Annotated in this window: 52 protein-coding genes, 2 pseudogenes and 1 riboswitch (2 of these 55 only partly in view); of the genes and pseudogenes, 20 read left to right on the top strand and 34 right to left on the bottom strand. The window is 72.7% G+C overall.

Features of this window, described 5'->3' with window-relative positions; all coding sequences use genetic code 11:
• Positions 1 to 590 carry the 5' portion of a 4-hydroxy-tetrahydrodipicolinate synthase gene (gene dapA / locus ACZOOI_RS34275; protein ID WP_465283453.1) on the bottom strand. It extends 352 nt beyond the left edge of the window, so 590 of the gene's 942 nt are visible here — the first part of the coding sequence; the start codon lies at positions 588 to 590; its stop codon lies off the left edge, out of view.
• Positions 587 to 2095 (bottom strand): fumarylacetoacetate hydrolase family protein, encoded by a 1509-nt coding sequence (locus tag ACZOOI_RS34270; RefSeq protein WP_465283452.1) that lies wholly within the window; start codon positions 2093 to 2095, stop codon positions 587 to 589. Before ACZOOI_RS34270 ends, dapA begins: the two co-directional genes overlap by 4 nt.
• Positions 2096 to 2562: 467 nt before the next feature.
• On the opposite strand from ACZOOI_RS34270, the gene ACZOOI_RS34265 reads away from it, so the two are divergent.
• Positions 2563 to 2784 (top strand): hypothetical protein, encoded by a 222-nt coding sequence (locus tag ACZOOI_RS34265; RefSeq protein WP_465284099.1) that lies wholly within the window; start codon positions 2563 to 2565, stop codon positions 2782 to 2784.
• Positions 2785 to 2799: 15 nt separating this feature from the next.
• Here ACZOOI_RS34265 and ACZOOI_RS34260 read toward each other — a convergent pair whose 3' ends face one another.
• The gene (locus tag ACZOOI_RS34260; protein ID WP_465283451.1) at positions 2800 to 4038 is read right to left on the bottom strand and encodes an MFS transporter; all 1239 of its coding nucleotides are present in this window, start codon (positions 4036 to 4038) and stop codon (positions 2800 to 2802) included.
• Positions 4039 to 4267: 229 nt separating this feature from the next.
• Complete coding sequence (locus ACZOOI_RS34255; protein ID WP_465283450.1) at positions 4268 to 4576, bottom strand: chaplin; 309 nt, start codon at positions 4574 to 4576, stop codon at positions 4268 to 4270.
• Positions 4577 to 4763: 187 nt separating this feature from the next.
• Here ACZOOI_RS34255 and ACZOOI_RS34250 point away from each other — a divergent pair, with 187 nt between their 5' ends.
• On the top strand, positions 4764 to 5978 hold the full coding sequence (locus ACZOOI_RS34250; RefSeq protein WP_465283449.1) for a GNAT family N-acetyltransferase: 1215 nt from the start codon (positions 4764 to 4766) through the stop codon (positions 5976 to 5978).
• A gap of 112 nt (positions 5979 to 6090) precedes the next feature.
• Here the strand turns inward: ACZOOI_RS34250 and ACZOOI_RS34245 are convergent, their stop codons facing one another.
• The 7 genes from ACZOOI_RS34245 to ACZOOI_RS34215 form a co-directional block, all read right to left on the bottom strand.
• A complete protein-coding gene (locus tag ACZOOI_RS34245; RefSeq protein WP_465283448.1) occupies positions 6091 to 7344 on the bottom strand; it encodes a Gfo/Idh/MocA family protein in 1254 nt (417 codons plus the stop codon).
• Between the two features lie 4 nt (positions 7345 to 7348).
• The gene (gene melA / locus ACZOOI_RS34240; RefSeq protein ID WP_465283447.1) at positions 7349 to 8659 is read right to left on the bottom strand and encodes an alpha-galactosidase; all 1311 of its coding nucleotides are present in this window, start codon (positions 8657 to 8659) and stop codon (positions 7349 to 7351) included.
• On the bottom strand, positions 8659 to 9615 hold the full coding sequence (locus ACZOOI_RS34235) for a carbohydrate kinase family protein (RefSeq protein ID WP_465283446.1): 957 nt from the start codon (positions 9613 to 9615) through the stop codon (positions 8659 to 8661). Before ACZOOI_RS34235 ends, melA begins: the two co-directional genes overlap by 1 nt.
• Before the next feature lie 189 nt (positions 9616 to 9804).
• Entirely contained in the window at positions 9805 to 10701 is an 897-nt protein-coding gene (locus ACZOOI_RS34230) for a carbohydrate ABC transporter permease (protein ID WP_465283445.1), read from the bottom strand.
• A complete protein-coding gene (locus tag ACZOOI_RS34225; protein ID WP_465283444.1) occupies positions 10698 to 11648 on the bottom strand; it encodes a carbohydrate ABC transporter permease in 951 nt (316 codons plus the stop codon). The genes ACZOOI_RS34230 and ACZOOI_RS34225 overlap by 4 nt, the downstream gene beginning before the upstream one ends.
• Before the next feature lie 16 nt (positions 11649 to 11664).
• Entirely contained in the window at positions 11665 to 12981 is a 1317-nt protein-coding gene (locus tag ACZOOI_RS34220) for an extracellular solute-binding protein (protein WP_465283443.1), read from the bottom strand.
• Between the two features lie 298 nt (positions 12982 to 13279).
• On the bottom strand, positions 13280 to 14152 hold the full coding sequence (locus ACZOOI_RS34215; RefSeq protein WP_465283442.1) for an endo alpha-1,4 polygalactosaminidase: 873 nt from the start codon (positions 14150 to 14152) through the stop codon (positions 13280 to 13282).
• Between the two features lie 299 nt (positions 14153 to 14451).
• On the opposite strand from ACZOOI_RS34215, the gene ACZOOI_RS34210 reads away from it, so the two are divergent.
• The gene (locus ACZOOI_RS34210; protein WP_465283441.1) at positions 14452 to 15210 is read left to right on the top strand and encodes a DeoR/GlpR family DNA-binding transcription regulator; all 759 of its coding nucleotides are present in this window, start codon (positions 14452 to 14454) and stop codon (positions 15208 to 15210) included.
• 37 nt (positions 15211 to 15247) lie between these two features.
• Here ACZOOI_RS34210 and ACZOOI_RS34205 read toward each other — a convergent pair.
• Together ACZOOI_RS34205 and ACZOOI_RS34200 are read right to left on the bottom strand one after the other, a co-directional pair.
• A pseudogene (locus ACZOOI_RS34205) lies at positions 15248 to 16233 on the bottom strand (NAD-dependent epimerase/dehydratase family protein).
• Positions 16234 to 16338: 105 nt separating this feature from the next.
• Entirely contained in the window at positions 16339 to 17289 is a 951-nt protein-coding gene (locus ACZOOI_RS34200; RefSeq protein ID WP_465283440.1) for a polysaccharide deacetylase family protein, read from the bottom strand.
• Between the two features lie 275 nt (positions 17290 to 17564).
• Between ACZOOI_RS34200 and ACZOOI_RS34195 the strand changes: the two genes are divergently transcribed.
• Positions 17565 to 19016: an aminopeptidase P family protein gene (locus tag ACZOOI_RS34195; protein ID WP_465284098.1), complete on the top strand. Its 1452-nt coding sequence runs from the start codon at positions 17565 to 17567 to the stop codon at positions 19014 to 19016.
• Between the two features lie 176 nt (positions 19017 to 19192).
• Here the strand turns inward: ACZOOI_RS34195 and ACZOOI_RS34190 are convergent, their stop codons facing one another.
• From ACZOOI_RS34190 to ACZOOI_RS34180, 3 genes are read right to left on the bottom strand one after another with little or no spacing between them, the layout of a single operon-like run.
• Positions 19193 to 19630 carry a hypothetical protein gene (locus ACZOOI_RS34190; RefSeq protein WP_465283439.1) on the bottom strand — a complete coding sequence of 146 codons (438 nt, stop codon included), beginning with the start codon at positions 19628 to 19630 and terminating at the stop codon, positions 19193 to 19195.
• A 7-nt stretch (positions 19631 to 19637) separates the two neighbouring features.
• A complete protein-coding gene (locus tag ACZOOI_RS34185; protein ID WP_465283438.1) occupies positions 19638 to 20150 on the bottom strand; it encodes a Clp protease N-terminal domain-containing protein in 513 nt (170 codons plus the stop codon).
• A 27-nt stretch (positions 20151 to 20177) separates the two neighbouring features.
• On the bottom strand, positions 20178 to 20402 hold the full coding sequence (locus tag ACZOOI_RS34180) for a helix-turn-helix domain-containing protein (RefSeq protein WP_391583629.1): 225 nt from the start codon (positions 20400 to 20402) through the stop codon (positions 20178 to 20180).
• A 97-nt stretch (positions 20403 to 20499) separates the two neighbouring features.
• Here ACZOOI_RS34180 and ACZOOI_RS34175 point away from each other — a divergent pair, with 97 nt between their 5' ends.
• Positions 20500 to 22497, top strand: a complete 1998-nt coding sequence (locus tag ACZOOI_RS34175; protein WP_465283437.1) for a hypothetical protein — start codon at positions 20500 to 20502, stop codon at positions 22495 to 22497.
• 198 nt (positions 22498 to 22695) lie between these two features.
• Here the strand turns inward: ACZOOI_RS34175 and ACZOOI_RS34170 are convergent, their stop codons facing one another.
• From ACZOOI_RS34170 to ACZOOI_RS34160, 3 genes are all read right to left on the bottom strand, one after another.
• On the bottom strand, positions 22696 to 24750 hold the full coding sequence (locus tag ACZOOI_RS34170) for a hypothetical protein (protein ID WP_465283436.1): 2055 nt from the start codon (positions 24748 to 24750) through the stop codon (positions 22696 to 22698).
• Between the two features lie 229 nt (positions 24751 to 24979).
• Positions 24980 to 25648, bottom strand: a complete 669-nt coding sequence (locus ACZOOI_RS34165; protein ID WP_465283435.1) for a class F sortase — start codon at positions 25646 to 25648, stop codon at positions 24980 to 24982.
• The gene (locus ACZOOI_RS34160; RefSeq protein ID WP_465283434.1) at positions 25641 to 26432 is read right to left on the bottom strand and encodes a hypothetical protein; all 792 of its coding nucleotides are present in this window, start codon (positions 26430 to 26432) and stop codon (positions 25641 to 25643) included. The genes ACZOOI_RS34165 and ACZOOI_RS34160 overlap by 8 nt, the downstream gene beginning before the upstream one ends.
• Before the next feature lie 453 nt (positions 26433 to 26885).
• On the opposite strand from ACZOOI_RS34160, the gene ACZOOI_RS34155 reads away from it, so the two are divergent.
• The 7 genes from ACZOOI_RS34155 (at position 26886) to ACZOOI_RS34125 (ending at position 33388) form a co-directional block, all read left to right on the top strand.
• Positions 26886 to 27317 carry a hypothetical protein gene (locus ACZOOI_RS34155; protein ID WP_465283433.1) on the top strand — a complete coding sequence of 144 codons (432 nt, stop codon included), beginning with the start codon at positions 26886 to 26888 and terminating at the stop codon, positions 27315 to 27317.
• Between the two features lie 166 nt (positions 27318 to 27483).
• Positions 27484 to 29157, top strand: coding sequence for an alpha/beta hydrolase (locus ACZOOI_RS34150; RefSeq protein ID WP_465283432.1), 1674 nt, complete (start codon positions 27484 to 27486; stop codon positions 29155 to 29157).
• 220 nt (positions 29158 to 29377) lie between these two features.
• Positions 29378 to 29890: a peptide-methionine (S)-S-oxide reductase MsrA gene (gene msrA, locus ACZOOI_RS34145; RefSeq protein ID WP_465283431.1), complete on the top strand. Its 513-nt coding sequence runs from the start codon at positions 29378 to 29380 to the stop codon at positions 29888 to 29890.
• A 268-nt stretch (positions 29891 to 30158) separates the two neighbouring features.
• Positions 30159 to 30923 carry a response regulator transcription factor gene (locus ACZOOI_RS34140; RefSeq protein ID WP_465283430.1) on the top strand — a complete coding sequence of 255 codons (765 nt, stop codon included), beginning with the start codon at positions 30159 to 30161 and terminating at the stop codon, positions 30921 to 30923.
• A complete protein-coding gene (locus ACZOOI_RS34135) occupies positions 30920 to 32437 on the top strand; it encodes a sensor histidine kinase (RefSeq protein WP_465283429.1) in 1518 nt (505 codons plus the stop codon). Before ACZOOI_RS34140 ends, ACZOOI_RS34135 begins: the two co-directional genes overlap by 4 nt.
• A 307-nt stretch (positions 32438 to 32744) precedes the next feature.
• Positions 32745 to 33152 (top strand): hypothetical protein, encoded by a 408-nt coding sequence (locus tag ACZOOI_RS34130; RefSeq protein ID WP_465283428.1) that lies wholly within the window; start codon positions 32745 to 32747, stop codon positions 33150 to 33152.
• Complete coding sequence (locus ACZOOI_RS34125) at positions 33149 to 33388, top strand: hypothetical protein (protein ID WP_465283427.1); 240 nt, start codon at positions 33149 to 33151, stop codon at positions 33386 to 33388. Before ACZOOI_RS34130 ends, ACZOOI_RS34125 begins: the two co-directional genes overlap by 4 nt.
• Before the next feature lie 84 nt (positions 33389 to 33472).
• Here the strand turns inward: ACZOOI_RS34125 and ACZOOI_RS34120 are convergent, their stop codons facing one another.
• On the bottom strand, positions 33473 to 34189 hold the full coding sequence (locus tag ACZOOI_RS34120; RefSeq protein ID WP_465283426.1) for a GNAT family N-acetyltransferase: 717 nt from the start codon (positions 34187 to 34189) through the stop codon (positions 33473 to 33475).
• Between the two features lie 246 nt (positions 34190 to 34435).
• Entirely contained in the window at positions 34436 to 34531 is a 96-nt protein-coding gene (locus tag ACZOOI_RS34115; protein WP_391583616.1) for a putative leader peptide, read from the bottom strand.
• A gap of 231 nt (positions 34532 to 34762) precedes the next feature.
• A riboswitch (SAM riboswitch) is annotated at positions 34763 to 34873 on the top strand.
• 37 nt (positions 34874 to 34910) lie between these two features.
• Between ACZOOI_RS34115 and ACZOOI_RS34110 the strand changes: the two genes are divergently transcribed.
• From ACZOOI_RS34110 to ACZOOI_RS34100, 3 genes are all read left to right on the top strand, one after another.
• A complete protein-coding gene (locus tag ACZOOI_RS34110) occupies positions 34911 to 35090 on the top strand; it encodes a hypothetical protein (RefSeq protein ID WP_465283425.1) in 180 nt (59 codons plus the stop codon).
• A gap of 505 nt (positions 35091 to 35595) precedes the next feature.
• A complete protein-coding gene (locus ACZOOI_RS34105) occupies positions 35596 to 36822 on the top strand; it encodes an LLM class flavin-dependent oxidoreductase (RefSeq protein ID WP_465283424.1) in 1227 nt (408 codons plus the stop codon).
• 64 nt (positions 36823 to 36886) lie between these two features.
• Complete coding sequence (locus tag ACZOOI_RS34100; protein ID WP_465283423.1) at positions 36887 to 38254, top strand: NtaA/DmoA family FMN-dependent monooxygenase; 1368 nt, start codon at positions 36887 to 36889, stop codon at positions 38252 to 38254.
• A 52-nt stretch (positions 38255 to 38306) separates the two neighbouring features.
• On the opposite strand, the gene glpK is transcribed toward ACZOOI_RS34100, so the two are convergent.
• The 3 genes from glpK to ACZOOI_RS34085 all read right to left on the bottom strand — a co-directional run bounded on the left by glpK (position 38307) and on the right by ACZOOI_RS34085 (position 42405).
• Complete coding sequence (gene glpK, locus ACZOOI_RS34095; RefSeq protein ID WP_465283422.1) at positions 38307 to 39821, bottom strand: glycerol kinase GlpK; 1515 nt, start codon at positions 39819 to 39821, stop codon at positions 38307 to 38309.
• Between the two features lie 65 nt (positions 39822 to 39886).
• Positions 39887 to 40744, bottom strand: a complete 858-nt coding sequence (locus tag ACZOOI_RS34090; protein WP_465283421.1) for an MIP/aquaporin family protein — start codon at positions 40742 to 40744, stop codon at positions 39887 to 39889.
• On the bottom strand, positions 40741 to 42405 hold the full coding sequence (locus ACZOOI_RS34085) for a glycerol-3-phosphate dehydrogenase/oxidase (protein WP_465284097.1): 1665 nt from the start codon (positions 42403 to 42405) through the stop codon (positions 40741 to 40743). The genes ACZOOI_RS34090 and ACZOOI_RS34085 overlap by 4 nt, the downstream gene beginning before the upstream one ends.
• Positions 42406 to 42621: 216 nt before the next feature.
• Between ACZOOI_RS34085 and ACZOOI_RS34080 the strand changes: the two genes are divergently transcribed.
• Positions 42622 to 43083: a hypothetical protein gene (locus tag ACZOOI_RS34080; protein ID WP_465283420.1), complete on the top strand. Its 462-nt coding sequence runs from the start codon at positions 42622 to 42624 to the stop codon at positions 43081 to 43083.
• 231 nt (positions 43084 to 43314) lie between these two features.
• Here the strand turns inward: ACZOOI_RS34080 and ACZOOI_RS34075 are convergent, their stop codons facing one another.
• From ACZOOI_RS34075 to ACZOOI_RS34065, 3 genes are all read right to left on the bottom strand, one after another.
• Entirely contained in the window at positions 43315 to 43941 is a 627-nt protein-coding gene (locus ACZOOI_RS34075) for a hypothetical protein (protein WP_465283419.1), read from the bottom strand.
• A 137-nt stretch (positions 43942 to 44078) separates the two neighbouring features.
• Positions 44079 to 44522 carry an NUDIX hydrolase gene (locus ACZOOI_RS34070; protein WP_465283418.1) on the bottom strand — a complete coding sequence of 148 codons (444 nt, stop codon included), beginning with the start codon at positions 44520 to 44522 and terminating at the stop codon, positions 44079 to 44081.
• 13 nt (positions 44523 to 44535) lie between these two features.
• Positions 44536 to 45177: an FMN-dependent NADH-azoreductase gene (locus ACZOOI_RS34065; protein WP_465283417.1), complete on the bottom strand. Its 642-nt coding sequence runs from the start codon at positions 45175 to 45177 to the stop codon at positions 44536 to 44538.
• Positions 45178 to 45592: 415 nt separating this feature from the next.
• On the opposite strand from ACZOOI_RS34065, the gene ACZOOI_RS34060 reads away from it, so the two are divergent.
• Positions 45593 to 46750: an alpha/beta hydrolase gene (locus ACZOOI_RS34060; protein WP_465283416.1), complete on the top strand. Its 1158-nt coding sequence runs from the start codon at positions 45593 to 45595 to the stop codon at positions 46748 to 46750.
• Positions 46751 to 46964: 214 nt separating this feature from the next.
• Entirely contained in the window at positions 46965 to 47462 is a 498-nt protein-coding gene (locus ACZOOI_RS34055) for an Asp23/Gls24 family envelope stress response protein (RefSeq protein ID WP_465283415.1), read from the top strand.
• Positions 47463 to 47670: 208 nt separating this feature from the next.
• On the opposite strand, the gene ACZOOI_RS34050 is transcribed toward ACZOOI_RS34055, so the two are convergent.
• Together ACZOOI_RS34050 and ACZOOI_RS34045 are read right to left on the bottom strand one after the other, a co-directional pair.
• Positions 47671 to 48816 (bottom strand): glycosyltransferase family 4 protein, encoded by a 1146-nt coding sequence (locus ACZOOI_RS34050; protein WP_465283414.1) that lies wholly within the window; start codon positions 48814 to 48816, stop codon positions 47671 to 47673.
• Positions 48817 to 49259: 443 nt separating this feature from the next.
• Positions 49260 to 49475 carry a hypothetical protein gene (locus ACZOOI_RS34045; RefSeq protein WP_465283413.1) on the bottom strand — a complete coding sequence of 72 codons (216 nt, stop codon included), beginning with the start codon at positions 49473 to 49475 and terminating at the stop codon, positions 49260 to 49262.
• A 91-nt stretch (positions 49476 to 49566) separates the two neighbouring features.
• Here ACZOOI_RS34045 and ACZOOI_RS34040 point away from each other — a divergent pair.
• Positions 49567 to 49995, top strand: a pseudogene (locus ACZOOI_RS34040) (FAD-dependent oxidoreductase); the annotation flags it as partial.
• A 124-nt stretch (positions 49996 to 50119) separates the two neighbouring features.
• Here the strand turns inward: ACZOOI_RS34040 and ACZOOI_RS34035 are convergent.
• The 3 genes from ACZOOI_RS34035 to ACZOOI_RS34025 form a co-directional block, all read right to left on the bottom strand.
• The gene (locus ACZOOI_RS34035; RefSeq protein ID WP_465283412.1) at positions 50120 to 50896 is read right to left on the bottom strand and encodes a tRNA-dependent cyclodipeptide synthase; all 777 of its coding nucleotides are present in this window, start codon (positions 50894 to 50896) and stop codon (positions 50120 to 50122) included.
• A gap of 261 nt (positions 50897 to 51157) precedes the next feature.
• Positions 51158 to 51940, bottom strand: a complete 783-nt coding sequence (locus ACZOOI_RS34030; RefSeq protein WP_465283411.1) for an SAM-dependent methyltransferase — start codon at positions 51938 to 51940, stop codon at positions 51158 to 51160.
• A gap of 192 nt (positions 51941 to 52132) precedes the next feature.
• Complete coding sequence (locus ACZOOI_RS34025) at positions 52133 to 53575, bottom strand: alpha/beta fold hydrolase (protein WP_465283410.1); 1443 nt, start codon at positions 53573 to 53575, stop codon at positions 52133 to 52135.
• Between the two features lie 415 nt (positions 53576 to 53990).
• Between ACZOOI_RS34025 and ACZOOI_RS34020 the strand changes: the two genes are divergently transcribed.
• A complete protein-coding gene (locus ACZOOI_RS34020; RefSeq protein ID WP_465283409.1) occupies positions 53991 to 54257 on the top strand; it encodes a hypothetical protein in 267 nt (88 codons plus the stop codon).
• Between the two features lie 170 nt (positions 54258 to 54427).
• On the opposite strand, the gene ACZOOI_RS34015 is transcribed toward ACZOOI_RS34020, so the two are convergent.
• Positions 54428 to 55408 carry a universal stress protein gene (locus ACZOOI_RS34015; RefSeq protein ID WP_465283408.1) on the bottom strand — a complete coding sequence of 327 codons (981 nt, stop codon included), beginning with the start codon at positions 55406 to 55408 and terminating at the stop codon, positions 54428 to 54430.
• 340 nt (positions 55409 to 55748) lie between these two features.
• Positions 55749 to 55810, bottom strand: the 3' end of a protein-coding gene (locus ACZOOI_RS34010) for an Lrp/AsnC family transcriptional regulator (RefSeq protein WP_465283407.1). Its footprint extends 451 nt past the window's final position; the window shows 62 of its 513 coding nt (coding positions 452-513); its start codon lies off the right edge, out of view; its stop codon occupies positions 55749 to 55751.

The following is a 55810-nucleotide window of genomic DNA, read 5'->3' as shown; positions in this document are numbered from 1 at the left end:
ATGCCGGACCACACCAGCAGTTCCGGACCGGCGGCCTCGATCACCCGGGAGAAGTGCTCGAAGTCCTTGGTGGTCTCCTTGATGCCGACGATGTTCTCGTGCGCCCGGAACAGGCGGGCCACGGTCTGCGGATCGATCTCCACGGCGGTGCGGCTCGGCACGTTGTAGATCACCACGGGCAGGTCCGGATACTCGCTGGCGATCGTCGAGTACCAGGTGAACAGCGCCTCCTGGGTGGGGCGGGCGTAGTACGGCGTGATGATCAGCACCGCGTCGGCGCCCGCGTCCCGGGCGATCCCGGTCAGTTCCAGGGTCTCGTCCAGCTTGGTCGACCCGGTGCCCGGCAGGAACGGCACCCGGTCGTCGATCTCGGCGGCGACCACCCGGATCGCCTCGGCCCGCTCGGCGAGGGTCTGCGCGGACGGCTCACCGGTGGAGCCGCCGAGCGAGATGCCGTGCGAGCCGGCCGCGACCTGCCAGCGGACCAGGCGGCGCAGCGCGGCGGCGTCGACCGCGCCCGCCGCGGTGAAGGGGGTGACCAGCGGCGCGATCGAGCCGCAGATCAGGGACGGGTCGGCGCGGTACTTCATCGGTGCTCCTCGCGAGTGGTGGTCGGGGCGGTGCTTGCGGCGACGGGGTCGGGCGCGGTCGCGGCCCACGCGCGGTAGGCGAGCTCCCAGGCCGGGCCCAGCGGGTACAGCCCGGCCAACCCGGCGCCGGCGGCGACCTGTTCGGCGATGAACCGCTCGCGGGACTCCTGCTCCTCGGCGGCCCGGACGACCTCGGCGACCAGGCCGGGCGGGATCACCACGGCGCCGTCGTCGTCGGCGACCACGATGTCGCCGACCTGTACGGTGGCGCCGCCGCACGCGATCGTGACGTCGGTGTCCCAGGGCACGTGCCGGCGGCCGAGCACGGCGGGATGCGCGCCGGCGGCCAGCACGGGCAGGCCCAGTGCGGCCACGGCGGCGCTGTCGCGCACGGCGCCGTCGGTGATGATGCCCGCGGCGCCCAGGGTCTTGGCGCGCAGCGCGAGGATGTCGCCCAGGGTGCCGGCGACGGCCGTGCCGCGGGCCTCCATCACCAGGACCTGGCCCGGTTCGAGCGAGTCGACGGCACGTTTTTGCGCGTTGAAGCCGCCGCCGTGGGCGGCGAACAGGTCTTGGCGGAACGGGACGAAGCGCAGCGTGCGGGCGGTACCGACCAGGCGGGTGCCCGGGGTGAGGGCGCGCACGCCGTCGATGCTGACGGTGTCGAAGCCGCGGGCACGCAGTTGCACGCTCAGCGTGGCCACGGCGACGCGGGCGAGCCGGGTGCGCAGGTCGTCGGTGAGCACGACGGGGGCGCCGGCCCCGCCGGCGTCGGCTTCCTCGGGTCGGGTGCCGGTGGCGTCCGCGCGGGTGGCCGGGTCGATCCTGGGCGGGGAACCCCAGGCGGGGAGTTCGGGGCCGGTGAGCACGTCGGTGCGCAGCCGGCCGGTGCTGTGGCGGGGGTGGTCGAGGCTGTCCACCTCGACCTCGATCCGCTGTCCGATCTCGGCCACCGAGGCGCCGGCGGGGGTGCCGGTCAGGATGACGTCGCCGACTTCGAGGGTGAGCAGCCGGGACAGGTCCGCGATCAGTTCGGCGAAGCCGAACAGGAGCGTCGCGGTGGTGTCCTCCTGGACCAACTCGCCGTCCAGCCACGTGCGTACGCGCAGCGCCTCGGGGCGCAGGTCGGCTGCGGGCAGCAGGGTCGGCCCCAGCGGGGTGAAGCCGTCGCCGCCCTTGGCCCGGACGTTGGAGCCGCGGTCCGCGTAGCGCAGGTCGTACAGGCCCAGGTCGTTGGCCGCGGTCACCCAGCCGACGTGCGCCCAGGCCCGGGCGGGGGACACGCGGCGGGCGGTGCGGCCGATCACGAGCGCGATCTCGCCCTCGAAGCCCAGCAGTTCGACGCCGGCCGGCCGCTCGACCGGGCCGGATCCGGTGAGCGAGCTGCTCGGTTTGAGAAAATACGAGGCGTGGTCGGGGACGCGCCCGCGTTGTTGCGCGCGGGAGCGGTAGTTCAGGTGCACGGCCAGCACCTTGCCGGGTCGCCGCCCCGTCGCTACGGTCACCGCGTCGTGCGTCACTCGCCACCCCTTTGCGCCTCGGATCAGCGATGCCATCTCGGAACGTATATGATTCCGGATAGAATAATAGAGGTGATCTCGGTTCCACTGTCAACCACCGCGGCGGCCACGCTCGTTCGCGGGGCGTGCGGGTGGGGATGTGCGGGCGAGGGCATGCAGGTGCGGCGGGCGAGGCGCACGGGCTTCAGGCACGTGGGGCGGCGCGCGGAGGCAGGACACGGGGGCGAGGGGGTGCGGGCGGGGCAGGTGGGCGAGGTGGCGCGGGCGGGCGGAGGCACGCGGTCCCCGGTGCCCGGCTGCCTGCCCGACGGCGTCGGCGCCCGGTGCGGGTCGGCTGCGCAGTGGCCGGGTAACGATCACGCGTGACCGGCACCCGCGTGCCGACGCTGGTTCGGGTGGCCGCACCGATACGGTCGTCTCGCGTCACCGCCGAGCAGAACGAGGAGATCCACGTGGCTGTCGACCCCAGCGATCCGGAAACGTTCCAGGAAGAGGACGACGACGCGACGGAACTCGCCGCGGAAACGCCCGAAGCGGACGCCGCCGAGCAGCACATCGACGTCCGTCGGGATCGCGACGCACCACTGACACGCGTCGACCCGGACGCCGCCGACGAGGGCGACGCGGTCGAACAGGCCCGGGTCGTCGAACTGGACGAGGACGACTACCGGTAGTTTCCGCCCGGCGCCTCAGGGGAGATTCGCGGCCGGCTCCGCCGGTTTCGGGGGCGGTGCGTGCTCGCGGCGCGGGAGCAGCAAGGGGGTGGCCAGAAGGAGCACTCCGGCGGCTGCGATCGCGCCGCGAGGGCCGACGACCGCGGCCAGCAGGCCCCAAGCCGCGGTGAGCGCCGCGATGGCGGCGCTCGCGCTGACCGACCAGGCGGTCAGGGTGCGGGCGATCCGGTCCGGGTCGGTGTGTTCGAGCCGGTGGGTGGCCAGCACCGGGTTGAACAGGCCGCAGCAGGTCACCAAGCCGAGTTGGATGGTGACGACCAGGACGATGCCGGGGACGCCGGGTTGCACGAACGCCAGTCCGAGGGGCCAGCACGCGCGCAGCGTCCCGGCGGTGCGAAGCACCCTGTGCCGCCCGAACCGCGCCACCAGCGGGGGCGCGAGGCGGGCACCGAGCAGGCCGCCGATGCAGGGGGACGCGAACACGAGACCGTACTGCCAGGGTGCGTATCCGAGATCGCGCAACAAGAGCACGGCCATCAGCGGTTCGGAGGCCATGATCAGGCCGTTGACCACGATCGTGTTGAGGAACAGCGGGCGCAACACGGGGTGGGCGAGGATGTGGCGCCACCCCTCGGGCAGATCGCGTGCCCGCAACCGCGGTGCGGCCGTCCGTGGTTCCGACCCGCCGATGGAGCGGATGCCCAGCGCCGAGAGCAGATAGCTGACCGCATCGGCGAGCACGGTCGTCACCGGGCCGAACAACGTGATCGCCGCCCCGCCGAGCGGTGGTCCGACCGTGATCGCGGTCCACGTCGTGGACTCGAATCGGCTGTTCGCGACGAGCAGGTCCGCCGGCGGCACGAGCGTCTTCAGATACGCACCGGCCGCCGCCTTGAAGGCGATGTCGGCCGCGGCGACGACGACGGATACGACGAGGAGTTGGGCGAAGCTCAGCAGCCCGAGCGCGAACGCGGCGGGGATGCTCAGCAACGCCGCGAACCGGATCAGGTCCATCGCCACCATGACCGGCCGTTTGCGACGGAACTCCACCCACGGGCCGAGCGGTACCGCCACCAGGGCCCCCACCGCGCGCCCCGCCGCGGCCAGCACCGCCACCTGGGCCGGCCCGGAGTCCAGCACGAGCACCGCGATCAGCGGAAACGCGCCGAAGCCGAGCGAGGTGCCGTACGCGCTGACGGCATACGCGGCCCACAACCGCCCGAACCGCCGCCCCAGCGCCCGCCGACCCGCCATCCCCAACGCACCCCTCGCCGAGCCCGAACCCGCTGACCACCGGCATCAAAGCGAGTGACGGACGGCGAGAGCAAACAACCGATCGGCCACGAAGACACAACCATGGGTTGTACCCCATGCGTCCGTGGTCGTCGGCGGGGTCCGGGACAACGATCGGGGCTCCGCGGACACACACGCGGAGCCCCGAATACCCGGTCGGGGAGGAGGGCCGAACCGGGGGCCTGGCGGATCAGCCGTGGTGGCCGCCGTCCATGTCCGTGCCGTGGTGGCCGGCCTTGAGGTCGTCGTCGTGGTCGCCGTCGAGGTTGGCGCAGAAGTTCCCGAACGTCGGGTTGATGAAGCCGGCCACGTCGATGGTGTTGCCGCAGAAGTTGATCGGGATGTGGATCGGGACCTGGACGTCCAGGCCGGAGACCACGCCGGGGGAGCCCACCGCGGCGCCCTCGGCCTCGGCGGCGGCACTCGCGGCACCCGCGCCGGCCATGACCAGGGCGGCGGTGCCCGCGGCCAGCACGGTTGCCTTGTCGAACGAGCTCACTGGGGTTCTCCGTATCGACCCTCGCGCCGCCCGGATGGGGGGCGTTCCCGCTGTGCAACGAGGCCGAACGCCCCGGGCAACCGGTCGGTGTCGATGTTCACCCGAACGCGGGGGCAGCCTTGCCGCGTCGGGTCACGGGTGTCCCGAAACCCGATGGCGATGCCGACCGGGCCCGGCTAGCGTCACGATGGTGAGCCTCGACATCCGGGAGATCCCCGAAGAACACCTGGACCAGATCTTGGATCTCGCCGACCTGGCCTTCCACGAGAAGGATTCGGACGAGAAACGCGAGCGCTACCGCGACGTGTTGAGCAGATGCGACCGCATCGGGGCGTACGACGACGACACCCTGGTCGGCCAGGTCGCCGCACACCGCTTCGCATTGTCCGTGCCCGGCACCGAACTGCCCTGCGCCGGGCTGGACTTCGTGGCCGTCGCGCCCACCCACCGGCGCCGCGGGCTGCTGGCCCGGATGATGGCCGAGCAGTGGCGCCGGTGCGCCGCGGCCGGCCAGGCGCTGTCCTGTCTGTGGGCCTCCGAGAACGCGATCTACGGCCGCTTCGGCTACGCCCCCGGAACCGAGGGCTACACCGTCGAGATCGACAGCCGACGCCCGCTCGCCCTGCGCATCACCCCGGACCCGCGCCCGCTGCGGCTGATCGACGCGGCCAAGGCGCCGCCCGTGCTCGATCCCGTGTACGAGGCGGCGCGCGCGCTGCGCCCGGGCCGCTTCGCCCGGGACGAGGCGTGGTGGGCCAAGCACGTGCTGGACTCCGACGACGATGACGACGACGAGGGGCCGGCCCGGATCGTCGTGCTCGGCGAGCCCGGTGCCCCCGTGGCCGGCTACGCCGTCTACCACGTCGCGGCCGGCACGCCGCGGGTGGTCGAGGTGCGCGAACTGGAGGCCGACAGCGCCCAGGTGGCCGCCGCGCTGTGGGACTACCTCGCCTCGATCGACCTGACCGGCAAGGTGGTGGCCTGGATCCGGCCGTTGGACGATCCGCTGCTGCTGTTCGCGGCCGATCGGGACCAGGTGCGGGTCACCAAGCAGTTCCCGGCGTTGTGGATCCGCCTGGTGGACGTGCCCACCGCGCTTACCGCGCGCTCGTGGGCGGCACCCGTCGACGTGGTCCTTCGGGTCCGCGACCGGGGAGTGCCCGCCAACGACGGCAGGTTCCGCCTGACCGCCGACCCCGACGGCGCGACCTGCACGCCGACCGAGGCACCGGCCGAACTCACCCTGGACGTACGCGAACTGGCGGCCGGCTACCTCGGCGGCACCCCGGTCGTCCGCCTGGTGGCGGCCGGACTCGTCGTGGAGCACACGCCGGGCGCGGCGGCCCGCCTGGACGCCGCGCTGCGCACGGACCTGTTGCCGTTCGCCCACGAGGACTACTGAGCACCGGCGCCCACCCGCCACCGGGATCGCGAGTGCGCGCGAGCGGTGCGCCCCGGGTCGCCCGGCCGGCCCGAAGCGGCCGGGCGGACCCGGGGCCTCGGCGATCCCCTCGTCAGAGGCTCGCCGCGGGGCCCGGGGGTGGACCGGGCGGCTCGTTCTGGTGCGCCGCGAAGTAGCGCACCAGGTCCGGGTCGAGCGGCGGGACCACGGTGCGCACGCCGCCCGCGCGCAGCGAGGTGGTGGCGGCGACTCCCGCGGCCACCGCCTCGCGGGCGGCGACCGGCGAGGTGCGGGTGGGCCCGCCGTCGACCGCGAAGCGCAGGAACTCCGCGACCAGGGTCCGGTCCGCGCCGCCGTGCAGGCCGCCGCCGGGCACGGACTCGCTGCGGTCGGCATCCGCCCGGTATCCGGAACGGCGCAGGTTCCACAGCTTGATCGAGGGGTGGTCGTCCTCCAGGCCGTCGCCGAAGTTCTCCAGCCGGCCCTCGTCCCCGATGACGGTGTAGTTGCGCCAGTAGTCGGGCGTGAAGTGGCACTGCTGGTAGCTGGCCAGGACGCCGTTGTCGAGGCGGGTGAGCATCATGCTGATGTCCTCCACGTCGACGATCGGGTTGAGCCCGGTCACCGCCGTCGGAGGCCAGACCTCGGGCGCGAAACCGTCCTGGGCCCATGCCTGCTCCTCGACCCGGCCCGCCGCGTCCCGGCCGACGCCGGCGAGCACCGGCTCGCGCCGCGGATTACCGCCGTAGACCGCCAGGTCGCCCAGCGCGACCACGTCCCGCGAGTAGCCGCCGGCCAACCAGTGGATCACGTCCAGGTCGTGTGCGCCCTTTTGGAGCAACAGGCCGGTGGTCCGCGCGCGTTCGGCGTGCCAGTCCTTGAAGTAGAAGTCGCCGCCGTGCCCGACGAAGTGCCGGCACCACACCGATCGCACCCGGCCGATCGCGCCTTCGTCGATCAACTCGCGCATCCGCCGCAACATCGGCAGGTGCCGCAGGTTGTGCCCGACGTACAGCCGGGTCCGCGACTGTCGGGCGGTGCGCAGCAGCCGGTCGCAGTCGGACACCGTGATGGCCAGTGGTTTCTCCACGAAGACCGGCACGCCGGCGGCCAGGAAGAACACGCCGGGCTCGACGTGTCGATCGTCGGGGGTGAGCACGAAGACCGCGTCGAGCCGGTCGTCGAGCATGCGTCGATAGTCGCTGTGCACGGCGACGTCCGGGCCGAACAGATCGACGGCGTCGGCCCGTCCGCGCGCGGCGGGGTCGGCGCAGGAGACCACCCGCGACCGACCCGGCCGATGCGCCTCCACGGCCAGGGCGGCGCGCTGCCCGACCCCGACGACGCCCACGCGTAGCTCGTCCATCGGGTCAGTTCCCGAGCGTGGCCCGCAGCGCGGGCTGGAGCAGGTCGCCGTGGGCGCGGGCCATGTCGTCGCACAGGTCCCAGATGCGCTCGACCGGCAGCGCGGCGGCGGTGGCCGGGTCGGCCATCGCGGCGTGCCGGACGTGCCGCGGGTCGTCCTCCAGGGCGGCGCGCACGACCAGGTCGTTCGTGCTCAGGTAGGCACGGTTGAGCGCGGCGCACTGCGCGGGCAGCGCGCCGACCCGGGTGGGCTGTACGCCCAACGCATCCACCAGGCACGGGACTTCGACGACGCCGTCGGCGGGCAGGTTGTCGATCAGCCCGTGGTTGGGCACGTTGCCGTAGACCGTGCGCGGGGTGCCGGTGACGATGCTGTGGATGATCTGCGGCGCGTACTCCATGGTGGACTCGACCGGGACCGGCTCGCCCGCGGCCAGCGCCCGGCGGGTCTGCTCGTAGGCGGCCATGTTCTCGTCCACGATGCCGAGGTAGGCGCCCACCGGCAGGCGCAGCCGGGCGATCTCGCTGTCGTGGCCCAGGTACCAGGGCACGTACTCGCTGGAGTGCTCGCTGGTCTCGGTCGGGTAGTAGCCGAGCCGGCGGTACATGTCCACCCGGACCCGACGCCGCAGTTCGGCGTCCTCGGCGATCAGCGCGTCCAGCTTCGGGTACAGGTCGGCGCCGTTGTGTTCGAAGCGCAGCACCCAGGCCTGGTGGTTGACGCCGGCGGCGCGGTAGTCGACCTCCTCGTACGGGACCCCGACCAGATCCGCGAGGCCCTGCATGGTCCAGTAGACCGAATGGCACAGGCCCACCACCCGGGTCAGGCCGGTGGCGCGGGTGAGGTAGCCGACGTTCATCGCCATCGGGTTGGTGTAGTTCAGCAGCCAGGCGTTCGGGCAGATCTCGGCGATGTCCTCGCCGAGCGCCCGCAGGACCGGGAAGGTGCGCAGGGCCCGGAAGATGCCGCCGATGCCGAGGGTGTCGCCGATGGTCTGGCGCAGGCCGTGGCGGGCGGGCACCTCGAAGTCGACGCGGGTGGCCTCGCGCATGCCGACCTGGATGATGTTGATCACGAAGTCGGCGCCGACGAGTGCCTCGCGGCGGTCGAGGTGGGTGCTGATGTGCGGGTCCGCGCCGCGTTCGGCGGCGATCAGGCGCGCCGCGCCCTGCGCGGTGGCCAGCCGCTCCGGGTCGATGTCGTGCAGTGCGATGTGCGCCTGCCGCAACTCCGGGAAGGCGAACAGGTCGGCGAGCAGCCCCTGGGTGAACACGACGCTGCCGGCGCCGACGAAGACGATCTTGGTGCGGGTCATCACTGGTTCTTTCCGTTGCGGGCGAGGGCTGCGACAGCCTCGTCCCAGGTGGGTTGGGCCGGCGTGCCGCCGTGCGCCCGGGTGGACAGGGCTCCGCACGCGGCTGCGAATTCGAGGGCCCGGGCGGGTGATTCGCCGCCGAGCAGTGCGGCCAGGTAACCGGCGTCGAAGCTGTCGCCGGCGCCGACCGTGTCCAGCGGCCGGGCCGGGATGCCGCGGGTGCGCAGCACCGTGCGGCCGTCGTGGGCGAACGCGCCCTCGCCGCCGTTCTTGACCACCACCGTCGGGCCGTGGGCGGCCAGTTGCGCGGCGGCGTCCTCGGGGGTGCCGGTGGTCGGCAGGGCCAGCGCCATCGCCTCCTGGGCGTTGGGCAGCAGGATGTCGACGACGGGCAGGACGGCGGCGATCCCGGCGGGATCCCAGCGGCCGGTCGGATCGTCGTTGGTGTCCAGCGAGGTGCCGGCGCCGTGCGCTCGGGCGACGCCGAGCAACTCGGGCAGGGCTGCGGCGAGTTCGGGCATCAGGAAGTAGGAGGCGGCGTGTACGTGTCTGCTGTGCGTGAGCAACTCCTCGGGTACGTCGTCGGGTCCGGTGTCGGCCAGCGTGCCGGCGGCGGTGAGGATCGCGCGGTCGCCGTCGCTGCGGGTGAGCACCGTGGTCAGCGGCGTCGCCGACCGCGCGTCCGTGCGCAGCGCGGCAGTGTGCACGCCCCGGGCGGTCAGCGCGGCACGCACGAAGCGGCCTGCGTCGTCGTCGCCGACCCGGCCGGCGATGGCCACGCGCAGTCCCAGTCGGGCCGCGCCGCACGCGGTGATCGCGGCGGATCCGCCGAGGGTGAGCAGGCCGGTGGACACGAGGTGTTCGCGTTGCCCGAAGGCCGGCGGCTCGTCGAGGGGACCGAGGACGACGTCGGGATTGGCGTCGCCGATGACGAGAAGGTCGAAGGTGTGCGGCATCGGGCTTCCTGGGTGCGGGTGGTGCCGGCGAACTGCCGGGCCGGTCTGCGGCGCGGTCGAGCGCACCGATCGGTCAGCGGTGGTCGTTCGGGTCGGGTCGGACGGCGGCGCGGGTCGGATGGCGACGCGGATTGGATGGCGGCGCCGTCGGGCGGGTGTCCCCGGGAGGATCGAACTCCGCTGACACCGCTATCCCTTGAGCCCGCTGGAGGTGATGGACTGGATGAACGCCTTCTGTGCGCCCAGGAAGGCCAGCAGGACCGGGAGCACGGTGATCACGTTGCCCGCCATCACGGCCGACCACTGGGTGTGGTGCTGCCCCTGGAAGGTGGTCAGGCCCAGTTGCAGGGTGTACCGGGTGTCGTGGTTGATCGCGATCAGCGGCCAGGTCAGGTCGTTCCAGGTGGTCAGGAAGGTGAGCACGGCGACGGTGCTCAGTGCGGGCCGGGACAGTGGCAGCACGATCAGGATCAGCACCCGCAGCCGGGAACAGCCGTCGATCCAGGCGGCCTCCTCCAGTTCCCGGGGCAGCGACAGGAAGAACTGCCGGAGCATGAACACCGCGAACGGCGTCACCAGGGAGGGGATGATCAGCGCACCCAGCGTGTCGATCAGCCCGAGCCGCTTCATGATCAGGAACGTCGGGATCATGGTGAGCTGGAACGGGATCGCCATCGTGGCCAGCATCGCCACCATCAGCGCCCGCGAACCCGCGAACCGCATCCTGGCGAACGCGTAGCCGCCCAACGCCCCGAAGACCAGATTGGAGGCCACCGCGACCGCCGAGACGATCAGCGAGTTCATGAACCAGCGCGGGAACATCGCGTTGCCCAACACGTAGCGGTAGCCGCCCAGGTGGATCCCCGAGGGCCACAACGCGGGTGGGAACCGGTTGATCTCCGCGTTGGTCATCACCGAGCTGAGCGCGAGCCACACCAGCGGCAGCGCGAACAGCAGGGACAGCGGCGCGAGCAGCAGATGCCAGGGGCTGAACGGCAGCAGGCGGTGCCGGCGCGAGCCCGGCGTCGGGCGCGCATCGCTGCGCGGACGGGCAGCCTGCACGGGTGCGGCGGTGGTCGTGGTCATCGTGCGGCCCCCTCGACGGCGGCGGGCTTGCGACCGCGTACGAACCGCATGCCCACTCCGATCACCGACAGGGCGACGGCGAGCACGTAGGCGGCTGCCGCGCCGTAGCCGGCGGTGAAGTTCTTGAACGCCTGCTCCCAGATGAAGTAGACGATGACGGTGGTCGAGCCCAACGGCCCGCCTTTGGTGGTCACATAGACCAGGTCGAAGACCTGCAGCGCGTTGATCGTCTGCCAGAGCAGCAGGAAGACGGTGACCGGCGTGAGCGTGGGCAGCACCACGTGGCGCAGCAGTTGCCATCGCCCGGCGCCGTCGAGGCGGGCCGCCTCCAGCAGCGAGGGCGGCACGTCCTGGAGTGCCGCGAGGTAGATCACCACGCAGAACCCGGTCCCGCTCCACACCGAGATGGCCACCAGCACCAGCAGGGCCTGCCCGGGGTCGGTGAGAAAGCCCTGCCGGCCGATCCCCAGTGCGTGCAGGACCGAGTTGGCCGCGCCGAACTCCGGGTCCAGGATGAAGGAGAACAGCACCCCCTGGGCCGTCGCCGAGATGATGAACGGCACGAAGATCAGCGTGCGGTACACGCCCACCAGTCGGATCCGCCGGTTCAACACCAGGGCCAGGAACAGCCCGAAGGCCATGCTCAGCGGCACGTACAACACCGTGTACAGCAGCGTGTTGCGCACGGCCTGGCCGAAGTGCGGGTCCTGGGTCAGCGCGTCGTAGTTGGCCAGGCCGACCCAGCGGCTGGGGGTGACCAGGTCGTCGGCCCGGAAGGAGAGCAGCAGCGACCAGACGAACGGCACCACGCTCAGACCCAGGATGACCACGACGGCCGGAAGGATGTACGCCCACGCGGTTGCCGACTCGCGCCGGCGTCCGCGGCGCAGGGTGCGCCGTTGTCGATCCTGGTCGGAGAGCGTGAGTGGAGCGGGCAGTGACGACATGAGAGGGCTCCTCAACTCAACGCGGGATCACGAGGGCGGCCTTGGCCGCGGCGGCGCAGCGGTTCAATGCCCGGGTCGGACTGCTCTTGCCGAGCAGCACGGAGACGATGGCCTCACCGAGCGCCATCGAGATCTGCGGGTAGGCGGGATGCACGGGACGCACGCGCGCGGTCTCCAGGGCCTTGGTGAACACCTCCAGGCCGGCGGTCTGCGCGGTGTGCTCGCGCCACTCGGACCTGGCCTCGCTGGCCCGGCTCAGCGGAAGGCTGCCGGCCTCGACGTCCCAGCCGACGTCCTGCTCGGGCTGGATCAGCCAGGACACGAAGGTGCGCGCCGCCCGCACCCGGGCACTGCCGTTGTCGAAGACCGTCCAGGTGTCCGGCGCGCAGATGGTCATCGGCCGGCCGCTGTAGGTGGGCAGCGGCACCACGTGGTAGTCGATCTCGGCCTGGGCGATGTCCGGGAGCTGCCACGGGCCGGTCAGCACCATGCCCATTCGGCCCGAGGCGAAGACCTGGTACATCTGCTCGCTGCCGGGCTTGGGGTCGATGTAGACGCTCTTGCTCCGGGCGAGCGCATCCACCGTCTCCAGCGCGCGTGCCCCCACGTCCTTGAAGCCGATGTTGCGACCGTCCTCGGCGACCACGTCGCCGCCCAGGTCCCACACCATCGGCCAGAGCCGCCACACGGTGTCCTCGTCGCCCACGCCCGGCCAGCCGGTGCCGAAGACGCCGCGTTGTGCGTCGGTCAGCCGTTGCGCGGTGGCCAGGAAGTCGTTCCAGGTCCAGCCCGGTCGCGGCAGCGGGATGCCGGCGTCCCGGAACAGCCGCTTGTTGCAGATCACCGCGAGCGCGTCCAGCACGGCGGGTGCCGCCCGCACCCTGCCGTTGATCGTCACCGCCGCCCTGGTGGGTTCCCAGTAGTTCTCCCACGGGGTCGGGCCCGAGCGCAGGCTCTCGCCCAGGTCGACCACCTTGGGGCTGCGGGCGACGCCGGCCAGGTCGGAACCGAAGATGTAGGCGATGTCCGGGTAGGAACCGGAGGCGAGGGCGGCGGTGATCTTCTGCAACATCGCGTCGGCCAGGACGCCGCCGCCGAGGTCGACCCGGATGCCCGACTGGGCGCGGTGGAATTTCTCCACCAGGGCCTCCAGGGCCGCCCGGCCGGTGTCCGTCTGACCGTGCCACATCTCGATCGTGACGCGCCCGTCGGCACCCACGCCGTCGTCGGTGCCGGCGCACGCGGACAGCGCCGCGGCGACCGCGGCACCGGCGCCGACGCGCAGCACGCCTCGGCGGGAGAGACCTGCGGGATGGTGCCGGCCGAGAACCACTGGACCTCCAGGAGACTTCGAAACGCGTGAGGCGGGCTCCGCGGTGCGCGCGGACGCGCACCGGGCGAGGGAAGGGGCCACTCACGCCGGGCGGATACGGGTGGAGGAGAGGCCGCGCAGGCGATCGGATCGGCGGGCGCGGGCGGACCCGGGGACGGCGGGCGGGGCGAACGCGCGCCCGGGACGCATGCCGGCATCGGTCGGGCGGGGCGTGTCCGCGGCGGGCGCGCGGCGGCCGGGCCCGCAGCCCGGCGGCCGCGCACGAACGGTGCGCGCCGGGCCGCGGGTGGTGGGCGGATCAGCAGGTCTTGCGCACGTACTTGCTGTTTCCGACGGGAGTCACGTCGACGTCACGGCGTACGACGCTGAGCTTGTTGCCCCACTTGGAGCAGGCGTTGGACAGGCCCTTCGCCGTGTACTCGATCACGATCACGTTGTTGCCGAAGTACTTGGTGTAGTCGTTGCACTCGTTCCACTGGCCGCATTCCTCGGCGACGGCGAAGTCGAGTCCCAGCGCCGTGCGGTTCTCCGCCAGCTCGGCCGTGTTCTTCTGCGCGATCGCCAATCCGCGTCGGTGCGCGTGGGCGGACAGCAGCGCGATGTAGTCCTGGGCGTTCGCGTCGGTGAGCAGGTCCTCGGAGCGGGTGAAACTGTCGTAGTTGTCAGGCTCGACGGCCTGGAAGCCCTTGTTCGCGCATTCGTCGATCAGGGCGGCGACCCTCTCGGCGACGGCGGCGCGCTTCTCGGGGGTGCGCAGGTCGAGCAGGGCTTCCTTCCATTTGCCGTCGTAGACGATCGAGTCGTCGGTGCGGCGCAACAACAGGTCGGCGGGCCAGTCGCCTTCCGCCTTGGGCTGGGCCTGGAAGGCGTTGACGTAACAGATGTTGTAGAGCCCGGGCGCCGGGGAGGCGCCGTGGTCGCGGGTGACCACCTTGACTCCGGTCGGCGGGGTGTAGGCGCCGCCGATCTGGTAGTCGAAGCCGGCGTGCGCCGGCGGGAGGGTGATCGCCGCGGCCTTCGCGGGGGCGGCCGCGCTCGCCTCGGCGCCCGAGTCCGCGCCGATGCTCGCGTCGGCGGACGTCGAGAGGAACAGGGTGCCCGCGATCGCCGCGGTGGTCGCCGTGACCGCGGCGAAGCGTCGGGCCGATCTGCGCGGGAGGAAGGTGTTCATCATCGAACTCCAGATGCGGAGGATACGTCCCCGCCTCGGAGGTCCACAGACATCGCGGACATCCTGGCGACTTTGTCCGGGCTTGCGGCTTCGCGCCGCCTACCGGCTGGGCGTACCTTTGACGCCGATTGCACTGCCCTCGGCGTCGCAGCAGTAAATCGAGCAACATTCGTCATGTCAAGGGATCGTCTTTGCGCAGGACGCGCACGGCAGTTGTCGCCGCGGCACCGAAATATCGCGCATCGAAGCCGTTCCGGGAATCCGCTGGCTGCGCGAATGCGCACGGATATGCTGCGCATATGCTGAGAACTGAGCGCCACGCGCGCATCCTCGAACACGTCTCCGCGAAGGGGAGCGTGAGCGTCGAGGAGCTGTCCGAGGTATTGGCGGTCTCGGGAGCCACGGTGCGGCGCGACCTCCAGCACCTGGACGCGATGAACCTGCTGCGCCGCACCCACGGCGGCGCGTCCGTGGGCAACATCGGCCTGGAGACGCCGATGCAGTACCGCAGCGAGCGCCGCCGACCGGAGAAGCTGGCCATCGCCCGGGCCGCCGCCGCGCTGGTGCCGGCCAAGGCCGTGGTCGGGCTGACGGGCGGATCCACCGCCACCGAGATCGCCCGCATCCTCGCCGACCGCGGACCCGTCACCATCGTCACCAACGCGGTGAACATCGCGGCCGAGATGGTCCTGCACAAGGACGTCACGCTCGTCGTCATCGGTGGCACCGCGCGCAACGAAAGCTACGAGCTGGTCGGCCCGATCGCCGAGAAGACCCTCGCGGACTACTTCACCGACGTGACCTTCCTGGGCGTGGACGGCATCAGCGCCGCGCACGGCTGCACCACCCACGACCAACTGGAGGCCGCCACCGACCGGGCCTTCACCGACCGCAGCAGTCACACCGTCGTGGTGGCGGACAACTCGAAGATCGGAAAGGTGACCCTGGCGCGGATCTGCCCGCTGAGCCGGATCGGGCACCTCGTCACCGACCGGGACGCCCCGCCGGAGGAACTGGCCGCGATCGAGGAGGCGGGCGTCGCGGTGACCGTGGTGTGAACCGGGCGTGGTGCGGGAGCACCCGTTCGGCCGCCCGCTACCCCAGGGCGTCCAGCAGTTCGCGTTCGCGGGCCGGGGTGAGGCCGGTGCGGCGGGGGCGGTCCAGACCCTGTTCGCGCTCCCAGCGCAGGGTGTCGGCGAGCAGTTCCGTGCGCGGGCGGTGCCGAAGCCCCGCGGTGCGCGCGGCCGTTCCGGTGCGGGCGGACCAGCCCGCATGGTCCGCGGCGACCATCCACATCGCCAGCGAATCCGGACCCATGTACTCGGCCACGCCCTGCGCCAGCAGCCACTGCGGGTCGGCGGTGACGACCGGGCCGTGGTGTCCGCCGACGGTGCGGGACAGCGCGATCCAATCCGCGAAGGCGAGCGTGGGGCCCACCGCGTCGTAGGTGCCGACGGTGCCGGCCTCCGCGGCGTCCAGCAGCCAACCGGCGAGGTCGCGGACGTCGACGACCTGGGTCGGCGCCGCCGGCGAGTCCGGCACCAGCATCGGTCCGTGCGGATCGCGCGCGGCCCGCCCCACCCAGTAGCCGGACCGGCCGCTGTGATCGCCCGGACCGCCGATCAGGCCGGCGCGCGCATCAGCAGTCGCTCGCCCACCGCGGCGTGCGAGTCCTGCTCGCAGGCCACCTTCGCCTCGCCGTACAGCTCGCGATCGACCTCGCCGAGCGTGGTCGCCGCCAGGAGTTCGGCGGATTCGTCCGCCTCCGGCACGGCGTGCGCGGCGTAGACGTTGATTGAGGAGACGTAGCTCCAGTGCCGAACCCGATCCGCCAGCGCGGCGAGCGCGCCGCGCACGAAGTCGGGCTGCCAGGACACCTCGACGACCGCGTCCCAGTCGCGATCGAGCAGTGGTGCGTACGCCCGGGGATCGTGTCGGTCGGCGGCCACGAGCACGGCTCCCTCGGCGGGTGCGCCGCTTTCGCCGCGTGCCAGGCAGGTCACCCGGTGGCCGCGCTCGATCGCCTGTCGGGAAACCTCACGACCCACCCACGCCGTACCGCCGAGTACCAGGATCTCCATCCCGCCACTCAAGCATCGTGCGTATCGAGGAGCCAAGAGGGTTTCGCCGAGGGCGGATCCGCCCCGGGCCCCCGTCGGTCCCGGTGCGCAGTGCCGCCCCGGCGGCTACAGATAGTCGTCCAGGCGGGCGAGGGCGAAGCCCTGGCGGGTGACGGTGTCGATGACCCGGCGGAGCATCTGGGTCATGTCGCCCTGCCACTGCCCGGGGCCGCGGAAGTGGGTGAGGATGATGTCGCCCGGCTTGAAGACGTGGTCGTAGCGATACTCCATGCGGTCCGGGAACGCCTCCTGGTTCCAGATCGGGAACGCGACGATCCCGCAGGAGTGCGCGGCGTGCAGGGTGTCCTCGTTGAACTCGCCGTACGGTGGCCGGAACAGCCGGGGAGTGCTGCCGATCTCGCGGGTCAATTCGTCCTGCTGGCGGCAGATCTCCCGCTGCTGGCCCGCGTAGCCCAGCTTGCGCAGATCCGGATGGTTGAGCGTGTGGTTGTTCACCGACACGCCCTGCTCGTGCAGCCGGCGGAAGTAGCCGTAGTCCTCGCGCGCCAGGTAGCCGCTGACGAACGCGCTGAACGGCACGTTGAGTTCGCGGGCCATCCGGGCGAACTCCGGGTCCTTCTCCGCGCCGTCGTCGACGGTGAGGAAGACGACCCGCTCCTCGGTGGGCACCCGGTGGACCACGGCCGGCAGGTCGCCGTGCAGCTTCACCCCCGGGCCGGGCCGCAGCACCGGGCGGGTGGCCGGCGGCGCGGGGGCCGCGATCGGTACGGCCGCCAGGCCCCACCTGCGCGCGGCGGCGGCCACGGCGGCGCGTTCGCGACGCGTGGCGGCCTCGCGTTCCGCCAGGTCCGGCTGCGCGCCCCGGGCCTGCCCGCCGCCCTGCCCGGGCGGCTCGGCCGCCGCGTGCCCCGGCGCCGCCCGATCCTGTGCCGCCACCCGCTGCGGCGCCTTGACCGGCACGGTCGCCGAGTCCGCGCACCCGGCTACGGCGAGGCACAGACACAGACCCAGCGCGACACGGCAGCGGGTGAGCACTCGCCGCGAGCGGGACGTCATCGAATCCACACAGCCCATGGCGGCGTCTGGTGCCCATTCCCACGCCGATCCGAACCAGGACATTCGTTCGATCCGCGCTCGCGGGCAGGTCGATCGACATCCGGCGGCGTGCGGGCATGCTCCGATCGGGTCGGCGGGCATCCGGGGCCGGTCCGCCCCGCCGTGCCGTTGGCCGGAGGCGGGTCGGCAAGAATGGGCGCCTACACACGATCGTGCGGCGCACACGATGCCCGCACGATCGCACCGTGACCAGGAGTCGAGCCGAGGAGGCAGGCGTGGGTGCCGAGAACGGGCAGTCCGCAGAGCAGGCGCAGCCGATCAAGCAGCGCAAGAACGGCCTGTACCGGGGTGTCTCGGAGGAACTGGCCGCGAACATGCGCGCCGGCTGGGCCGACACCGCGCGCGAGGACCTCGCGCCGATCGAACAGGCCCCGAACACCGCCCGCCGACGGGCCGCGCTGTCGGCCCGCTTCCCGGGCGAGCGCCTGGTGATTCCCGCGGGCAATCTCAAGACCCGATCCAACGACACCGAGTACCCCTTCCGGGCGTCGAGCGAGTACGCCTACCTGACCGGCGACCTGACCCAGGACGGAGTCCTCGTCCTGGAACCGGTCGCCGACGGGCACGAGGCGGTGCTGTACCTGCTGCCGCGCTCGAACCGGGAGAACGGCGAGTTCTGGCTGGACGGCCAGGGCGAGCTGTGGGTCGGCCGGCGGCCCGGTCTGCGCGAGGGTGAGGCGCTGTACGGGCTGCCGTGTCGCGACGTGCGCGAGGCCGCGGCCGAGGTGGTCCGGGCCGGCGCGGACGTGCGCATCGTGCGCGGGCACGACGCCGGGCTGGAGGGGGCGCTCGGCGACCGGCTGAACGCCGAGCGGGACGAGGAACTGCGGGTCTTCCTGGCCGACGAGCGGCTGGTCAAGGACGAGTTCGAGATCCGCCAGCTCCAGGCGGCGGTGGACTCCACCGTGCGCGGCTTCGAGGACGTCGTGCGGGTGCTGGACCGGGCCGAGGCCACCTCCGAGCGCTACCTCGAGGGCACCTTCTTCCTGCGGGCGCGGGTCGAGGGCAACGACGTCGGATACGGCTCGATCTGTGCGGCCGGCCCGCACGCGACCACGCTGCACTGGGTGCGCAACGACGGCCCGGTGCGCGCCGGCGACCTGCTGCTCCTGGACGCGGGCGTGGAGACGCACACGCTGTACACGGCGGACGTGACCCGGACGTTGCCGATCACGGGCCGGTTCACCGAGCTCCAGCGGCGGATCTACGACGCTGTGTTCGCCGCGCAGGAGGCCGGCATCGCCGCCGTGCGTCCCGGCGCCAAGTACCGCGAGTTCCACGACGAGGCGCAGCGCGTGCTCGCCGAGCACCTGGTCGCCTGGGGCATCGTCGAGGGGCCGGTGGAGCGGGTCCTGGAGCTGGGCCTGCAGCGCCGTTGGACACTGCACGGCACGGGCCACATGCTCGGCCTGGACGTGCACGACTGCGCGGTGGCGCGCACCGAGTCGTACGTGGACGGTGCGCTGGAGCCGGGCATGTGTCTGACGGTGGAGCCCGGGCTGTACTTCCAGGCCGACGACCTGACGGTGCCCGAGGAGTACCGCGGCATCGGCGTGCGGATCGAGGACGACATCCTGGTCACCGAGGACGGCAACCGGAACCTGTCGTCCGGCCTGCCGCGGGCGGCGGACGAGATCGAGTCGTGGATGGCGCGCCTGCGCGGCTGACGCGGGTGCGCACCGCAGGCCGCCCTCCCCGAGGTCCGAGGAGGGCGGCCTGCGGCGTGTGTTGCGCAACTTCGCAGGCAATTGCGGGAGTTGCCCACCCGGGGGCAACGGGCGCCCCCGGGGCGGGAGTTGCGCTGCGGTGGGAGGGCGGCGCGTCGGGCGTCGGCCGGTCGGGATCAGGATTCGCCCGCGCCGGCACGGGCCAGGCGTGCCTCGATCTCCGCGCGGATCGGCCGATAGAGCGCGTCGGCCGCGTGCATGCGCGCAGCGCAGTGCTCCCAGGCCCGTCGGGAGCGTTTCCCGCGGCCCGGGATCAGGTCGTAGCGGCGCAGTCGCACCTGGCGGACGTCGACCATGAAGCCGGACCTGGTGCGGATTCCGTGTGCCCGGCGGACCTCGGTGTCGGCGGCCCGCAGTTCGGTCTCGAAGGTGTCGTGGGCCCACCGCCAACGGGTCTCCTCGTCGTGGGTGGCGGGGACGACGGGAGTGCGGCCCATCCGGTGTTCGAGGACGGCGTAGAGGGTGAACTCCAGTCCGTCGGGCACGTGCACCCACGACAGGGTGTCCCACGGCCCCGGGACGGGTCGGAAGGTCGTGCGCTGCACGACGGTCATCGGGTTCTCACCGGCCGGTGCCGTGCTCGTCGCGGACGCTCGCCCGGGCGGCCGCGATCAGGGTCGGGCGGTCGATCTCCAGGTTGCGCAACACGCGGGCGGCCGTGCCGTGTTCGAGTTCGGCGACGGCGATCAGGACGTGCCCGGTGCGCAGTTTCCCGGGGCGCTCGGCCTTGGCGATGGCGACGGCCCGCTGGAACACCTCGTTCGCGCTGCCGGTGGCGCGGTAGGGCCCGCGCGGGGCGGGGGCGGGCGGGGCGGCGGGGAGTGCGTCGGCGTCGATACCGACCGAACGCAGGGCCGCGGCATGGGATTCGGCGAGGGCGCGGCGCACGTCCTCGATCCCGGCGCCGGAGCCGGCCAGGGCCGTGCGGGCGGAGTCGTCGGGCAGGGTGAGGGCGGCCAGCAGCAGGTGTTCGGGGCCGGGGGCCTCCTCACCGAGGGCCCGGGCCTCCTCCTCGGCGGCGGTGAACAGGCGCTTCATGGCGCCCATGTCGTGTATTGCGCTGCGAATACCCACGGTCGTTCTCCTTGCCGGCCCGGTTGGTTACCGGTCCTCTTGTGGTGCTCGTCGGTTCGGTGACAGTCGTTTGTGGGCGGCCTGGGCACTCATGCCCAGGGCTTGGCCGATGTGGTTCCAGGTCCAGCCCTGGGCGAGTGCGTGGTCCACTGCGGATCGCTCCAGCGCGGCCGCGAGGTTGCGCAGTGCGACCACGGCCGCGAACGCATCCTCGGGACGCTCGGGCGAGGGAACGTCTTTGGCCTCGATCACACATCAACTTTAGTTGATGGCGGATCGGCGCGTCAACAAAAGTTGATGACGAGGGTCCGGTGTCGAGGGTGTCGGGGCGGCGCGTTACGAAGGGGGCATGACAGCGACGTTCGGCAAGTTCGACGACAAGGGCGTCCCGCCCGCCCTCACCGGACTGATCGGCGGCTTCCTCTACTGGGAACCCGGTGCGCTCGCCGGGATCGAGCGGATCGGCGGATACCTGGCCGGCACCGTCGACCTGCCCGCCGGGCGGGAGGCGCCGGAACGGGTCGGCGCCGGCCAGTGGACCGGGTTCATCGGTCGGACCGGGGCGATCGCGCTGCGCGCGGCGGCGCCGTCGACCCGGCCCGAGCGCCGGGAACGGCTGCTCGCGTTGCTGGAGATGTGGGCGGACAGCGTATTCGTCGACCCGACGGTGCGGATGCGCCGGGGAACGGTGCGCGACCCGCGGTCGGACGCCGTGCGCGACGAGCGCGGCGCCACGATCCTGGTCAGCCACCTCCGGGACGGCATCCGAGTGCTCGAACTGCGCACCGGGGATGCCGAACCGCCCGGCCTGGGACCGCTGGAGGAGGCCGAGGAACTGCCGCACGGCGGCTGGGGCAGTGCCGGGCAGCTCCGCGACCTGGTCGCCCTGGTCCGCGAGCGGGGGCCGATGCCGTGGGACCCGGCAGCGGTGGCGCAACTGGCCGCCGACACCGGGATGTCCCGCGCCGCCGCCGCACTCGCACTCGCGGGCACGCCCGGGACGGACATGTTCCACAAGCCGTTCCTGGACGCCGACGAACGCCGTCTGCTGGACCTGAAGGCCGGCGAAGTCGAGACCGCGCGCGTCGAGTCGGGACGGCTCGGGGAACAGGGCTGGCTCGACCTGCTCGCGGACGTACTCCCGGCCGATCCCGCCGACCTGTGGGCGCCCGACGCGCCGCGGCACCTCGCCGGCCGGATCGCCGCCGCGTGGCACCTAGGCCACGGCCGGCGGGCCCCGATTCCGGAGACCTCGCGCGCGCTGATCGCCGAGCAGGAGTCGAGGCTGCCCGCGGCCGAGCTGTGCGAGGCGCTGGCCCACTCCGCGGCCGACCCGCTGCTCGCCGAGGACCTGGACACGTGGCTGAACGCCCCGCACGACGGCGGCATCGGGCTGGTCGACGCCACGGGTCGGGGCACCGCGCCGCGTCGGATGGCGCACCTGATCGAGGACCTGGCCGCCCTCGTGCCGACCGTGTACGCCGAACTCCCCGCCGGCGACCCGATCCGTGAGGGCCTGCCCGCTCTGGTGCGCAACGCCCGCACCCGCCTGGACCATCCCGGGCTGTTGCTCGCCGCCGCCTACCTCTTGGACGAGACCACGGTCGACGAGCTCCGTGCACGGTTCGGGCCGCACCCCTACCAGGGCCCGGAGCCGCTCTCCGCGCCCGCGTTCGACGACGGCCTGACGGTGGCCGCCGGAGCCGCGCCGCCGTCCTATTACGGTCGACACCGGCACCATCCCCGCCTGTTCTTCCGGCCCGCCGTGCTCGGCGACGACGCCCGCGCGCAGCGGCTCCGGGACACGCTCGGCTTCTGTGGCAAGAGCGTGCTCGCGTGCGTGCGCCGACTGCGCGGCGACTACTTCACCCGAATCGTCGCCCGCGTGGAATCCGGCGCGCTGCCGGTGGGCGCGTACGAGGCGAACCCCGCCGCGAGCGTGCCGGATCTGGTCGAACGCGCCGCGAAGGCGCTCGGCCTGGCCCCGGACCCGGCCGCGCTGTACCTGCAACTGCTCGCCCTGGAGGCGCCCACCGATCGCGGCGTGCGCACCTGGAACGGCTGGACGCCGGCGCGGCACCGCAAGGCCGTCGCGGCGCTGGTGGAGGCGGGCCTGGCTGTCGCCGACAAGCGCTCCCGAGCCGGTCGGGGCGTCTTCCTGCCGGGTGCGTGGGCGCCGGCGGCCAAGCCGTACCGGCCGATGGAGACCTGGAAGGCGGCGTTCCTCGGCGTCGAGGTCGCCGGCTACGACGGCGGGATCCACGGCCGCGTCGTCCTCGACCGCACGCTGCCCGAACTGTTCGCCGACGCCTGGGAGTCGGTCGAGCGGGGAGAGGGACCCGGATGAGGCGCGGCGCCGGAACGGACCCGCGCCGGAGGGCGGATGCGCGTCGCCCGGAGCGGACCGCACCCGGGCGATGGGTCGCCACCACGATCACGGTCACCTCGACGTCGGCCGGCTGTCCGATCGTGTTCGGACCGGTGGTGCGACCCGCGCCCGTCGACCGCTCCCGGGTGGCCGGCGGGGGTTGCGGTGCCGGTCGGGTCAGGAGGCCACGGCCGCCGCGGTGGCGAGGAGTTCGCCGAGGGTTCCGGTGAAGTCGGAGAGCAGGTTCGACGCCACGATCCACGCGTCCACGTCCTCGCGCAGGTGCCCGCGCACCAGGTCGCCGGCGTAGTCGCGGCACACGAGCAGGGCGTGCGCCGCCGGTCGGGCTCCGGCGAGGATCTCCGTCGGGGTCAACAGGCCGTCGCGCAGGAGGTCGCCCAGCTCCCAGATGGGCAGGTCGCGCACGGGCGGGTCGGCGCACAGGGTGCGTGCGACCGCGGGTGATCGGATCGACCCGGAGGAGAAGAAGCCCGGTTGGCGCCGGACGAGGGTGGCGATCAGGGCTTCGGGGCAGTCCGGGTGATACGCCGCGACGGCGACCGCCGGTTCCCGGAAGGGCGCGGGTGCGCGGTCCGGTTCCTCGGCCAGGCGCACCCACAACGCGGGCGGCACCCGGGGCGGCAACGCGCGCAGCGGCCCCGGGGCCGGCCACGTCGCCACATCCGCGGCCGACGCGCAGCCCTCGACGCGGTATCGGATCCGTCCGCATCGCGGATCGAAGAACCAGATGCCCTCGTCCGCCGCCGAGAGGGGTCTGAGCACGTCGGGAGTGAGCCGGTCGCCCACCGTCTCCAGGGCCCGGGCCGCGTCGTGGCGCGCGGTGATCCGTCGGGCGAGCCGGGGCGGCAGTTCGCCGGGCCAACGGCGGGCGAGGGCGACCGCGACCGCCGGCGCCGGGGTGTGCCGGCCGGCGCCGAATTCCGACAGGTCGGCCGGATCCAGCGCGGACACCACCTCGGCGGCCAGGTTCGGATCGGCCCGGCTCAGCAGCAGCGACAACGGACTGGCGGCGCCGCGGAGCAGTTCGGACGTGCCGGCGGGCGGCACCATCGGGGGCGCCGGCGCCGGCGCTCCCGATGCGTCGTTCGTCGGTTCCGGTCCGCCGGCCGGCCGCGCGACGTCGCGCAGCAGTTCGGGGACCGTCCCGGGATAGCCCGGTCCCCGGCGGGCCAGGCGCAGCCAGCCGGGCACGTCGTCCGGCAGCAGCGGGACCAGCGCCGTCAGCGGCGGCCCGAACGCGGCGGTCTGCGCGGAGCGCGGGGCGAACTCGTCGATGGACCGAAGGACGTGCCACGCGGGGCGCGCCGCGTGCAGGAAGCGTTCGGGAGTGAGCACATGCTCCAACAGCGCACGTTCCAGCGGGCGGTTGTCGTGATCGACGGTGAAGTCCAGCTCGACCACCGCATCCGGCGGGCAGCCCTCGGTGCCGGCCAGCGCCGCGGCCACCGCGGGGGTGAACGGGGTCTCCCGATGCGCCCGCATCAACGCGGCCCAGTCCGGCGGTGCGTCCGCGAGCGAGAGCACGTGCCGGGCCTCGCCGCGGCGCAACCCACGGGCCCGCAGCAGCGCGATCAGTTCGTCGCCGTCCGGTCCGGCGCAGGCCCCGGCCTCCAGCAGCATCAGCCCCTCGGGCGCGTCGAGCGCCGCGCGCACGAGCGGGGCGACCACCCGGGTCCGGTAGCGCCCGACGGACAGCGCGGCGGACGCCGCCTCGGGTCCCTCGGCCCGCCACAGCCCGACCAGAGCCCGGAGCCGGGCCCGTTCGACATGGGGCCGGTTCGGCAGCCGGCCCAGCACGACCAGTCCGTGCCGGAGCAGCCGGGCGTCCCGCGCGTGGACGAGGGCCAGCGCGTGGATGCCGGTCCGGGTGGACGACAACATCTCGTGCAGCGCGGGATCCAGGTCGCGGTCGAGGATCCGCCGCCGGATGCGGGTGTCCGCGCGCGGATTGACGAAGACGTGCCGATCCACCTCGGGGTCGTCGAGTTCGACCAGTCGCTCCAGCACCGCGCGCCGCAGTCGATCGTGCCGGGCGAGCGCGAGGTGGTCGCTGCGTTCGCCGTGGCTCAGTGCCCAGTCGACCACTCCCGGAACATCCGACAGTTCGGCCAACCGCCGACCGCGCACACCCGGATCGCAGCGTGCCGCGAGCCGGACGATCAGGTTCGGATCGGCGTGCCGCCACAGCGTCGAGATGGCCCTGCTCGGCACGGTCCTTCGCCCCTTCCGTCAGCGCCGACGGCCGACGCGCGGGCGTCGAAGTGTCGCCGCCCATCGGATCAGTGTGCCGGCGAGCGATCCGACCAACCGGGCGACCACCCGAACTCGGCCTACCACGGCCATACTTGCGGCGCCCGGGGGCGGCGGCACGGAGCCGCGTAAGCGTCGGCGGGACGCCCGATCGCGGCTCGGCCGCAGGAGGCGGGCCGAGCCGCGAGGGTCAGCGGGATCCGGTCAGGTGGGCGAACAACACCGTGTTGTCCTGGTACCCGCCGTGCTCGGGGTCGTAGTCGCCGCCACAGGTGATCAGGCGCAGTTCGGCCCGGTTCAGGTCGCCGTACACGCGCTGCGTGGGGAAGTCGGTCTTGGTGAAACGTTCGACGGCGTCGACGGTGAACACCGCCGTGCTCCGGTCGGCGCGGCGGATCTCGACGGTGCTGCCCGGTCGTACGGTGCCCACGTCGTAGAAGACGGCGGGGCCGGTGGTCGAGTCGAGGTGGCCGACCAGCACGGCTGGGCCGAGTTCGCCCGGTGTGGGTCCCTGGTCGTACCAGCCGGCCCGCCGCTCCTGATCGGGGGGCGGTACCTGGACGGCGCCGTCGGCGTCGAGGCCGACCGCGGTGACGGGGGCGTGCAGGCCGATCTCCGCGATGTCGACCGAGGCCGGCTCGGAGCGGGCCAGGAGCGGGCCCTCGACCGCGGGCGCGGCCGGAGCGGCGGGGGAGGGGGTTGCCGTGGATACGACCTTGGGCGCGGCCGTGGCCGCGGCCGACGGTCGCCGGTCCTGATATCCGATGACGGCGAGCACGATGCCACAGACGAGCACCGCGACGGCCGCCGCCAGGACGAGGCGACGGCCGGCGCGGCGGGTGAGAGGTGTGTCAGCCACGCAGGCTGCCCCGACGCAGCACGAACGCGCCGACACCGGCACCGGCGACGGCGAGGGCGGCGCCGAAACCGAGCAGGTTGTCGTCGACCCCGGTGGTGCCACCCGCACCGCCGGCGACGGCGCCGACCGGGACGATCCTGGTCTGGGTGGCGACGGGGGCCGTCACCGGACGGGCCTCGTGGTGCCGGTTGGGCGTCACGTGCTTGTGCTTGGGCTTGTGCGGCGCGGGCTTCCACGCCTCGGGCTTCTTGGCGGGCCCGTGGTCGACCACGACGGTCTTGTGGTTGTTCACCACGTTGGTCGTGTGGTTGTGGTTGTTGGTGATGTGGTTGTTCGTGACCACGGTGTTGGTGACGTTGCCGATGATCAGCGTCGGGTCGCCGTCCGGCCGGTGACCGGGCTTGTGCTCCGGCTTGTGCACGGGCTTGTCGGCGGGCTTGTGCTCCGGCTTGTCCATGGGCTTGTCGGCCGGCTTCTGGACGGGCTTGTCCATCGGCTTGTCGGCCGGCTTGTGCACGGGCTTGTCGGCCGGCTTCTCGGCCGGCTTCTCGGCCGGCTTGTGCGCCGGCTTGGACGAGCAGTCGTGCGTCGGGCGAGGGCAGTTCGGGGCGCCGCCCGACTTCTTGGCGCCCTGCTCGTCGGCGGAGCCGGCGCTCGGTGCCTCGGCCTTGATGTCCTTGGTCTGCGCGCCGGGGCCCTCGGAGGCGGCAGCGGCGGTGCCTCCCATGGCTACGGCCAACAAGCCGGCGGCTACGGTGCTGCAAAAGACACGACTGGTACGCATCAGGGACGAACTCTCCTTCGCAGCCGGCGCGTGATCGGCGGTCCGATGGGGAACGCGACGGCAAAACGGAAAGTTTCCTCTTATGGTGCGAAAATCACCCTAAGTAGCTTTATGTAACACTTATGGGCGAGTGGGGCTCGTCGGTACCGTGCGTGCGGACGGCGGGCGAAAGCGACGAACTCCGGCGTCGATCAGCAGAGTTGCCCGAAGCCGGCGGGCCCGGTGGCGGCTCGGCCTGGATCGGCGGGATGCACACGGGTGGACGAGGATCCGCCGGGCGACATCGGATACGCGGCGGTACCCGGAGGTGCAAGGCTCGACCGTGTCGAGCGGGGCAACCCGATGTGCATCGCCCGCGGCGCGGGCGCCGGCAGCAGCAGAGGGAGAAGCCCCAGTGCCCGCAAGCGTGTTCGCGCTACATTCCAGCCGTCTCGACAACCGAGTGGGGGGACCATGACGGGTGGCGCCGGCAGGCGAAGAAGGCGATCACGGGCGGCGTCCGGGATCGCGCCGATCCTGGCGGCCCTGGTGGTCGCCTCGTGCTCGATGACACCGGACATGTTCGACGGCCCGGTGCACGACGTCACGCGGGACTACCTGCGGGCCGTCGCCGGCGGTGCCTCGCCCGCACCGTTCTACGGCGACTGCGGCGGCAGGCACGGCGGGAACGCCGAACGGGCGTTGGCGGGGGAGGGTGGCGGATTCACCTTCACGATGGACAGTTCCTTCCAGGAGGACGACTCGGCCACGGTGAACGTCAACGTCACCGGCCAGGACCACACCGCCTCCCCGTATGCCGTCGACCTGCGGCGGGAGAACGGGAAGTGGTTCGTCTGCGGCCTGGATACACACCATGTGCAGATCAACGCCGGCATCGTGCCTTGAGTCGGACGAACCGACCCGAGCCGGCAGAGTCCGCCGTACGGGGCAGGGCGGGGGCGCGGGCGACGGCCGACGAACCGCGTGTTTCGACCCCGCGGGAGGCATCCGTCTGGGATATTGCGGGCGAGCGCGATCGCCCACACCCGGAACGGAAACGGAAACGGTGACCATGACGCCCGACCGCCACGCCTTCGGCGCCACGCACGACCCGACCCGCTCGTCCGTTCGCCGACACCGGCCGGCCTCCGCGGGCCGGCGGCGCCCACTGCGCCTGCGAGTCGCCGCAGTCGCGGTTGCGGGCCTGGCGATCATCGGGGCCGGCTCGGCCGACGCCTCCGCCGCCGCCTCGGACCCGCCGCCGACGCCCACCCTGGCCTGGGCCCCCTGCGCGCAGGACGCGACCTTCGACTGCGCGAACGCCACGTTGCCGCTGGACTATCGCGACCCGCGCGGCCGCACGCTCAGCCTGGCGGTGATCCGGCACAAGGCCACGGATCCGACCCGGCGGCTGGGCACCCTGGTCATGCAGCCGGGCGGGCCGGGCAACTCCGGCGTCGACTTCGTCCGCGGCAACCACGCCGCGCTGCCCGCCGAACTGCGCGAGCGATTCGACGTGTTCGGCTTCGACGCGCGCGGGATCGGGCGCAGCGCGCCGTACGAGTGCTGGGACGACGCCCGCTACAGCCAGGAGATCGCGCAGTCGCCGGGACACCCGGGCTCCGGCGGGTACGAACGGGCGGTGTCCACCGCGCGGGACTTCGACGCCGCCTGTGCGACCAAGGCCGGCGACGTACTGCCCTTCATGGGCACCGACTACGTCGCCCGCGACCTGGACCTGCTGCGCCGGGCACTGGGGGAGCGCCGGCTCTCCTTCTACGGACGTTCGTTCGGCAGCTTCGTCGGCACCGTCTACGCCGACCGCTACCCGGGACGGGTCCGCGCCATGGTGCTCGACGGCGCCTACGACCCGGTGCACTACGCGAGCCGCCCCTACGAGTACGACCGGCCGCAATACCTCGCGCTCGACGGCGCGATGGGCCGCTTCCTCGACTGGTGCAGCAGCGATCCGGCCGGCTGCGGATTCGGCGGCGGCGACGCGCGCGGCGCCTTCGACCGCCTGATCGACGAACTCGACGCCCATCCGGTCGCCACCCCCTCCGGAGCCCTCGCCAACGGCTACACCCTGGCCTATCGGCTGATGTTCAACATCAACGAGGGCAAGGCGGTGTGGCCCGCGTTCGGTGCGGCGCTGCGCCAAGCGGAACTGCGCGACGGGACCGCCTTCCTGCTCCGCCCGCCGTCACCGGCGAGCTTCGACTTTCTCACCGCCAACATCGCCGTCGAGTGCGTCGACCGGGTCTACCCCGAGGACATGGCCCGGCTGGAGCGCAACGTGCGCGCCAACGTGCGCGACGCACCGCTGCTCGGCCCGGCCATCGGCTTCGGGCCGCCCACCTACGACCACAACCACGCCCCGGCCTGCGTGCAGTGGACCGGCGAGCGGGTCAGCCGGCATCAGGGCTCGTACCGCGCGCGTGGTTCGGCGCCCATCCTGGTCCTGGGCACCACCGGCGACCCGGACACCCCGTACCGGGACGCGGTCGCGCTGGCCGAACGGCTGGACAACGCTCGGCTGCTCACCTTCCGCGCCGAGGGACACACCGCGTTCGGTCGCAGCGGGTGTGCCAAGGCGGCGGCGACGGCCTACCTGACCGACCTGAAGCTGCCGCCGCGGGACACGGTCTGCGCCGACGAGGCGGATCCGACCGGCACGCCGGGCGTGACCCGCTCGACGCGCACGGATGCCCCCGGCGCCGACGAAGGGTTCGAACGAATCGGCTGACCGGGCCCGCCGACCGCCCCGGTGCGGGCGGTGCACACTCGCGCATCCGGGACCGGTGCCGGCATCGATCGGGTGCCCATCGCCAGGGTCCCGGTTTCGACAAAATGTTGCCTCGATAGGCTGACGGGCACGATGCCCGGCTTCGCCGGCCGGTGGGAACACCCGTGCCGCGTCGCGTGTTCTTTTCTCCGCAGCAGGTCGAGGAGTCAGGAGTTGTGACATGAGTGCTCAGGTGGAGAAGGCAGTTCTGGCCGGCGGATGCTTCTGGGGGATGCAGGACCTCGTCCGCAAGCAACCGGGCGTGACGGCCACCAGGGTCGGCTACTCCGGCGGTGACGTGCCGAACGCGACCTACCGCAACCACGGCGACCATGCCGAGGCGATCGAGATCCTCTTCGATCCGTCGGTGACGAGCTACCGCGACATCCTGGAGTTCTTCTTCCAGATCCACGACCCGACCACCCGGGACCGCCAGGGCAACGACATCGGCCGAAGCTACCGCTCGGCGATCTACTACGCCGACGAGCAGCAGCGCGCGACGGCCGTCGAGACCATCGCGGACGTGCAGGCCAGCGGCCTGTGGCCGGGCGATGTGGTGACCGAACTGGAGCCGCTGGGCGACTTCTGGCAGGCCGAGCCCGAGCACCAGGACTACCTGGAGCGCTACCCGAACGGCTACACCTGCCACTTCCCGCGCCCCGGCTGGAAGCTGCCGCGGCGCGCCGGCGCCTGACCGCAGCCCGCCGCGCCCCGCACCGGACCCCGGTCCCGGTGCGGGGCGCCGCCGTGTCCGGACCGGCCGCGTGCAGCCGGGCACCGACCGGGCACGTGGAACCGCCGACCGATCGGGCGGGTGGAACCGGGGAGCGACCGGGCGCGTGGAACCGGGGAGCGACCGGGCGCGTGGAACTGCGGACCGACCGGCCGCGTCCCCCACCGCGGATCGACGTAGAGTCTCCCTCCCCACCTCCGGGGGGCCGGCGAACGCGGGACGGCACACCATGACCACGACTCCAGGAATCGACGACGAGGGCCGGGGCCGGGACGCGGGCGAGCCGGCGCGCATCCTCGTCGTCGACGACGACCCCGCCATCCGCCGTGCCCTCGAACGCGGCCTGCGCCTGGCGGGCTACCGGGTGCTGCTCGCCTCCGACGGCGCCGCCGCCCTCGCCGTCACCGGCACCGCCGAGCACCCGACACCCCGCGCGCCGCACGTGATCGTCCTGGACGTGGCCATGCCCGGCTGCTCCGGCATCGAGGTCTGCGCCACGCTGCGCTCCCGGGGCATCGAGACCCCGGTTTTGATGTTGTCCGCCCGGGACGAGACGGCCGACCGGATCACCGGCCTGGAATCGGGCGCGGACGACTACCTGGTCAAACCGTTCGACCTGCGCGAACTCGAACTCCGCCTGCGGGCGCTGCTGCGCCGCAGGCCACCGACCGCCCCGGGCGATGCCGTGCTCCGGGCCGGGCCGCTCGTGCTGGACGCCGCCGCTCACCTGGCCACCCACGAGGGCGAGCCGGTGAACCTGACCAGGCGCGAGTTCGCCCTGCTGGACGTGTTCGTGCGCAACGCCGGCCAGGTGCTGACCCGTGATCAACTGTTGGCCCGGGTCTGGGGATACGACTTCGAGGTCCGCACCGACGTGGTCGACACCTTCGTCAGCTACCTGCGCCGCAAGCTGGAGGCCGGCGGCCGAGCACGCCTGCTGCACACCGTGCGCGGGGTCGGCTTCGTGCTGCGAGTGCCGGACGGCCGGAGATGACCCTTTCCGACAAGCGCGCGGCCGGAATCCGCCACCGGCCGACCATGCGGCTGTCCACCCGGATCGCGCTGGCCGTGGGCGTGCTCGTCCCGCTCCTGGTGATCGCCGCGGGAACCCTGGTCGTGCGCTGGGCCACTGCCGACGTGACGCACCGTCAGGACGCGGCCCTGCGGCAACGCGCCGACCACCTCGCACCCGACGCGCGAGCACTGCTGCGCGCCGTGCAGAACGATCGGGAGAACGCGGTCCGGGCCCGGGAGAACAAGCTGCTCGACGGTGCGCTCGACCTGGGCGTGCGGATCGAACTGCCCGGCGGACCGGTGTCCGCGGGACCCCAACCGCCGCCGGACGTGCCGCTGCCGGACGCGCGGCGCCGCGGCCCGGTCACGGTCCGCGCCGACGGCAAGGCCTGGCGCATGGTCACCCGTCCGCTCGGCGCGGGCCGCGGTGGCGGAGGCACCCTGCGGGTGTTCCAGCCGACCTCCGAGACGGACGCGCGGACGGCACTGCTGCGTCGGCGCGTACTCGTCGTGGCCGCGTTCGCCGTACCGATCTCCGCGCTGGCCGGCCTCGCCGTCGGCGCCGGCGCGACCCGCTCGCTGCGCGCCCTGCGCCGGCGTGCGGCCGCGATCGAGCCGGACGACGACGCGCGCCCGGACGTACACCTGCCGTCCGGCGTGGCCGAGGTGGACGACCTGGGTCGCACGCTCGCGGCGGTGCTCGGTCGCTACGACGCGCAGACCGCCCGCACCCGCGAAGCACTGGAGACGGCACGCGCGTTCGCCGCGACGGTGGACCACGAACTGCGCGGCCCGCTCACCGGCATCCGGACCGACCTGGACGTGCTCGCCGCCTATCCCGACCTGACGCCGGCCGAACGCGCCGAGATCCTCGGCGACGTCACGGCCGGGCAGGAGCGCATCCTGTCCCTGCTGGCGTCGCTGCGTGCGCTCGCCCAGGGGGACCTGGCCGACGGGCAGTCCTTCGAGCGGGTCGACCTGGGCGAACTGGCGCACGAGGCGGCCCGCGACGCGCGCATGCGGCATCCGGACGCGGACGTGGCGGTGTCCGCCCCGCAGGAGATCCGGGTGGACGGCCTGCGGCCGGGGCTGCGGCTGCTCCTGGACAACCTGATCGGCAACGCGCTCGTACACGGACGCGGACCGGACGGCGCGGCCTCGATCCGCATCGACGTCGACGCCGACGCGGACGGCGCCCGGATCCGGGTGGACGACGACGGACCGGGAATACCGGTCGAGCGGCGCGACGAGGTGTTCGAGCGATTCCGCCGCGGCCCGGACAGCCCGGGAGCCGGCCTGGGCCTGACCCTGGTCGCCCAGCAGGTGGCGCTGCACCGGGGGCACGTCGCCGTGGGCACCGCGCCGCCGGGCCCCGGCACCCGCATCGAGGTGCGGCTGCCGCTGCGGCGTCCCGACGAACCGGCGGGCGGGACCGGGGGCATCCGGTACGACTGGCTGATCCGCGAGCCGGCGGAAACCACGCCGCGGGGGTGACGGGCCCGGGCGGGCGCCGAGTGGCGACCCCCGGACAGGCCCGGTCGGGTCGGGCTCCGGGTCGCCGGCACCCAGGCGCGACTCGGCGCGGGTCACTGGAACGGGTGTCGGTTCGGCCCCGGTTCGGCCCGGTTCGGCTTCGTCTCGGCCACCGGATCGGGCCCCGGCCGGGCTCCCCGACTGCCCCTGCATCGGGCCCACAAGAACCCCACAGACAGCCCACAGGAAGCCCACAGAACGGGGTCATACCGTCTCGGCACACCACTCCGCAGCGGGGTGGTGAACCGTGAAACTCGGGAGAACCACCATGTCTCGCCGTAGCACGACCGCACCCCAACGATTCGCGACGTTCGGCGCCCTCGCGGCCCTGACGACTATCGCGTCCCTGGCCGCGGCACCCACCGCGCAAGCCGGCGCCATGCCCGGTGCCGACAAGCACAAGCCGGGCATCTGCAAGCGCGTCCCCGCCATCGACACCCGACTGGGCAAGGCAATCGACCGGCTGAACGGCGCCGCCGCCGTGAAGGGGTCCATCGCCCACCTCCAGGAGCGGATCGCCACCGCGGACAAGCTGAACCGCCCGGCGGTCAAGACCTACCTGAACGACAAGTTGACCACCCGGCAGCGCCTGCTGCCCGAACTCCAGCAGCGCCGGACCGACCTGGCGAGCGTGAAGACCTGGTGCGACGCCCAGCAGCCCGCCGCAGGCAAGTGACCGGCCCACGTCACCGTCGGGCGGTCGCCGTCCTGATCGCGGTCCTCGCGCTCGGCCCGGCGCTGAACGCATGCGGCGGATCGCACGAGGACAACGGCGGCGGCCGGGCTCCGGCCGGCACTCGGGCCACTCCCACCGACCTGCCGTCGGAACTGGCGTCGATCGTGGGCGAGGCGGAGAAGGCGGCCGACCGAGCCGACCAGGACGCCGACGCGCCGGAGACCCCGCCGGGCTGACCCGGACCGGCGAGCCACCCGCGCTGGGCGGCTCGCCGGCAAGGCGGCGCCGACGAAGCGGTCGCCCCGGCTCGACCGCGTCGCCTACCCCGCGACCACCGGTTCGGCCGGCTCCCCGGCCGGGACCCGCACCGCGACGAAGGACGGCGTGCGCCGCAGCCGGAAACCCAACGACTCGTACAGCCGGATCGCGGTCACGTTCTCGGCCGCCGCGTGCAGGAACGGCGTCTCGCCGCGTGCGGTGATGTCGGCCACCAACGCCAGGACCAGGCGGCTCGCCAGGCCCTGCCCGCGCCAGGCCGGATCCGTGCACACCGCGCTTATCTCGGTCCAGCCCGGCGGATGCAGCCGCTCCCCGGCCATCGCTACCAGCGCGCCGTCGCGGCGCACCCCCAGATAGGTGCCCAACTCGATGGTCCGGGGCAGGAACGGGCCCGGTCGGGTACGTGCGACCAGGTCGAGCATCTCGGGCACGTCGTCGGCGGCGAGCCGCACGAGCGAGTCGTCCGGCCGCCCGGCGACGGCGTCGCCCAACATCTGCACCCCGTCGATCCGCATCACCACCTCCCACGGCGCGGGCGGGCACAACGCGTCGCCGTCGGCGAGCGGCAGGACGGCGCCCGGAGCCGCCAGTGCGGCCAGATCCGCCCAGTCCGCCGGCCCCGGATCATCCGGCAGGGCCGCGAACGGCGCCACATCGGCGAGATAGCGCACGACCCGACCCCTGCGTTCGGCGAGCCCGGCATGCGGGCCGGTCAGGGACGAGTAGGCCACGTTGTCCAACACGCGCACGTCGTTCATGCCGCGCCGATCGTCGCTCGGGATGGGGACATCGTCGATCCACTCCGCTCTCGCGTCGTCTGGGGGAGGGCGGCCGGGCGAGTGCCCACGCGCCGAACTCGGCGACGTCACACCACACATCCGTGGCCCTGCCGGGAAAAGGTCGCGCCGGATGCGGCCGGCGGGCGCACCGGTCGGCCGGTCTGTTCGACCGGCTCCGATCCGACGCAAGCGCACGGCGCAGTCGGGCGGCACCGATCGTACGGCTCAGAAGGAGCCGGGCAGCGCGGATCGACACGCGGCGCTGCTCACCCGCAGCAGGTCGATGTGCCTGCGGGTCGCCAACCGGATCCGTGCCTGCATGATCGGCAGGTTACGAGCTTGATCGCGCCCCGTCAAAGGGTGTCCACGACTCGATGCACCCACACCGCTCGGCCGCCGACCTGCCGGAGCCGCCCCTTCGGGGCGCCGGTCCCGGCAGCGGTAAGACGCCTGCCTCGCCCCGTTGTTGCCGCCCTCGGGGTCGATGGACAAGACCCCGACGGCTGGGTTAGCGTCGCGATGTCGGCCGGGATCGGTCGTCGCCGCAGTACGTGTCACGAGTGCCAACGTTCAGCCCCGGCTTGTTGGTCGGCAACCCTCCTCCGCGACGGGGTGCCCCGGGTGAGGACACGGCCGCGCGTCTTTCGCGTGGCAACGCGGGGCCCGCCTCGAACGGGCCCAGGGGCAAGGGGACGATGTGATGGACAGGTGGGTGAACGCGCCGCAGCGCTGCGCCGTTGCGTCCGCCGTGCCCGCCGTGCCGACCCCGGCCGCCCACCGGAAGAACTCCCGTGGCCGACAGGCGAATTCACCCCGGGCCCGGCTGACCCGGCGGCTGTTCATCGACCTGCGCCGCTCCGCCGGCTCCCTGTGTCACTGACCCGCTAGGGCTTCTTCGATCCCCGCGCTCGACGGGAGATCGAAGACCCTCCCAGGGCCCGCCACCCGGGTGGTCCGCCGCCGAACCACGGCACGGCGCGCCCGCGGTCGCGTCGGCATGCCGGTCCACCGGCGAGCCGCACCCGGCCTGCGCGCTCCCGCGCCGATTCCGCCGCGCCGGATGAACCCACCTCGGACCACCCCGAGTTCGCCACCGCCGGTGCGTTCGGGAATCGGCATCCGTGCGCCCGGCAAGCGGAACCCGTGCGCCCGGTCACCGCAATGGACGCCCGCCCGACCCCGGGTGACCGGCGCAGTCCCGCATTCGCCGACGGACCACCGTCCGCCGGCCGTGCCGTGACGCCCGCTCGCCCACGGTCCCCCTTCTTCCGTCCGTGACGCAACCTGCCCCACCGGCCACATCCACCGACCCTGCGCCACATACGGCGCCCACCACCCACCCACCGACTTCGCGCCACCCACCCACCGGAAAGCGAGACCCACCCATGACGACCACCCCGAACCCCGCCGGCCCGCTGCACCTGGCCGTCGCGCTGGACGGCGCCGGCTGGCATCCGGCCGCCTGGCGCGAACCCGACGCCCACCCGGCCGAGTTGTTCACCGCCCGCTACTGGACCGACCTGGTCGCCGAGGCGGAAGCGGGTCTGCTCGACTTCGTCACCATCGAGGACGCGCTCTCGCTGCAATCCACCCGCTTCGACGGCCCCGACACCCGCACCGACCAGGTCCGGGGCCGACTCGACGCGGTGCTGATCGCCGCACGCGTCGCGCCGACGACCGAACACATCGGACTGGTTCCGACCGCCACCGTCACGCATACCGAGCCGTTTCACGTCTCCAAGGCGATCGCCACCCTCGACTTCGTCAGCCTCGGCCGCGCCGGGTGGCGCGCCCAGGTGTCCCGACCGGCCGAGAACGCGCACTTCGGCCGCCGCGAGCACAGGCCGTTCACCATCGAGGACCTCGACCGGCCCGACGTGGCGGCCACGGTCGCGGAGAACTTCGCCGAGGCACAGGACTTCGTCGAGGTGGTGCGCCGACTGTGGGACAGCTGGGAGGACGGCGCGGAGATCCGCGACGCGGCCACCGGCCGGTTCATCGACCGCGGCAAGCTGCACTACATCGACTTCGTCGGACCCCGGTTCCGGGTCCGCGGCCCCTCGATCGTGCCGCGCCCGCCGCAGGGACAGCCGCTGGTCACGGTACTGGCCCATGCCACGGTGCCGTACCGGCTCGGTGCCCGCTCCGCCGACGTGGTGTACGTGACACCGCGCGACCACGACGACGCCCGCGCCATCGTCACCGAGATCCGCGCCGAACAACGGGCCGCGCAGCGGGAGTCGGAGACCGTACACGTCTTCGGCGACCTGCTCGTTTTCCTCGACGAGAACACCGCCGCGGCCCGCGACCGCAAGGCGCGGTTGGACGAGCTCGACGGCGCCGAATACGACAGCGACGCACTCGTGTTCACCGGCACCGCGGCCGACCTCGCCGACCTCCTCCAGGACTGGCAACACGCCGGCCTGACCGGATTCCGGCTGCGCCCGGCCGCGTTGCCGCACGACCTGCACGCCATCACCCGCGACCTGGTGCCCGAACTGCAACGCCGCGGCGCCTTCCGCACCGCCTACGAGGCCGGTTCGCTGCGCGCCCGACTCGGCCTGCCGCGCCCGGACAGCCGCTATGCCGCGCCCACGGCGGCGGCCTCGTGACCCGCACCGCCACCACCATCCGCCGCAGCGCCGTCCCGGCCACCGTCCGAAGGGACCCATCCCGATGAGCACCTCGCGCAAGCAGATCATCCTCGGCGCCTACGTGGGAGGCGTGAACCACCACACCGTATGGTCCGATCCCGAAGCCGGCAGCCAGATCGACTTCTCCACCTTCACGCACGTCGCCCGGACAGCCGAACGCGGCCGATTCGACTTCTTCTTCCTCGCCGAGGGCTTGGCCCTGCGTGAACGCCTGGGCCTGATCTTCGACCAGGACGTGGTCGGGCGCCCCGACACACTGCCCGTGCTCGGCGCGCTGGCCGCCGTCACCGAACACCTGGGCCTGATCGGCACGATCAACGCCACCTTCAACGAACCCTACGAACTGGCGCGCCAGTTGAGCACCCTCGACCACCTGTCCGGCGGCCGGGCGGGCTGGAACGTGGTCACCTCCTTCGATGCGTTCACCGGCGCGAACTTCCGCCGCGGCGGCTTCCTGGACCGCAAGGACCGCTACACCCGGGCCGGCGAGTTCCTGGCCGCCGCCCGCGAACTGTGGGACTCCTGGGCGGCGGACGCGGTGGCCGCCGACCGGGACACGGGTGTCTTCCTGCGCGATGCCAAGGCCGGCGAATTCGCTTTCTCCGGAGAGCAGTTCGACATCTCGGGGCGGTTCGGCACGCCGCGCAGCCCGCAGGGCCGGCCGGTGATCCTCCAGGCCGGCGTCTCGCCGCAGGGCCGCGACTTCGCCGCCGGTGGAGCCGACGCGATCTTCTCGCCCTACCACCGCCTCGACGAGGCGCAGGCGTTCCACCGCGACATCCAGGCCCGGGCCGGCCGCCTGGGCAGGCCCGCCGGCTCGGTCAAGGTGCTGCCGCACGCATCCTTCGTACTCGGCGAGAGCGAAGCCGACGCCGTCGAGCGACACCGCGACATCACCCGGCGCCAGATCGGCGGACGCACCGCGCAGATCCTGCTGGAGACGGTTTGGAATCGAGACCTGTCCGGCTACGACCCGGACGGCCCGCTGCCCGACGTGGACCCCGACCCCGACGGCCCGCCGCTGGTGCAGGGCCGGGCGCGGATCGCCGAGGACGCGCATCGCCGGGTCGCCGAGTGGCGTGCGCTGGCCGAGGCGCACAAGTACTCGCTGCGCGACCTGGCCATCCACGTGTTCGGCCGCACCGAGTTCGTCGGCACCCCCGACCAAGTGGCCGAACGGATCGACACGTTCGTCCAGCAGGACGGCTCGGACGGCTTCATCCTCGGCTCCCACCTGACCCCCACCGGCCTGGACGAGTTCGTCGACAGGGTCGTTCCGCTGCTCCAGGAACGCGGCTCGCTCCGCGCCGACTACACCGGCGGCACACTCCGCGAGAACCTGGGCATCCCACCGGTCGAACAGGCGGGTGCCATCGCGCGCGTGGCGTGATGCACCCGTGCCGGGGACGGGAGCGACGCGCTCCGTCCCCGGCACGGCCGGTTCACCCGTTCGGCACCCAGTCCAACGTGCGCTGCACCGCCCGCTTCCAGTCGGCGTACCCGCTCTCGCGGCGCTCGCCGTCCCACTCCGGTTCCCAGCGGGCGTCCTGATTCCAGTTCGCACGCAACTCGTCCGTGTCCCGCCAGAAACCGACCGCGAGACCGGCGGCGTACGCCGCACCCAGCGCGGTGGTCTCGGGGACCGTCGGCCGGATCACCGGCACACCCAGCACGTCGGCCTGGATCTGCATGCACAGGCTGTTGTCGGTGACCCCGCCGTCCACCTTCAACACGCTCAGCGCCACCCCGGAGTCCTTGGCCATCGCGTCCACCACGTCCCGGCTCTGGTAGCAGATCGCCTCCAGCGTGGCCCGGGCGATGTGGCCCACGTCGTGGTAGCGGGCCAGGCCGACGATCGCGCCGCGTGCGTCGCTGCGCCAGTACGGCGCGAACAGGCCGGAGAAGGCCGGCACGAAGTACACCCCGGCGGTGTCCTCGACCTGCCGGGCCAGGGTCTCGCTGTCCTCGGCCTTCTTGATGATGTGCAACTGGTCGCGCAGCCACTGCACCGCCGACCCGGTCACCGCGATCGACCCCTCCAGCGCGTACACCGGGTCCTGACCCGCGAAGTGGTAGGCGACCGTGGTGAGCAGGCCGTGTTCGGAGCGCACGATGCGATTGCCGGTGTTGAGGAGCATGAAGTTGCCGGTGCCGTAGGTGTTCTTCGCCTCGCCCTCGGCGAAGCACACCTGGCCCACCGTGGCCGCGTGCTGGTCGCCCAGCGTGCCGGTCAGCGGAATCCCCACCAGCGGACTCGCGTCGGGTGACCTGCCGTAGCCGTCCGGGTAGCTCGACGGGCGGATCGTGGGCAACATGCCGCGCGGGATGTCGAAGAACGACAACAACTCGTCGTCCCAGTCCAGCGTGCGCAGGTCCATCAACATCGTGCGCGAGGCGTTGGTGACGTCGGTGACGTGCACCCCGCCGCGGGACCCGCCGGTCAGGTTCCACAGCAGCCAGGTGTCGATGGTGCCGAAGATCGCGTCGCCGCGCTCGGCGTCCCGGCGCACCCCGTCGACGTTCTCCAGGATCCACTGCACCTTGCCCGCCGCGAAGTACGTCGACGGCGGCAGACCGGCCTTGGCCCGGATCACCTCGCCGCGACCGTCCTCGTCCAACGCGCGGGCGATCCGGTCGGTGCGGGTGTCCTGCCAGACGATCGCGTTGTAGTACGGCCTGCCGGTGTGCCGATTCCACACCACCGTGGTCTCGCGCTGATTGGTGATGCCCAGCGCGGCGAAGTCGGCGGGCGTGAGGTTGTGATGGTTGAGCCCACTGGAGATCACCGAACGGGTGCGCTCCCAGATCTCCACCGGGCTGTGCTCCACCCACCCCGCCCGCGGCATGATCTGCCGATGTTCCAACTGCTCGCGCCCGACCACGGTGCCGCCGTGATCGAAGACCATGAACCGGGTGCTGCTGGTGCCCTGGTCGATTGCCGCGACGAAATCCGCCATCTCGAATCCTCCACTGTGGCGACGCCCGGACCTGTCCGCGCGGCGTCGGATGTGCCGTACGGCCGTCAGTCGGCTTCCACCACTCTGCCCGCCGGTTGCTCCGATGTGGGCAGGAACGGCGCGATCAGCCAGCGGTAGAGCGCCGCGCCGACCAGACCGCCGATCAACGGCCCGACGATCGGTACCCAGAAGTACAGGTTGCCGTACTGATCGCGCCACGCACCGCCGTATCCGGTCAGGAAACTGGCCAGCCGCGGGCCGAAGTCGCGGGCCGGGTTGATCGCGTAGCCGGCGTCGGTTCCGAACGCCATCCCGATCGCGACCACCAACAGGCCCGTGAGCAGCGCGCCGAGATTGGCCTTGGGCGCCGTGTTGAGCACGTCCGTCAACGCCATGATCACCAGCAGCAGGATCGCGGTGCCGATGATCTGGTCGCGCAGCGCACCCCACTCGCTGATCGGCAACGTGCCGTTGCCCGGCAGCGTGGAGAAGACCGTCTGGGTCTTGATCGTGTGCCCGGGATCGGCCTGGGCCAGCACCTCGGTGTAGTTCCAGCGCACCAACAGGGCCGCGACGAACGCTCCCGCGGTCTGGGCCAGCGCGTACGGCGCCACCTTGCGCCACGGGAAGCCGCGGAAGGCCGCGAGCGCCACCGTCACCGCCGGATTCAGATGCGCGCCCGAGGTGCGTGCGGCGATGTACACCCCGAACGTCACCCCCAGGCCCCAGGCCCACGTGATGCTGTCGTGATCGCCCAGGTCACCCGCGGCGACCTGGGCCACCACGCCGGCGCCGAACAGGATGAGCACCATCGTGCCGACGAATTCGGCGACCAACTCGCCGCCGAGTTCCCACCGCTCGCTCGGCGGCCGGCCCGGGGCCGCCCGCCGGGCCCCGGTCTCCGGCGCCGCGCCCGCGCTCACGGCGCCGGGACGATGTCGGGGGCGCCCAGCCGCGCCGCATCGGCGGTGAGGTCGTCCGGTTGTTGCTGGGCGTCGCGTTCGGCCTCGACCCGTTTCCCGTAGTGCGTGATCTCGTTGCGGATCTGCTGCTCGTCCCAACCCAGCGGCCCGGCCATCAGCCGCGCCGCGATCTCGGCGGCCTCCACCCCGCGATCCCACGACTCGATCGAGGCCCGGGTGCGCCGGGTCAACACGTCGTCCAGGTGGTGTGCGCCCTCGTGGGTGACCGCATACACCACCTCGGCCCGCAGATAGTCGTCCGCGCCGGGCAATGGTGTGGCCAACTCCGGCTCACCTTCGATGAGTTCGAGCACCTCGCCGATCATCGAGCCGTACCGGGCGAGCAGGTGCTCGATCCGCACCACGTGCAACCCGGACGCCCGGGCCAGGCTGTGTCGGCGGTTGCGCAGCGCCTGGTATCCGTCGGCGCCCAGCAGCGGCACGTCGTGGGTCACCGACGGGCCAGGGTGCGGGCCGTCCAGCGTGCGCACCGCCTCGTCCACGGCGTCCTTGGCCATCACACGATACGTGGTGTACTTGCCGCCGGCGATCACCACCAGGCCCGGGACGGGATGGCCGACCAGGTGCTCCCGGGACAGCTTGCTGGTTTCGGCCGCGTCGCCCGCCAGCAGCGGTCGCAGCCCCGCGTACACGCCCTCCACGTCGTCCCGGGACAGCGGCGTGGCCAGCACCCGGTTGACGTGCTCCAGCAGGTAGTCGATGTCGCGCGAACTCGCCGCGGGGTGCTGCTTGTCCAGGTCCCAGGGGGTGTCGGTGGTCCCGATCAGCCAGTGCCGGCCCCATGGGATCACGAACAGCACGCTGGCCTCGGTGCGCAGGATCAACCCGGACCGCGAGTTCACCCGATCCCGGGGCACGAGCACGTGCACGCCCTTGGAGGCGCGTACGTGGAACTGGCCCCGGGTGTCGGCCATCGCCTGGGTGTCGTCGGTCCACACGCCGGTCGCGTTGATCACCTGCTTGGCGTGTACCTCGAACACCCGGCCCGACTCGACGTCGACGACCGTCGCGCCGGTGACCCGCTCGCCCTGCCGGAGGAAGCCGGTGACCCGGGTCCGGTTGGCCACGTGCGCGCCGTACGCGGCGGCCGTGCGGGTGATCGTCATGGTGTGCCGGGCGTCGTCCACCTGCGCGTCCCAGTACTGCACCGCGCCGATCAACGCGTCCGACTTGAGCGCGGGCACCTCGCGCAGCGCGCTGCGCCGGGTCAGATGCCGGTGATGCGGCAGGCCCCGGGAGTTGCCGGAGGTCACGCCCATCGTGTCGTACAGCAGCACGCCGGCGCCGACGTACAGCCGCTCCCATCCGCGATGGGTCAGCGGATACAGGAACTTCACCGGGCGCACCAGGTGCGGGGCCAGCCGTTGCACCAGCAGGCCGCGTTCGCGCAGCGCCTCCTGGACCAGCCGGAAGTCCAGCATCTCCAGGTAGCGCAGCCCGCCGTGGATGAGCTTGCTGGAGCGACTGGAGGTGCCGCTGGCCCAGTCCCGGCCCTCGACCAGGCCCACGCTCAGGCCCCTGGTGACGGCGTCCAGTGCGCACCCGGCGCCGACGACACCCCCGCCGATGACCAGGATGTCCAGTTCGTGGCCGGATCCCATGGCGGTCAGGGCATCTTCGCGGGCCTTCGGCGACAGGGCGACGGGCTTCACGTCGGACTCCTCGGCAGGGAAACGCTGGCCCCTACATTCGATGGCCTGCGCCCGTCGCCCGCACGTCGAGCGGCGGGCGACTGTGGGCCGGGCGGAGTAACGCGGGAGGTCGTGGGTTCGCCCGATCGGGGTGACCGAGCGGCCGATCGCCGATCCCGTTCGGTGATGCCTGCGACGGATCGACGGGCGGGAGTCGGGGCAGTGGTGGACGCGGTCGGGGCGGAGGATCCGCAGTGGATCGGTTCGTTCGCGGTGCTGGGCCGGCTGGGGGCGGGCGGGATGGGGCAGGTGTTCCTGGCCCGATCCCCCGGCGGGCGGTTGGTGGCGGTCAAGACGGTGCACGCGGAGTTGGCCGCGGATCCGCCGGGGCGAGGCCGACGCGGGTCTGTTCGACTATCCCGCCGCCGTGTACGCCGCGCAGAACTCGGCCGGCGGCCTCCAGGTCGTGGACAACAGATCGACGCCGAGCCGTACGGAATCGCCTTCCGCAAGACCGACACGCAACTGTGCGACGCAATCCGGCAGGCACTGGAGCGCCTGCTGGCCGGCGGTGACTATCAGCGCATCGTGGCCCGATGGCAACTCTCGGCCGGCGCCGTCTCGAAGGTGACGGTGAACGGCGGCTGATCCGCCCGGGGCCGGGGTGGGCGGCCCCGATCCGTCGGGAACCGATGGCGGCCCGTGCGTCCATGAGGTGACGGGTGATCGACCCGGCAGGCACCACAGGGCCGCGGCGGAACGCGGGGCGGGGGGCCATGGCAGCGGGGCCGGTGGACGCAGCGGGAGCACGGGCGGTGGTGCGCCGCACGGGGGGCTCTGCCGTTTTCCCGCTGCCCCGGCTGAGCCCGGTGCCGCAGGTCAGCCGCGCCCGACCGCCGACCTGCTGCGTGGGACGGTGGCCTGCGTGATGCGTGTGGTGAGGGTGTGCCAGGGGCGGCAGACGACCACGGGCAGCCCGTGCTGCTCGGCCTGCTCGGCGAGCCACCGGGAGTAGCGCACACCGACCTCGGCGCGCTGCGTCTGGCTGCCGAGTTCCGGCTCGCGGTCGGCGTAGTTGGCGACAACCCGGGCGACGTCGTCCTCGTGCAGGAACACCGCCCGTACGCTGCGCCCGGCGGCGGCACCCGCGCGGATCGCCCGGGCGGCGGCGGCCGGGGTGATGTAGTCGCCCTCCACGACGGCCGGTACGGGGACGGTCAGCCGATTGTCGACCACGCCGACGACGGCGGGCTCCAGCGCGATGGCGGTGGCGATCTGGAATTGCAACTCCCGATCGGGGCTCGGCCGCGCGGAGTCGGGAAACCGATCGAAGTGGTGGAGGTCGGGGTGGGTCCCCGCGTCGGTGATGGCCTGGACCGCGCCGACCACGTCGTCGAACTCCACCACGAACGCCCCTGACTCCCGCGCCAGTTCGGCCGCCGCCCGACTCTTGCCCAGACCCGAGGCGCCGCCGAGGAGCAGGATGTCCCACTGTGTATCGATCATCGATCGACGGTATCGCAGCCCCTCGGATCGATGCCGCGCCCACCCGCCGCGACCGAGGCACCGGTGCGTCGCGGGCGGGTGCGTGCCGTCGTGACACCCGTCGAAGCGCCGCGATGGTCGCGCGGTCGGCGGACCGGTCAGGCCGCGAGTGCGCCGGTGCGGCGCAGCAGGGGCAGGACGTGATCGGTGACCGCCGGAGCGAGCCGGAGGTCGTCGTCCCGGCCGGAGGTCCAGCGCAGTTCGGCCAGTTCGGCCGCCGGGACCGGCTCGCGGTCCAGGCGCGTCGCGAAGACCGTCAGCCGCATCGGCAGACCCTCCAGGACGGCGACGGAATCGACGGCGGCCAGGAATCGGGGGTCCACGAGCCGCGCACCCAGTTCCTCGTCGAGTTCGCGCCGCAGCGTCTCCAGCGGGCTCTCGCCCGGGTCGGGTTTGCCGCCGGGCAGATAGAACAGGTCCGGTGCCGCCTTCTTGCTCACCACCATGAGGCGCCGCGCGTGCACGATTGCCGCCGCGACCACGACCAGCGGACCGTTCGCCTCGACATTCGGTATGGAATCCGTCGGATTCTGCTGCGTCATGTATCGAATTCTGTCATCGGGTGCGGGTGGCCAGTGCTTCGAGTGTCTCGTATGCCTGGTTCAGCGACTTCTCGGCCAGCGGCTTGAGGGCGGACATCGCCGGGACGACTGCGGCCAGGGTCAGTTCGGCGTGCACGAACTCCAGGTCGTCCGCGAGGCCGATCGAGCTCAGGACGGCACGCAGGTACGGTTCCTGGTGATCCCAGCCCGCGCGCGGCGTGCCGGGAGCGTAGGACCCGCCCCTGCTGGTGACCACCACGACGGACGTGCCCGCCAGCGGACCGGGGTCGCCGTCGGGCGTGACCATGGTGGCCGGGGTCACGACGCGGTCCAGCCAGGCCTTGACCGTCGACGGGATCGAGTAGTTGTACATCGGCACGCCCAGCACGACGGTGTCCGCCGCGCGCAGTTCGGCGTTCAGGGCCTCGGTCAGGGCTCGTTCCTGCGGCGGCTCGCCGTGCCCGCGGCCGGGATCGAGCAGCGCTTCGCGGACCTCGTGGGTGATGTGCGGAACGGGCTCGGCGGCCAGGTCGCGGTGGGTGTAGCCACCGTCGGGGTGGGTCTCGCGCCAGCGCGTGGCGAAGTGGGCGGACAGTTCGCGGGACACCGAGCCGCTGTGGCGGATGCTGGCGTCCAGGTGCAGCAGGGAGGGCATGCACGACCTCGAATCGTTCGGGTGCCGGAAGGGTGCCGGGAGGGACAGGCGGGTCGATGGGGCCGGGGCGGTGACGGTCGGGCTCGGTCTCGGCGCCGCATGTCCACGACCGTAGACATTGACGCGGGCGTGAGGGCAACGCCGTGCTCGGGCGCGAGGCAGGGGGTTCGCCGCCCGCCGCTTGTTGCCGTACCGCGGTCGGCGGAGATCGGGTCGGGTGCTACCGCGCAGGTCTACCCGCGATGTCCACCGCGTGCGGGACGACAGTCCGCGCCGGCTCGGCCAGGGTTGCGCCAGGTCGGGCCCGCGTGCGGGCACATCGATACGGCGAAAGGCGTCGGGGGTATCCGTGGATGGCACAGGCAGAACGAACGGAACACACGCACCGGGACGAAGCCGCCGAGGCGCACGCCGCGTGGTGACCGTGTTCGCGGTCGCGGCGGCGCTGATGGTGGCCGTGCTGGGCCTACCGACCCGGGCCCTGGCCTTCCCACCGCCGCCGGCTCCGCCGTTGCCCGCGGCGAACTCGCACGGCATCACGCTCACCCAGTGGACGAACTCGAACCTGCTCAGCGACCGCAGGATGTTCGACGCCACGATGACCACCTCGGCGATCATGCAGCCGCGCGGCGGCACGCCCTCGATCGACCCGGTCGCCGTGCCGGTCAAGGTGCGGATCTGGCTGCCCGACGACTACGTGACCGACCCGGCCAAGGCGTATCCGGTGCTCTACCTGCTGCACGGCGGATTCGGGGACTTCGAGCAGTGGTCCAAGTCCGACGCGGGCGACATCCTGAACACGATCGACCGGCGCACGTTCAAGGGCATCGTGGTCATGCCCGAGGGCGGCAAGGCCGGTTGGTACACGGACTGGGCGGGACACACCCAGGGCAACTTCGCGCCGCTGTGGGAGACCTTCCACATGCGGCAGTTGGTGCCCTGGATCGACGCGAACTTCAATACCGTCGACAACCGCTCGGGACGCGCGATCGCGGGTGTGTCGATGGGCGGACTGGGCGCGCTGCGCTACGCCGCCGACCTGCGGGACCAGTTCTCGGCCGTCGGGGCGTTCTCGGGCGGCACCACGCTGGCCGACGACCGCGCCTTGAACCGGGTGGCCGACTCGATGCTCGGATACGGGGCGGCGACCTCCTGGAACGGTCTGGCCGATCCGAACTACCGGGTCTTCGGCAGTCCGTTGGAGCGCGCCGAAGCGGTCTACGGGCCGCACGCGAACTGGGCGGCGATCACCCCGGTGGGCATGGCCGCGGCGGGCAAGTACGCGGGATACGCGGGCAAGTTCGCGATGTACTCCGGCGGCGCCAACGGCCAGGGCGTGCCCAGCGGCCAGGGCGAGTCCGACATCAAGACGTGGAACGACCAACTGCGCACGGTCATCGGCACCTCGTTCACGCCCCGCTATTGCACGGGCCCCGGCGAACACAGCTGGGACTACTGGCGCAACGACCTGCGCGACTTCGTCCAGTACGTGTACGGCGGCACGCCGCCCGCCCACTGCACCGAGAACGGCCGCACGGGCAACACGGGCAACGTCCCGTGGGTCGCCCGGTAGACGAGCCGGCACGGCACCGGGCCCGACCGACGCGTCCACCCGCGCCGGTCGGGCCCGCCGTGCGTGTGGGCAAGTCGGCGGTACTGCAATGGAGTTGGGCGAAACCGGGATGATCCCCGTCGGCAGGGTTGAGCATGGCTGTGTCGGGCAGACGGCCGGGCACAGTGCCTGTGAACGGTGGGTGCGGGCCGAAGCCGAGGAAGGGTCGCGTGTGATGGTTGATCCGAGGGACGTGACGGACACGGTGGCGGTGTCGCCGTATGCCGGCGATGGGGCGCAACTCGTGCCGGGTGGGCCGGATCGTTCGCCGCAACCGGTGTCGCAGGCCGCGGGAACGCGTGGTCGTACCGCGATCGCCGACGGCGTGGTCGCGAAGATCACCGGGGTGGCCGCCCGGGAGATCGAGGGTGTGTACGCGCTGGGCGGTTCGGTGACGCGAGCGTTGGATGCGGTGCGGCAGCGGGTTCCGGGCGGTCGGCCGAACGTGGCACACGGCGTGAGTGTCGAGGTCGGGGAGCGGCAGTGCGCCATCGATCTGAACCTGGTGGTGGAGTACGGCGTGCCGATTGCCGAACTGGGCGAGGCGGTGCGCGGGCACGTCATCGACACCGTCGAGCGGATGACCGGTCTTGAAGTGGTCGAGGTGAACGTGGCCGTGGACGACATCCACCTGCCCGACCGCGACTCGCACGTGTCGGCTCGGGTCGAATAGGCCGGCCGCGCACGGCAGCGGCCGGTACGTTCTCGCAACGGGCCGGTGGGCGGGCGCGGTTCGGGGCGGGGAGGCGCTTCCGGGCCGGGTCGGCCGTGGTGCTTGGCCGGCGTGGGATCCCGCCTGGCCGTCGGGCGTCGGGCGTGGGCGCGCCGGGCGGGGTGGCGGCTCGGTGAGGACGTATCGTCGTGCCGGTCCGCCCGTTCGTTCAGCTGTCGTGGCTGTCGTGGCTGTCGTGGCTGTCGTGGCCGTCGTGGGCGCCTGGGCGACTCGGGCCGCTTGGGCCGCCCGGGTGGTGGAGTGCGTCGCGGTAGGCCGTGCAGACCGCGTCGGTCACCGTGTTCGCGTTCGCGAGGCCGGTCAGGTGCCGGCGGCCGGTTCGGCCCAGGCGTCGGCGTTCGCTCGGGTGGGTCAGGAGGTTGTCGAGGGCTCGGGTCAGGGCGGTCACGTCGGCGGGTTCGACCAGGACGCCCGCATGGCCGTGGCCCAATTGGTGCGGGATGGCGCCGACGGTGGTGGCGATCACCGGTACGCCCGCGGCCATCGCCTCCAGGACGACCAGCGGGGCACCCTCGGTCAGGGACGGCACGCACAGGATGTCCAATGCGGCCACCGCCGCCGGGCCGTCCGTCCGCATTCCCCGGAAGCGCACCCGGTCACCGAGCCCCAAGTGCCGTGCCAGCGAGTGCAGTTCTTCGCGCAGTCGGCCGTCGCCCACGACGGTGAAGGCCACCCCGGGATGCCGATCCACGAGCCGGGCGGCGGCGCGCAGGAAGAACTCCACCCCCTTCTCCGGCTCCAACCGACCGACCACCCCGACCGTCACGGGCGCATCGCGCCGGTACGCGGGCGCCGCCGGCGTGCCGCCGAACACTGCGGTGCCCACCACCCGGACCCGCGCCGCGGGGACCCCGTCGACCCGGCGCAGCCGGTCGGCGATCTGCTCCGAGACGGCCAGGACCAGTGCGCACCGGCGGTACAGCGGGCGGCTGTAGGCGCGGGCCAGGGGACCGCGCCAGGAGGCCATGCTGTGCTCGGTCACCACCACCGGGACACGGACGAGGCGGCCGGCGAGGGCCGCGGCCATCGTGGCGGCATGCACGTGTGCGTGGACCACGTCGAATCGGCCCACCCGGGCCAGTCGCGCGATCCGCAGCGCCAGCATCGGGCTGACCAGGCGGGCCACCCGGCGTCTGCCCAGCACCACGACCGACACGCCCGCGGCGGCGAGTTCGGCGCCGGCCGGTCCGTCCTCGGTGCACGCCAGCACCACCGTGTGCCCACAGGCCGCCAACGCGCCCGCCAATCCCGCGACTTGCCGCTGCGCGCCGCCGATGCGCAGGTCGTCCACCACGAGCAAAACCCGTAGCGACCCGCGCCCCTCCGCGCCCCCCTGCCCGCGCGGCGTCCCCCTGACCCCGATCGTCGCCCCCCTGGTGCACGGCCGCCGCAGTGTCGCGCCCCCGTCATACGAGGATGTCCCTTCTCGGTCGCCGGGGGAGGCGAGAGTCGATTTCGGTGCGGACGCCCGACGGGTCGAGCGCATTGTCTGCGGCGGCCGGAATCTATTGTCGACGCCCGCGGAAAACAAGACCCGAGCCACGGCGCGGACCGGTGTGTCGGCGGCCGGACGGGAGGAGCGGCCCGGGGCCGGGCTCCGCTCCCGAGCCGCCGGCGGGGCAGGGCCCGTCTTGCGCCGGGCCGTTGGTCTCATGCCATCGGAACGGGCGGATCGGGAGGAATGGTTCAACTTCGAGCCGAACTCGGGCGGTTCGGCGCAGTGCCCGAGTCCGGCGGTTACGCGGTGGGCGGGTGGATCGCGGTGATGCCGGCGAGGATGAGAGCGATCCCGTCGAGGAACTGCTCCCGATCGTCGTGGTCGCGAATCCGGTGCGCGACGACCCGCGTGAACGGGTAGTCGTCGGAGTCGAGGGCTTCCCACGCCTTCGACACGGCGTCGAGGAACTCGCCGCGGTCCGCGTCGGGCCCGCGAGCGTGGACGCTCGTCGTCATGTGCGCGGACACCCGGGCGGCGCGGGCGTCCGGCCCGCGAGCGTGGACGCTCGCGCTGTTCGCGGCATTCCGGCCGGCGGCGCCGAGGATGTTCGGCACCGTCGATTTCACCGATGCCGCCGCGGCCATCGCGCGGATAGCGCGGGAGTTCGACGGCTGGGCGCCGGAACTCACCGCGTTGATCACCGACAGTGACACCACGCCGGTCCTGCGTGTTCTCAACAGTCTGCCGATCGCACATCGCTGGGATCGGGTGCCGGGGGTGACCCTGCTCGGCGACGCCGGCCACGTCTCGGCCCCGGACGGTGAAGGCGCCAACATGGCCGTGCTCGACGGTGCCGAACCGGGCAAGGCCATCGCCGCACACCCCGACGACGTCGAGGCCGCGCTCACCGCATACGAGCAGGCCATGTTCCCGCGCAGCGCCACCTCCGTCGCCGAGGGCGCCCGGCTCCACGAACTCCTCTTCGGCGACGACATGCCGCACGGCCTGATAGCCGTGTTCACCGGAAACGGGTAACACCGGCCTCGGGCTCGGCGGGACCGCGCCCGGGTGGCATCGGGAAGCGCGCTACGGGCCTGTGACGGGTGGTGCGGCGGTGTAAGCGCGGTTGCGGTGCGGAAGTGCGGTGCCGGCCCCGGAGTCAGGGGCGGAGCAGCGGGTTCGGGGGCGAGCCGGTGGAGTCGCCCGCCGGCGGGGCGGCTCGGCCCTCGGGCCACGGCCGGGAGAGCGACGCGGGCGTGGCGTCCTGGTCGGGCGGCCGTACCACGGCGTATCCCTGGCCGGGGGCAGGACGAAGCCGGGCGGACTCGCCGTTGATGAACGGCGTCAGGAGATCCATCTCGCGGTGGTAGACGAACAGGGACGACGCGGTCCCGAATATCGCCGGCCCGTCCAGGACCAGCGGCAACTCGGCGAGGGCGTAGCCCACGGCGTGGTCTATCTGCTCCTCGGTCGGCTCCTGCCCGGCGACCCGCCGGACCGCTCCGCGCGCGGTGCGGCGACAGGCGTCGCGCACCGCCTGGTCGGTGTGGTAGGCGTCGCGCACGCGCTTCAGCGAGTGCTGGTACGCGGGGCGTTCGGACAACTGCGTCCAGGTGTGCAGATGGTGTTCCGGGTCGGCCACACCCGCGTTGCGCAGGCCGCGTCGCGCGGGGCTGCGCAACCGGCCGACGGCGTACCTGGCGCGGCGGACCGCCTCCGAGGGCTGGACGCCGGCCGCGGTCAGCGTATGCGCGGCCTCGTCCCCGGGGACGAAGACGTCGACCCTGACGAAGTTCGCGCAGGCCCACTGCACCAGGGCCTCGACCCTGCGGGGCTTGTAGTAGCTGTTCCAGGGGCTGAGCCCGATCAGTACGTGCTCCGCCCGCTCGAGGACGCTTCGGCTACCGAGCGTGCACGGCCACACCATGAATCCCATGCGATCGACTCCTTAGCGTTCCCTCCATGATTCCATCGCCGGAACACACCACCGAACCGACCCATTCCGGGCCCACCGCCGGCACGCGGCGCGCCCGGGTGTGGTCGGCCGCGGTCGTCTTGCCGATGCGCTCGGGCCGCACCCCGACCGGGCTCGGTCCGGCTCGGTGGGGCGCGGTCGGGCTCGGTCGGGCTCGGGCACCGCTTGGACGCCGCCGAATCGGTCGTGTCGATCGCTCGGTCGCGGGCGGCGGCACGCGGGTCAGCGGATGCGGCCGATGCCGGCGAACATGTTGGTGTGCTCGACGCCGACCGGTGGCTCGTCGGCGGTGGGGCGCCAGTGCTGCATCGGGACCACGCCCGGTTCGATGAGGTCGCACCGCTCGGCGAACAGGGCCTCCAACTCGCTGCGGGAGCGCAGGTACATCGGTACGCCCCGGCGCGTGTACACCTCGGCCAGCGCGGTGGAGCCGACCGCCAGGTCCGCCGTCGCCGCGGTTATCGCCAGGTAGCTGCCCGGCGCGAGCGGCGCCGTCAACTTCTCGATCAGCCCGGCGGCGTCCTCGACGAACTGCAACATCGCGATCACCGTCACCCCCACCGGTTGGTCGAGGTCCAGGGTCTCGCGCAGCTCGGGGGTCGAGAACAACCGGTCGGGATCGCGCATGTCGGCCTCGACGTAGGCGGTTCGGCCCTCCGGGGAGCTGGAGAGCAGGGCGCGCGCGTGCACGAGCACGATGGGGTCGTTGTCCACGTACACCACGTGCGACTCGGGCGCGGCGTCCTGCACGACCTCGTGCAGATTCGGCGACGTGGGGATGCCGGTACCGATGTCGAGGAACTGGCGGATGCCGCCCTCGGTGACCAGCCAGTGCGCCATCCGCCGCATCACCGCCCGGTTGACCCGCATGCTCGTCCACAGCTCGGGCCACACCTTCAGGGCTTCCTCGGCCGCTTCGCGGTCGGCGAGGTAGTTGTCCTTGCCGCCCAGGACGTAGTCGTACATCCGAGCCGAATGCGGAACCGTCGTGTCCACCTGAACCATCGTCGGCCACTCCTGCCTTCCAACTGGTGACGCGCTGGGATCAGTTCGCGTCCTGGCGTGCATCCATGGAACGTATAAGCGGGTCCGGGATCGGACAACCGGGCCGATGCTTTCGTCCCCATTGCATGCGACATTCGATCGCGGGCGGGCACCCCGAGGCCGGCGCGGGGCGCCGTCGCCGCCGCCCGGGGCTCAACCGGAGGGACCGGCGGGTGTGACGGGTATGGCGGGTGGTGGGGGTATCAGCGCGTCGACGGCGGAGGCGACTGCTGCGGGAGCGGAAATCATGGGCAGATGCCGGGACTTGGGGATCATGGTCGGCGCCGGCGCGCCGATGCGGGTGGCGGTGTCGACGGGGGTGTCGTCGTCGAAGACATCGTCGTCGGCGCCGAAGACCACCGACTTGGGCACCTGCACGTCGTGCAGGCGGGCCAACCGCTCGGCGGAGATGCCCAGTACGCCCTCACCGAGCATGCTCCACAGCGCGCCCTCGGCACCCGCCACCCGGAAGGGGCGCCGCCATTCGTCGACACCGGCCTTGTCGAGCCTGGGACACCCGGGGCCGCATTGTGCGCCGTAGACCTTGCGGATCAGCCAGTCCGTGCCGAGTCCGATCCGCAGCAGGCTGGTGCGGAACGGATCGATGAGCACGTATTCGAGCGCGGCCGGGGGGCCGGCGCCGGTGTCGAGCGCGTCGCCGTCCAGGAGCATCACGCCGCCGATCCGCTCGGGCGCGCGCAGCGTGGCCTCGGCGACCATCGCCGCGCCGCTGGAGTGCCCCACCAGCACCGGCCGTTCGTCCGGACCGCCCAGATGCATGGCGTCGAGGAAGCCCAGGAGTTGGCGGGTCAGGTGGTCGACCGTGTACGGGCCGCGCCGTTCGCTGTACCCGTAGCCGGTGAGGTCGAGCGCATAGACCCGATGGTTGCGCGCCAGCAGCGGAGCCAGCCGCGACCACGTGTCGACCGATTCGAAGGCACCGTGCACCAGGACGACCGGCGACCCGGACGTGCCCCACGTCCGGTAGCGCGTGCGTATGTCGGCCGCCTGTACGTAGGTCAGCCCCGAGGGTGGTGCGGCGCGGTCGTCGGTGAACGTGTTGTACGTGAAGGACGCGATCGTCACGGCGACCAGCGTCATGGCACAGGTCAGCGCGATTCGGCGGGTCCAGCGCCGCAGCCGCGACCGTGGCGGCTTGTCCGGGACGGGAGTTGCGGATTCCTCGGCCGCTGCGCCGGATCCGCCTCCTCGGCCCGCTCCGGTCGGGGCGGCGGCCTGATCGTCCTCCCGGCCGTCCTCGTCCTCCCGGCCCTCGCCCCCGTTGCCGCCTTCGTCGGGGACCGCCACGGCGGTGTCGGCGGCCTCGGGATCCGCGTCGGCCACTGCGGATCGGCCACCGGCGGCATGTGTGTCTGCCTCGTGCTCGTGTGTCCCGTGCTCGTCTGCCGCGTGCGCATCGGCCTCGCGCCTGTGGTCGTTCGCCTCGTGGTCGATCGCCTTGTGCTCGTTCGCCTCGTGCTTGTTTGCTTCCCGCTCGTTCGCTTCGTGCTCGTCTGCCTCATGGTCGTCCGCACCCCGTTCCTGGTCGTGATTCGGGTCGTTGCCCGTCTTGTCGTCGGTTGTCGCGTGGTCCAAAGCGTGCGCCCCGTTGGTGGATGGAAGCGCCTTCCCTCTCGGATCGGGCGCCCCGCGTGGTTGTTCCTAGCCCGGACAACTCTCGCCCGCGGGCCATGGTCCCCGCGTCCGACCCGAGGAGGCTTTCCGCGGCCTCCGTGGGAGGCATGCCGGCCGCGCACGCGTGCTTCCCGGGAAGTACGCGAAGGACGTGACGTGGGCGGATGAGGCGAACGGGGTGAACGAGGCGAACCAGGCGAGCGCGGCGCGGATTTCGGTCGACCCGGGGCACGTTCACGAGGCTTGTCCGGACCCGGGGATCGCCCTACGGTGGCGGGCGGACCGGTGTGGGGTCGGTCCGTGTCGGCCGCCCGAACGCGCGGGCGGCGCCGCTTTGTTCGTGTCCGTGACCGAAAGAAGCAGGTGACCCATGCGCATGTCCCGTCGCATCGCCGCGACAACCGGCACCCTCGCGCTCACCCTGGGCGGTCTCGCCGCAGCCGCGCCGACCGCCCACGCCACCCCGTCCGCCTGCGTGGCCTACCTCGCGGTGGAGGGCTACAACTCGATGATCACCGGCACCGCATGCCAGTACGGCAGCAACGGTCCGTCCGGCGTGTCGGCCTGCCGAAGCCTGCTCACGGGGGTCGAGGGCGTACCGGTCACGATCGCCCAACGGGCCTGCGCGTACGCGGCGGCCTGAGGGAGCCCGTCACCGCCACCGCAACCGCCCGTCATCACCCGACCGCCGCCCGGAGCCCGCCGGCCGCTGCCCGGAGCGCGGGCCACGGCCCCGCGTCACGCCATTGCGGGCGCCTGTGGGGCGTCACCGGCGCACCGTACGCGCCTCGATGTGCGCAGCCATCGGCACCGTCACCCCGTGCCCTCCTGCCGAGGAACGATCACCAGCGGCCCCGGCGCGTGGTGGATCAGACCATGGGTGACCGAGCCGAGGAGCATGCCGCGGAAGCCGCCCACTCCTCGGGAGCCGACCACCAGGCACAGGGCGTCCTGAGCGGCGTCGGCGAGTCCGCGGACCCGGTGGCCGAGGACGGTGACGCGCTCCACCGGTACCTCCGGGTACTTCTCACCCCACCCGGCGAGCGTCTCGCTCAGGCGGATCAGCGACTCCTCCACCTCGGACTCGCTGCCGAACGCGGCGACCATGTCCGGCGTCGGCGGGCGTACCTGGACGGCCCGCAGGGCCGCGCCGCGCAGCGCGGCGGTCTGGAAGGCGTAGCCGACGGCCGGCTCGGAGCCGACCGAGCCGTCGACGCCGACCACCACCGTCGGCGGCACGCCCGCGGCGGGCTCGGGTCCGCGCACCACCGCCACCGGACACGGCGCATGCGCGCTGACCGGGACGGCGATGCTGCCCGTGGTGAACAGTTCCGCCAGCGCGGACAACCGGCGCGAGCCGAGTACGAGCATGGCCGCGTCGGGCGCCTCGCCGCGCAACACGTCCACCGGGCTGCCCTCGACCGTCGCCAGGCTCACCTCCAGCCCCGCTCTGCCGGTGGTCGCCACGACCCGCGCCCTCTCCAACAGCGCCTCGTCGGCCACCCGGCGCCGGTCGGCCCAACTGGGCCGCGGGACGGTCGCCCCGGCCCCGGCCTCGTGATACGTGTCGACCGCGGTCCAGTCGAATGCGTGCGCGGTGTGCAATCGGCCGTCGTGCCGGGCCGCCCGCTGCGGGGCCTCCGCTCCCGCCGGCGCGGCCGGCCATTCCGACGCGTGCACGAGCCGCAGCGGCAGCCCGTGTCGTACGGCCTCGTCCGCGGCCCAGCCGACGGCGAGCAGGCCCGCCGCCGAATTCTCCACTCCGGCCACCACGGGCCGTCGTCCGGTTGTCATGACAGCTCCCGATCAGCCTGGGGAACCCGCCTCGATTGCGGTACTGCCTTCCACTGTCTCTCCGCGAGCGCCTCCGTGCCGCGCCCGGAAGGCTCCGGGGCGTCTCCGGGGAGCCTTCCGGGCGCGACGACGGGGGCGGTGACGGGCACCGTGCGCACCGGATCCGTGTCGTACCCCGGGCGCCTCCGGCACTCCCGGTACTCCCGGTACTCCCGGCATTCCGGTACCTCGGGTATCTCAGACACCTCGGGCACCGCAGGCTCCTTGAAGAGCCCATGCACCTCAGGCATCCGGAGCACCCCAGGCACTCAGACACCCCAGGCACCTCGGACCCCGCGGGTCACGCCTCCGAGCGCTCGTCGGCTTCCGGCGGCGAAGCGTCGATCTCGGCGGAGTCGGCCG

Source organism: Embleya sp. L77 (assembly GCF_055557415.1).
Note: the sequence above shows the minus strand (reverse complement) of the source record. Positions and strands in the feature narration are given on the sequence as shown.

Coding starts and splice junctions, on each gene's coding strand:
- ACZOOI_RS34085 (WP_465284097.1), bottom strand. CDS start 42,405: ATGGGATCCGGCCACGAACTGGACATCCTGGTCATCGGCGGGGGTGTC.
- ACZOOI_RS34115 (WP_391583616.1), bottom strand. CDS start 34,531: ATGCAGGCACGGATCCGGTTGGCGACCCGCAGGCACATCGACCTGCTG.
- ACZOOI_RS34190 (WP_465283439.1), bottom strand. CDS start 19,630: ATGACCGTCGTGCAGCGCACGACCTTCCGACCCGTCCCGGGGCCGTGG.
- ACZOOI_RS34175 (WP_465283437.1), top strand. CDS start 20,500: ATGACAGCGACGTTCGGCAAGTTCGACGACAAGGGCGTCCCGCCCGCC.
- ACZOOI_RS34065 (WP_465283417.1), bottom strand. CDS start 45,177: ATGCCCTCCCTGCTGCACCTGGACGCCAGCATCCGCCACAGCGGCTCG.
- ACZOOI_RS34130 (WP_465283428.1), top strand. CDS start 32,745: ATGTCTCGCCGTAGCACGACCGCACCCCAACGATTCGCGACGTTCGGC.
- ACZOOI_RS34200 (WP_465283440.1), bottom strand. CDS start 17,289: ATGACGTCCCGCTCGCGGCGAGTGCTCACCCGCTGCCGTGTCGCGCTG.
- ACZOOI_RS34055 (WP_465283415.1), top strand. CDS start 46,965: ATGGTTGATCCGAGGGACGTGACGGACACGGTGGCGGTGTCGCCGTAT.
- ACZOOI_RS34245 (WP_465283448.1), bottom strand. CDS start 7,344: ATGGACGAGCTACGCGTGGGCGTCGTCGGGGTCGGGCAGCGCGCCGCC.
- ACZOOI_RS34100 (WP_465283423.1), top strand. CDS start 36,887: ATGAGCACCTCGCGCAAGCAGATCATCCTCGGCGCCTACGTGGGAGGC.
- ACZOOI_RS34210 (WP_465283441.1), top strand. CDS start 14,452: ATGCTGAGAACTGAGCGCCACGCGCGCATCCTCGAACACGTCTCCGCG.
- ACZOOI_RS34105 (WP_465283424.1), top strand. CDS start 35,596: ATGACGACCACCCCGAACCCCGCCGGCCCGCTGCACCTGGCCGTCGCG.
- ACZOOI_RS34225 (WP_465283444.1), bottom strand. CDS start 11,648: ATGTCGTCACTGCCCGCTCCACTCACGCTCTCCGACCAGGATCGACAA.
- ACZOOI_RS34020 (WP_465283409.1), top strand. CDS start 53,991: ATGTCCCGTCGCATCGCCGCGACAACCGGCACCCTCGCGCTCACCCTG.
- ACZOOI_RS34110 (WP_465283425.1), top strand. CDS start 34,911: ATGGACAGGTGGGTGAACGCGCCGCAGCGCTGCGCCGTTGCGTCCGCC.
- glpK (WP_465283422.1), bottom strand. CDS start 39,821: ATGGCGGATTTCGTCGCGGCAATCGACCAGGGCACCAGCAGCACCCGG.
- ACZOOI_RS34045 (WP_465283413.1), bottom strand. CDS start 49,475: ATGACGACGAGCGTCCACGCTCGCGGGCCCGACGCGGACCGCGGCGAG.
- ACZOOI_RS34215 (WP_465283442.1), bottom strand. CDS start 14,152: ATGAACACCTTCCTCCCGCGCAGATCGGCCCGACGCTTCGCCGCGGTC.
- ACZOOI_RS34030 (WP_465283411.1), bottom strand. CDS start 51,940: ATGGTTCAGGTGGACACGACGGTTCCGCATTCGGCTCGGATGTACGAC.
- ACZOOI_RS34230 (WP_465283445.1), bottom strand. CDS start 10,701: ATGACCACGACCACCGCCGCACCCGTGCAGGCTGCCCGTCCGCGCAGC.
- ACZOOI_RS34235 (WP_465283446.1), bottom strand. CDS start 9,615: ATGCCGCACACCTTCGACCTTCTCGTCATCGGCGACGCCAATCCCGAC.
- ACZOOI_RS34135 (WP_465283429.1), top strand. CDS start 30,920: ATGACCCTTTCCGACAAGCGCGCGGCCGGAATCCGCCACCGGCCGACC.
- melA (WP_465283447.1), bottom strand. CDS start 8,659: ATGACCCGCACCAAGATCGTCTTCGTCGGCGCCGGCAGCGTCGTGTTC.
- msrA (WP_465283431.1), top strand. CDS start 29,378: ATGAGTGCTCAGGTGGAGAAGGCAGTTCTGGCCGGCGGATGCTTCTGG.
- ACZOOI_RS34035 (WP_465283412.1), bottom strand. CDS start 50,896: ATGGGATTCATGGTGTGGCCGTGCACGCTCGGTAGCCGAAGCGTCCTC.
- ACZOOI_RS34160 (WP_465283434.1), bottom strand. CDS start 26,432: ATGCGTACCAGTCGTGTCTTTTGCAGCACCGTAGCCGCCGGCTTGTTG.
- ACZOOI_RS34080 (WP_465283420.1), top strand. CDS start 42,622: ATGCCTGCGACGGATCGACGGGCGGGAGTCGGGGCAGTGGTGGACGCG.
- ACZOOI_RS34070 (WP_465283418.1), bottom strand. CDS start 44,522: ATGACGCAGCAGAATCCGACGGATTCCATACCGAATGTCGAGGCGAAC.
- ACZOOI_RS34260 (WP_465283451.1), bottom strand. CDS start 4,038: ATGGCGGGTCGGCGGGCGCTGGGGCGGCGGTTCGGGCGGTTGTGGGCC.
- ACZOOI_RS34015 (WP_465283408.1), bottom strand. CDS start 55,408: ATGACAACCGGACGACGGCCCGTGGTGGCCGGAGTGGAGAATTCGGCG.
- ACZOOI_RS34120 (WP_465283426.1), bottom strand. CDS start 34,189: ATGAACGACGTGCGCGTGTTGGACAACGTGGCCTACTCGTCCCTGACC.
- ACZOOI_RS34250 (WP_465283449.1), top strand. CDS start 4,764: ATGGTGAGCCTCGACATCCGGGAGATCCCCGAAGAACACCTGGACCAG.
- ACZOOI_RS34155 (WP_465283433.1), top strand. CDS start 26,886: ATGACGGGTGGCGCCGGCAGGCGAAGAAGGCGATCACGGGCGGCGTCC.
- ACZOOI_RS34150 (WP_465283432.1), top strand. CDS start 27,484: ATGACGCCCGACCGCCACGCCTTCGGCGCCACGCACGACCCGACCCGC.
- ACZOOI_RS34075 (WP_465283419.1), bottom strand. CDS start 43,941: ATGATCGATACACAGTGGGACATCCTGCTCCTCGGCGGCGCCTCGGGT.
- ACZOOI_RS34140 (WP_465283430.1), top strand. CDS start 30,159: ATGACCACGACTCCAGGAATCGACGACGAGGGCCGGGGCCGGGACGCG.